Consider the following 57671-nt stretch of genomic DNA (forward strand, 5'->3'; position numbering starts at 1 on the left):
TATGGGCTAGAGTATAATCAATAACTAAATCGACCTTTTAGCGATTTAGTTTATATATAACTTATCTCTACACAAAATGCTTCCCTGTTGATAAAAATTTACGGCACAACTTTTGCTTACTCTTTGAAGTAAATTTCAAGGAGTAAGCTATGAAAGTCTCTTATAACTCCATCTTAACAAAACAGCACTACCAAAAACAGACAAAAAGCGAAGGCTTTGCAAATTTCTTACCTAACACTCCAAATATAAATTCTATTAGCCAAACCACTACTCCTAAGAATGACTTTGTTTCATCTAGCAGTATCGACTCTCTTTATCAGGCTAAATTTACTTCACAAGAGGGTTATGGATATAGTGTAGATGCTAAAGGATTTATGGGAGCTGATTTTAACAAAGCAGCAGGCTTGCCACAGGACTTTAAAATCCACAAAAGCACACTTGATGCTATAGTGCTGCACAATCAAAAACATCCAAATTTTACAAATTTTTCAATGAATACAAAAAAAGATAATGTGCTATTTGGAGAGGATAGCTTTGCAAATATCGATCTAGCAGACACAATAAAGCAATACTATAAAATTTTTGATCAAATTTCAGCTGGAGTTATTAGCAAGGGTAAAGAGTTTTACTCAAATGAAGATCTAGCAAAGATGCCAAAGGGCTACTTTTCAAAAGATAAAAAAATGGATCATTTCGAATATCTAATGGGTAGGATGTCAAGTGATGAGATAGATGGACTAACCGATAGGAGCAATGAGAAGGTAACTCATGTATTTAGAACAACTCAAGACGTAGAGAATGCACGCAAGCTAATAAATGATCTAAAAGATATAAATGTAGAAGTTAATGGAAATTTCCTTGACTTTTCTCCAGAAGTGATGACAACTGAGCATACTATCCCTTATATGTGGGTTAGCAGTGCTGGATATGACTTTAAGCCCGATATGTCTGTATATGACAATGAACAAGGTTATACAAAGGAGCAAATCTTTGTCGCATTTTTAAAAAACGAGCAAGGTCTTGCACTGCAAGGTGGCACAACAAGAATAACTGATGAGGCTCGCAATGTATATAGAGACAAACTCATACTTACAAAGCAAGATAGAAGCGAGATAGGCATACCAAAGGCTTATTATGATGAGATACTATCTGGTAAGAAAGATCTGAAAGATATACTAGCTAGGATTTTAAAGCTTAGAAATTTAGAGCTTAAAAAAGATCAAACACTCGAGGGGCTAGCAAGTAAGATAATGGACGTTTTAAAAGAATTTGATGAGAGGACGAAGGTAAAAGCTTAAAGTCCGTCAAGTAAAATCTTATAAAGGCGGTTTATCTCATCGTCATTTAGCTCGATGGTGCTTTTTGTGTCAAACAAATTTTTGATCTTGCTAGCGTCAAATTCGCTCCTGTCAAGGCAGTGCTTGTGAGAGGGCAAAAAGCCACGAGTTAGGCAAAGCTCGCTCTCTATCTCCTCGTCGCAGATAAAGCACTCAAGCTCGCTGTGAAGCCTGCCTTCATACTCTAAAATTTTAACGTAGCTTTCGATGATGAGGCGTTTTGGGTTTTGCAGCTGCATCTGTTTGGCACAGCGATCAAGCTCGTTAAAGTAAATTTCATCGAGCTGCTCGACCTCTTTTAGATGATCATATAGTAGGCGCATAAACTGCTGCCAAATAATGAGTTTGTCACGCTCTAGCAGCCATTTAAAGCCAAGATGAAGTATGCTCCTAAGCTTTGGTAGAAACTTAGCCTCTTGCTCGAGCTCAAAGTCGATCTTGTAACCAGTCATGATGTTTGAGTGGCGAGCGCCAAAAAATCTATATGACTTTACGAGCAAATTTGGCGTTAGCACAAAGACTAAAAGGTCCTCGTCTCTGACCTTTTGCACGCGCAGGATGTAGCCTTGCATCTAGGCAAAAAACTCCCTTATGCGCTCTCTCATCGCTGTCACGTCTTTGATGAAATTTACCTCATTTCTAAATGTTGTTGCGCCATCTATGCCCTTGCTGTATTGGTGGAGGTGCTTTCTAAATATGCAAAGTCCGTGCTCGCCGTAGTGCTCGATCATCGCGTCAAAGTGAGCTAGGATGATCTTTTGCTTTAGTGCCTTATCAACGCTAGTTTTGGTCTTTATCTCGTGAAATATCCAAGGGTTACCGATGCTTGCTCTACCGATCATTAGGGCGTCGCATTTTGTGAAATTTAAAATTTCATCTGCATTTTGTGCGTTTATATCGCCATTTGCGACTACTGGGATTTTTACGCTCGCCTTTACTCTAGCGATCGCTTCGTAATCAACCTTTGCGCTGTATCCGCCAGCTCTGGTGCGCCCATGCACTGCGATGTAGTCTGCGCCAGCTTCTTCACAGGCCTTTGCGATTTTCTCTTCATTTTTGTCGTTAAAACCAAGTCTAAATTTAACACTTAGGCTCTCTTTGTTTGAGACGCTTTTTATGGCTGAGATGATGCTTTGAAGTTTGTCAAGATCGTTTAATAAAGCAGAACCCGCACCTTGTCTAACGACCTTTGGCACAGGACAGCCGCAGTTTAGATCGAGCCCGTAAATTCCATCAAATTTATTGATTATCTGCACGGCTTTTTTTAAATTTTCTATGTCGCTGCCAGCTATCTGGACGACGTATGGCTCTTCGTTTGGGGATTTTTTAAGCATTTCAAGGGTTTTGTCACTGCTCTCATAGACTAGGGCATTTGCACTGATCATCTCGCTAACAGTGACATCACAGCCAAATTTCTTTACGACGCTTCGTAACGGCAGGTCAGAAAAGCCAGCAAGTGGCGCTAAGAAAAGTGGCTTTTTACTAAAGTCTATCATTTAAAAAATAGCGAGCTAGGCACCATTTTGCCGTTATCTCGTAAAAATAGTAAAACCTTTATCTCTTTAAACTCATCAGGGTCGCTACCCTCGATAGCTTCTCTTACTTTATCAAGCATCTGAAGCTCAAATAACGCATATACGTAGGCCTCGTCAGCGTCAGCATGGATGCTTTTTAGCTTTTCAAAGATGCCGATAAATGCATCTGGTTTTAGCTTGTTTTTAAGCATTATGGCTGCTTTGTCGTATTGTGCTTTTGTCACTTTTGCATTGTTTAGAAGACCAAAAATTTCATCACTACTTAGGTCGATCTCATCATTTACGAAACGCGTGATAATGGTCATTATATCTTCGCTTGCTAGCTCTGGATCAATTTTTTTAATCTCACTAAATGAAGCTGTTTTTATGAGCTTGTTAAAGGCTGCCTTTTTAAGGCTCTCGTTTTGTTCTTGGTTTTTAAGCACGTCAAGATAGTAAGTAGGCAGCTGCTCGATCTTGTTTAGCTCGTTTAGGATGTTTAGCTTGCTATCTTTTGCTAGCCTAAATTTCTTTAGATCGACGATCTCTTTGTCTTTTATGCTTTTTATGGTTTGTAAGATGTTGTTTATCTCGCCGTCATCAACGCCAACGTCCTTAAGCTCGCCCACTGGTGAGATAGAGCGAGTGAGCTGTGAGGCGATCTTGTAAGTGTCGGTTTTAAAGTCTTTGTTGCTCTCAAAGCCAAGAAGCGTCTCTTTTGCAAGGTCTTTGTAAAGTTGGCTATCTTTTTTTATCCATTTTTTATATCTATAAAAGGCGTATCCGTGATATGCGATGTGAAGTAGGGCAAGGAGCGCCAAAAGAGCTACTGGAAGTGCCACCCAGACAGCTACTGGCAAGGTTATGGCTTGACCTAAGAGCTCAAAGGTGAAGTCTGAACTATTAAGAGAATAGGTAAGTCCTGCAACAACTGCTGTGTAGATGATGCAGTAGACGAGAAATTTTCTGGTTTTCATATTTTCTCCTTAGTTTTTTGCTGTTTTTTCTATTATCTCACGACAAGCTATGCAGTATTTTGCATGCGGTTTTACTTTTAGGCGAGGGATGCCGATCTCCTCTTCGCACATGTCACAAATTCCATAAGTCTTGTTTGCTATCTTTTCAAGTGCCTCGTCGATCTCCATTAGCTCGGCTCGTTGTTGGGTTGAGATAGACTGTTCTATAAGCTGGTCGGTATTTACTGAGGCGATGTCAAATTCATCGCTTACGCCACTATCTCTTAAACCGCTTACTTCAACTGATGAGTCATAAATGTTTTTTTTGATTTGTAATTTTCGCTCTTCAAGTAGCTTTTTGAAAAAATTTAGCTCGTTTTGAGTCATTTTATATTCCTTTATTTGTGATATGGGTGGTTTGCATTTATGCAAAGCCCTCTAAAAATTTGCTCAAAAAGTACGAGCTTGGCGACTTTGTGTGCCATAGTCATCTTGCTTAAGCTTACGACTTTTTGTGCCTTGTTTTTTAAATTTTGGCTAAGCCCATAAGCTCCACCTATGAAAAAATTGATCTGTGAATTTGAGTTTAAAATTTGAGCAAATTCTTGGCTGTCAAGCTGTGAGCCATTTTCATCAAGCATCACGCAAAAGCCTTTTAAATTTGGCTCGTAAATTTCATCATAAGCTCTTAGTGCGTCACTTTTGCCACTACTTTGAGCCTTTGCTATCTTTTCATTAAATATTATTTTGTCGTTTATCTTGGCAAATTTTGCACTCATTTTTATATATTCTTGTATCTCGTTTTCAAAGTTGTCACGCGATGATTTTTGAATGCTAAAAACCGAAATTTCCAAACTTACCCTTTGGTTTTTAGCTTTAGCTCAAAGCCAGCTTCGTTTCCAGTTGTCACTTCGCTTTTAGAGATCATAGCTTTGTTGTTTGTAAGAAATTTAACCATATCGCTTAGATATTTTTTGTGCTCGCTTCTTGGCACGATGTCATCTATGAGGCCATGCTCAAGCAAAAATTCAGCCCTTTGAAAGCCCTCTGGAAGATCAGCGCCTATGGTTTGTTTGATGACCCTTTGGCCTGCAAATCCTATTAGTGCGCCAGGTTCAGCGATTATTAGATCTCCAAGCCATGCAAATGATGCGCTAACGCCACCCATCGTAGGATCTGTAAGGATAGAAATGTATGGGAGCCTTGCTTCATCAAGAAGTTTTAGGGCTGCTGAAGTCTTTGACATCTGCATCAAAGAAAATGTGCTCTCTTGCATTCTAGCGCCGCCAGATGCGCTTACGATGATTAAGGCTTGTTGTTTTTCGATCGCGCGTTTTATCGCTCTTACGATCTTTTCGCCCTCAACTGAAGCTAGTGAGCCGCCCATAAAGCCAAAGTCAAAAACAACTAGCTGGATCTCTTGTCCGTTGCATTTGCCTTCGCCACATATCACTGAGCTTGTGCGTCCTGTTTTTTCTTTATTTTCTGTGATTCTTTTTTTGTATGATTTTTTATCGACAAAATTTAAAGGATCTACTGGTTTTAAATTTGCGTCAAATTCTACAAAGCTACCTTCATCGCAGATCAAATTTATGCGATCATCAGCTTTTAATCTCATGTGGTAGCCGCATTTTGGGCATACATTAAAACAAGCTTCAACTTCTTTGTAATACATCAGTGAGTGGCAGTTGTCGCATTTTACCCAGTGTGTAGGTGCTTCTTCTGGACGAGGTTGAGCTTTTCTTATCTTTGAAAAAATGTCTGAGAAATTCATCTTTTTACCCACTTATATTAAAAATTGTGGGATTATATCTAATGTTAGCCTTGCTTTTTCTTATATGACTTAAAGTTTGTTTGTTTGTGGGGGATTTAAGGGGCAAACTAGCCCCTTAAAAGTATCTTATTAGAAGCGTCTTCCGATAGTAAATTCAAAAGTATTTGTATCATCGCCCTCTTTAGGTTTAAGAGCTTTTGCGAAGATTAGTTGAAGTGGTCCGATAGGAGTTATCCACTCGATACCTGTACCAACTGATGATCTTTTTATCTCATTTAGGCTATTTTCGCCGATCATACCATAGTCATAAAATACAACGCCACGCATTTTAACGCGCTCTACTATAGGGAAGCTCATCTCAACTGAGTTGTTAAATGATGTTTCGCCGCCGTATTCATAGTAGTCGCCATTATATTTTACTTTTGGAGATACAGTTCTGCTCTCGTAACCACGTAAGCTTCTTATACCGCCAAGGTAAAGTCTTTCGTTGATCGGAGTATAGCCTCTCTCCCAAATTTTGCCAAAGCTTGCTTTATATCTTAAGATAAGATCGTAGTCGATGTACTCTCTAAGACCTAGATAGTAGTTGAAATTTGTGCGGTTTTTAACAAAATCCATATCACCACCAAGTCCTGCTATCTCAAATGATGTGCTAGCTATGATACCGCGTCTTGGCAAGTAGTAATCATCAGTGCTATTATATGTTAAAGCCGGAGTTATAGCGCTTTTTATAGCCTTGCCTTCTCTATAAATTTCTTTGCCTGTGTATCTATTAATATCTCTTAGCTCATCATCTTTTAGAGTAACTTTACTTTGCTCGATATTATAAGTAAGTGATGCACTTAAATTTCTAGTTAATTTTCTACCTAGTGTTGTACTAAAGCCGTAGCTTCTCTCTTTATATGTTCTCCAGTCATAGTCGTTTGCATAGAGTGTTCCGCCAAGGCTATACTCTGAGTCAAAAATTCTTGGATTTGTAAGACTTATCTGACCTGAAAGCTCTCTATCACTCTTATCTACGCTTACTTGTCCTTGAAGACCAGAGCCAAAGATGTTTGTGTCAGAAAGTGCAGCGTTTAGTAGCAAGCCATCGCTACTTCCGTATCCGATACCGCCACTTATCGAGCCAGTTGAAGCCTCTTTTACTTTTACTTTTAGATCGACTGTATTTTTATCAACTGGATCTTCTTCTATCTCGACATCGTCAAAGTAGCTTGTTCTTTTTAATGCATCTTTTGAGTCTTGAAGGTCAGTTCTACTATATAAATTTCCCTCAGTTAGATATAGCTCACGTCTTACGACACGATCAACTGTTCTATCGTTTCCTGAAATTTGAACATTTCTTATATATACTTTTTCGCCAGGATCAACTTCATAGTCGATATCAACTGTTTTATTTTCATCAAATTTATCAGTTTTTGGATAGACTTTGACAAATGCATAACCCTTGTCAGCGACCATATCGTCAAGCTTTTTCATATCTTGGCGAAGTCTTGCTGAGTTCATCGTATCGCCAGCTTCAAGTCTAAAGTCGTCTATGATCTTTTTAGTATCAAGTCCTAGCTCTTCAGGTGCTGTGATGCTTACATTTGAAACCTTATAAGGCTCGCCCTCGTGGATGTAGTATGTAAGGTCAGCTGTGTAGTTATCAAATGACGCATTTAGATAAGGCGACGAAACAGTCGCGTCTAAATAGCCTTTCTGAAAATACTTATCTTGAATTCTTGCTGGGTCATTTTCAAGCTCAAAAAGTTTAACTTTTCCGTCGTTTCTGCCCCAAAGCCAGCCCATAAATTCTCTACTTTTGTTTGCAACAACTGGCTCGATATCGTCATAGTCAAACTCTTTTGCGCCGACTAAATTTACCTTTTTGATTATCATATTTTCGCCGCGGTTTATATTTAGAGTGATAAAAAGTGAGCTGTCGTTGTCTGCAACTGGCTGTTTTTCTACATCAACAACTGTGTCAAAGTAGCCCTTTGACTCGTAGTACTGGCGAATTCTCTCTTTTGTTTTTTCGATAGTTAGCTCATCATACATATTGCCAGGTTTTATGTTGATTAGCGACTCGATCGCAGTTTTGTCGTTTGTCACAACGCCCTTTAGATCGACTCTAGCTACGCTTGGCTTCTCTTTTACTTTTACTAAAAGATTGCCATTACCTGTATCTTCTATGTAGATATCATCAAAATAATTTTGCTTGTATAAATTTGTGATAGCCTTGTCGCTAAGCTTTGGCGTTAGCTCTTGACCGACTTTTAGCCCCATTATCTGCGTGGCTACATCAGGTGAAAGGTGGATTAGACCTTTGAAATTTATTGACTGGATCGTTTGTGCATTTAGACTGCTTAAAGCTAGTGCTAGTAAAAATAATTTCTTTTTCATTAAATTTAACCTAGAGTTTTAGTATAAGTGCGTATAATATCATATTTTATTTTTAAAAAATTTAAATTTTATAATTTTAAAGGTTTTTTATGAAAATAGGTATCATCGGACTTGGTCTTATGGGTGGCTCGCTCGGTCTTGCGTTAAAAGATGAAAAATTGATCTCATGTGTCAGCGGATATGATAAAGATGAAAATCACAGCAAAAAAGCACTCGAACTTGGCTTGGTGCATGAAATTTTAAGCATCGATGAGATGAAAAAGAAGTGTGACATCATCTTTTTGGCTGTGCCAGTCGAAGCTATCGTAAGCATCGTGCAAAATTTAACTGACATTAGCGAAGATACGACGATCATTGATTTTGGATCGACAAAGCAAAAGATAATAGAAGCCGTGCCAGAAAAAATTCGTAAAAATTTCATCCCAGCTCACCCGATGGCAGGTACTGAGTACTCTGGTCCTGAGGCTGCCTTTAAGTCACTTTACACAGGCGCAACTGTCATAGTTTGCGACTTTGCTGAGAGTGCAGAAAAGCACGTAAAAAGAAGTGTTGAGCTATTTTCTTGTCTTGGCATGAAGATCATTTTCATGAGTGCAAAAGAGCATGATCATCACGTGGGTCTCATCTCGCATCTGCCTCACGCTATTGCATTTTCGCTTGCTAGCGGGATATTAAAAGAAGAGGATAAAAGGCACATCGTTGCACTTGGCGGACCGACATTTAAGGGTATGATACGTGTTGCAAAGAGTTCGCCATTTATGTGGAGCGATATCTTTAAGCAAAATAAGAACAACGTTGTTGCCGCGATAAATATGTTTGAAAAAGAGCTAAATTTATGCAAAGGTCTCATAAAAGATGAGCGCTGGGATGAACTTTTTGACTGGATGAGCGAAGCTAGAGCTGTAAGAGAAATTTTGTAATTAACTAAAAATTTATTGATTATATGTAAAATTTCGCAAATAAAATTTAAGGTAATAATATATGTATAGACGTGGAATAGGTGGTTTTGGCATTGTTGTAGTTTTGCTTGTTTTGATATTAGCTGGTGGCTTTGGTTATGCTTTGATGTCGAAAGACTTTGAGCGAAACGAGCCAATTATCGGCGTTGCTGATAAGGTTTATTGGAACCTTCGCTCGCCTATGAATATCAAATTTAAAGATGATAGCGGCATAAAATTTGTGCGCATTAGCATAAATGACGGCAAAAATGACCTAAATTTACTAAATCAAATCATACAAAATCCAAGCACTGAGCTTGATGTAAATTTAACCTTCCCAAAAACTGGCTTTTTTGCTCAAAAAGATACTTATGAGATGAGCATAGAAGCGGTCGATACTAGCAAATGGGGCTTTTTTACAGGCAATAAAGCAAGCAAAAAAGTTGAAGTCGTGCTTGATACCTCTAAGCCTGATCTTTACGTGCTTTCTCAGTCTTATTCTATCTCAAAAGGCGGTAGCGCAGTTGTTGTCTTTAGAGCGACTGACAATCAGCTAAAAGAGGTCTATGTCCAGACAAATTTTAGTAAGAAATTTAAGGCCGTGCCATTTTACAAAGAGGGCTTTTACGCAGCACTTGTTGCTTGGCCAGTGCAGGTTGAAAACTTTAGCGCTGAGGTCATCGCAAGAGACTTTGCGGGCAATGAGAGCAAATCTCACGTGAGATATTTTTATGAAAATGTAAAATACAAAACTTCAACTATTGCTTTAAATGATAGATTTTTAGATGGAAAGATCGTTGATCTAACAGATCAATATGCCAAAGATCCAAACGCTCTTTCAAGACTTGAGAAGATGAAATTTGTCAATGAAACACTAAGAAACTCAAACGAAGAGAAGATAACAGCACTTACTTCAAACGTTGATACTGACATCACAAACAGCTTTAATATCATCCCATTTTACCCGCTTAGAAATGGCAAAAAAGTAGCTGATTTTGCCGACCACCGCTTCTATACATATAATAACGAGCAAGTAAGTGAGTCATGGCATATGGGTATAGATTTTGCAAGCGTGGCATCAGCTCCGATAATAGCCAGCAATGCAGGTCGCGTTGTGCTAGCATCTGAGAATGGAATTTATGGTTTAAACATTGTGATCGATCATGGATTTGGACTTTATTCGCTTTATGGTCACTGCTCAAGTGCGAAGGTAAAAGAGGGCGACATGGTTGCTGCTGGCGATCAAATAGGCACAACTGGAACGAGCGGTCTTGCGCTTGGAGATCACCTTCACTTTGGAATTTTGGTCCAAGGCGAAGAGGTAAGGCCTCAACAATGGATGGATAAAAAGTGGATAAAAGACAATGTGACAAGTGTCTTAGATGCCGCAAAGGCGATGATAGATAAGAATTAAATTTGCAAATTTGATTTTTTAGTGCTATCATAAGCGAACAAAAAAATATAAGGAAAATTTTTGAAACAAACTACTATCGCAAGACGCGTTGAGACCGTTGGTATAGGGCTTCATAAGGGTGAGCCGATAAGACTTATACTAGAACCTCTTGATGCAAATTCAGGTATTATTTTGCACCGCGAAGATCTTGGTATTAGTTTTAAAGCTGAGCCTAAAAACGTTATAAATACGCAAATGGCAACCGTCGTTGGCAACGAAAAGGGCTTTATCAGCACGATAGAGCACCTAATGGCAGCTGTAAATGGATACGGCATTGATAATATTAGAATTTCAGTTGATGCAAATGAAATTCCTGTCATGGACGGCAGTGCGATAAGCTTTTGTATGTTGCTTGATGAAGCTGGTATAAGACATCTTGACGCTGGTAAAAAAGTCATCCTTGTCCGCCGCGAGGTCGAGGTGGTTGAGGGGTCAAAATTTGTGCGAACTTCGCCTTCAAGAAATCCAAAATTTGACTATACGATCAAATTTGACCACCCAGTTATCGGCGAGCAAAGATATGTTTTTGAATTTAGCAAGAGCTCATTTGTAAAAAGTATCGCTCGTGCTAGAACTTTTGGCTTTTTAAAAGATTTGCAACGCTTGCAAGCTCAAAATCTAGCCCTTGGTGCATCGCTTGATAACGCTGTGGCTATCGATGATACGCATATTTTAAACCCAGAGGGTTTGAGATTTGAAAATGAGTTTGTAAGGCATAAAATTTTAGATGCAGTTGGCGATTTGAGCTTGCTTGGAGCACCTTTATTAGGTGACTATACAGCATTTGCGGGCAGCCACGACCTAAACCACAAACTAACACTTGCTTTAATGGCAGATGAGAAAAATTATGAGATCGCAACGCTTAGTGGCGAGCTTTTAAAAGAGTATCAAAAGGTATTTGCATAAAAAATATTGAAATTTTAGTAGTCTCTTTATCGACTCCGCTTTTAGTTGGAGTCTATAAAGATGGCGTAAAATTTGATGAGATCATAACTGACGAGCATGTCAGCGAAGCTCTGATAAAAATCCTAGAAAATTTATCCTCTAAATTTAACATCACAAAGATCATCTACGCAAACACGCCAGGTAGTTTCATGGGGCTAAAGGTGGCCTACGTCATCTTAAAGACTTTTTCTTTGGCAAAGGGCTGTGAGTTTTACGCAGTTAGTGGCTTTAGTCTAAATGGTGGCCAAGCGATTAGAGCAAATAAAAATTTAAGCTTTGTGCTAAAAGAGGGCGAAATTTCACTTGAAAAAGTTGAGCCAGTGAGATTTGTGTTGCCTTTAAATTTAGATGAATTAAAACTAAATTCAGATACACTTCCAAATTATATCATCCAAGCTGTTTAGGAGAAAATTTGAATATCTTAATCCCTGCCACAAGTGCAAATTTAGGACCTGGTTTTGATGCTTTAGGACTTAGTTTAAAGCTTTTTAATAGCGTAAAGATCGAACCATCTAAATTTAGCTCAGTCTCGATAAATGGCGAGGGAAGTGATAGCACAAATTTAAAAAGAAACAACATTTTTCTAAGCATTTTTAATGAAATTTTTTTAGAGCTAACCGGCAAAAATGAAAACTTCAGAATAGTTTTTGAAAACAATATTCCATTTTCAAGAGGACTTGGTAGCAGCTCCGCAGTGATCGTTGGAGCCATAGCTTCAGCTTACGAGATGGCTGGATTTAAGGCTAGTAAAAGCGTCGTTTTAAATAAAGCTATCATCTATGAAACACATCCAGATAATATCTCGCCAGCAGTTCATGGCGGATTTATTAGCGCGGTCGTAAAAAACGGCAATGTTTATGCGAATAAAATAAATTTAAGCGACGATATAAAAGCGGTCGTCGTCATCCCAAATAAGCCGATGAGCACTGCATCATCAAGGCAAATTTTGCCAAAAAACTACACCATGAAAGAGTGCGTAAATAACCTCTCTCACGCTGCATTTTTGACCTCTTGTTTTTATGAAAAAAGGTATGACCTTTTAAGGGTAGCAAGCGAAGATATGATGCATGAAGAGCGCAGAATGAGTGCTTTAAAAGAGCTTTTTGAGGTGCGAAAAGTAGCTTATGAAAATGGAGCGCTAATGAGCACACTTTCAGGCTCAGGCTCAAGCTTTTTAAACATCGCTTACAAAGATGATGCTAAAAATTTACAAGATGTTTTAAAAAGTAAATTTAGTGATTTTAGAGTGGAAATTTTTTCATTTGATAACGATGGATACGAAATTACGCAAAGCTAGATACAAGTTTAAAAAGGTATAATGAATAAAAATAATCCAGTAAGGACATGCGTCGCTTGCAAAGTTAAATTTTCTCAAAACTTGCTAAAAAGATACCGCTTGGTAGGCAAGAATTTAGAGTGCGGCAAAGGAGATGGCCGCAGTTTCTATCTATGTGATGGCTGTTTGCAAAAAGACGACAAAATTTTAAAAAAAATAATTGATAAACAAACTAAAGGTGCCCTCGGACTTGACGCACCGAAGTTAAAGGAGATACTCTTAAATGAGCAATGTTAGGATTTCAGAGATCGCAAATGAGCTTGGCTACCCAAGTAAAGAGATAGTAGAAAAAGCTCAAGAACTAGGCCTAAAGGTCAAAACTCACTCAAATGCTGTGAGCCTTGAAGAGGCTGAAGCAATATATGAATACGTTCAAACTGGCGTAATACCAGATAAATTTAAAAAGAAAAAGAGCGAGCCAAAGGCAAAAAAAGAGCCTAAAAAAGAGGCAGAAAAAGAGCCAGCAAAAAAAGAAGAAAAACCTAAAACTGAGCCTAAAAAGGCAGCTACTAAGGCTGAACCAAAATCTGAAAAGGTAAAAGCAGAGCCTAAAAAAGAGGTTCAAATTTCAGAAGAAAAACCTAAAACTGAGCCTAAAAAAGAAGAGCCTGTAAAGGTCGAGCAAAAGCCAGCTGAAGCACCAAAGCCAAAAGAGAGCTTGGCTGATGTGACCCAAAAAAGACGCGGCCTTGTGATAGTTAAAAAGAAAAAAGATTACGAGGCGCCAGCTCCTGTAAAAGAGGAGAAAAAGGCTGAGGCGGCTGTTACTAACATTAGTGATTTTAAGAGTATGTTCTCTGCTAGCGATGAAAATTTGGCTAGAAAAAAGAAAAAAGAGAAAAAAGTAGCAGTTGTAAGCAAAAAAGATAGTGCCCAGAAGATGGACTTGCTTGGCGGAAGCGACTTTGGCGATATCGTGCTTGAAGATGAAGATGTGGTGGTGCTACCTGATTTTAGCTTTAAAACCCCAGCTCCAGCTCCGATGCAAAGGACAAAACAGCCAAGTGCGATGAAAACAACCGTCAATAACACGATAAATTCGTTTGGCGATGGTGGCATACAAAGAAGAGCTAGAAAAAAACATAAAAAGCCTGAAAATAAACAAAATAGCGAAGCTGTAACTTCGATAAATATCCCAAAAGAAATTCGTGTTTATGAATTTGCTGAAAAGCTAAACAAACAGCCAAGCGAGGTCATAGGCAAGCTATTTATGCTTGGTATGATGACAACTAAAAACGACTTTTTGGATGAAGATGCGATAGAAATTTTGGCTGATGAGTTTAACGTCGAGGTAAATATCATCGATGATCAAAAAGAATTTGACTACGTAGCAGCCTACGAAGAGGAGATAAAAGATGATGAAAATCTCCAGCCAAGAGCGCCAGTCATAACCATCATGGGTCACGTCGACCACGGCAAAACCTCGCTACTTGACTACATAAGAAAGTCTCGCGTAGCAGCAGGCGAGGCTGGTGGCATCACTCAGCACGTGGGCGCTTATATGGTAAATAAAAATGGCAGAAACATCACATTTATCGACACTCCAGGCCACGAGGCATTTACAGCTATGCGTGCAAGGGGTGCTGGCGTAACTGATATAGTTATCATCGTTGTTGCAGCAGATGACGGCGTAAAACCACAGACAAAAGAGGCAGTTAGCCATGCAAAAGCCGCTGGTGTGCCAATAATCATCGCAATAAACAAAATGGATAAAGAGTCAGCAAATCCTGATCTAGTAAAAACTGGTCTTGCTGAGCTTGACATCATGCCAACAGAGTGGGGTGGCAAGTATGAATTTGTGCCGATCTCTGCAAAAACAGGTATGGGCATAGATGATCTACTTGAGATCGTGCTTTTACAAGCTGATCTCTTGGAGCTAAAAGCAAATCCAAAGGCAAACGCAAAAGCAACTGTCATCGAGAGCTCACTTCAAAAAGGCCGTGGTCCAGTGGCTACCATCATCGTTGAAAACGGCACACTTCATGTTGGAGACACTGTCGTAGCTGGCGTTGCATACGGTAAGATAAGAAGCTTGCTTGATGATCAGGGCAGGCCATTAAAAGAGATAAAACCAGGCGAATGTGGCGTGATAGTGGGTCTTAGCGAGATAGCAGAGGCTGGCGAGACGCTAATAGGCGTAAAAACTGATAAAGAGGCTCGTGAATACGCGCAGAAAAAGGCTGAATATATCCGCCAAAAAGAGCTTAGCAAGAGCACAAAAGTTAGTATCGATGAGCTTAGCGCTAAGATCGCTGAGGGCGAGCTAAAGACACTTCCAGTCATCATCAAAGCTGACGTTGGCGGCTCACTTGAAGCGTTAAAAGCAAGCCTAGAAAAACTAGCAAATGATGAGATCAGAGTAAATGTGATCCACTCAGGCGTTGGTGGTATCACGCAAAGCGACGTTGCACTTGCAAGCGCAAGTAACGACTGCATCATCCTTGGCTTTAACATAAGGCCAACTGGCGAGATAAAAGAGAAGGCAAAAGAGAGCGGCGTCGAGATAAAAACTTACAATGTTATTTATAATCTAATCGACGACGTGAAGGCGATTTTAGGCGGACTAATGTCGCCTATCATCAGAGAAGAGCAACTTGGCCAAGCACAGGTTCGTCAAGTGATCCACGTGCCAAAAGTTGGCACTATCGCTGGATGTATCGTCACTGAGGGTACGATAAACAGAGGTGCAAAAATTCGCCTTATTAGAGAAGGTGTGGTCGTTTACGAGGGCTTAGTAAGCTCACTAAAACGTTTCAAAGATGATGTCAAAGAGGTTGCAAAAGGCTACGAGTGTGGCGTTGGTATCGAAAATTTCAACGACATCAGAGAAAATGACTACATTGAAAGCTTCAAAGAAGTCAAGGAGAAAGCTACTCTATGAACGCTAACGAAATAAAGCGTATGAGAACAGAGAGTGTGCTAAAAGAGCTCATACCAGAGGCTCTAGCCACTCTTGAAGATAGCATTTTAAATGGACTTTGCGTCACTGATGTCGAGTGTAAAAAGGGCAGATACGACGCCTTTGTCTATCTTGACAAGATGATGTTTGATGAGCGCGAGCAAGAGTATATTTTGGGGCATCTAAAGCGCGTTTGTAGGCATTTGCAAAACCACTGCATGGCGGCTGAGGGCTGGTATAGATGTCCAAATTTTCACTTTAAATTTGACGATAGATTAGAGTATCAAAACCATATGGATAAGTTGTTTGATAAAATTTCAAAGGATTTAAACAAAAATGGATAATTTAGACAAACTAGTACGCGAATGCGGCGTTGAGCTTTACGACAGCGAGATCGCAAATGAAAATGGCAGGGCTATTTTTAGAGTTTATATCACAAAAGATGGCGGAGTGAACCTTGATGATTGCGAAAAAGTGAGTCGTCTGCTCTCACCTATCTTTGACGTGACACCGCCAGTTAGCGGGGATTATAACCTTGAGGTTAGCTCACCTGGCCTTGAGAGAAAGCTTAGTAAGCCATCTCATTTTAAAGCGAGCGTTGGTGAGCTAGTTAAAGTTCAAACCGAGGCTGAGAAATTTGCAGGAAGGCTTGTAAAAGCGGACGAAGAGAGCATCGCAGTAGAAAACGAAGAGGGAATTTTTGAGATCAACATCAGTGAGATAAAAAAAGCAAAAACATATTTGGAGTGGTAAAATGCTAAGCGACATCGAGATAACTCACCAAACGAAACTTGAACACATCAGTAAAGTTGCCGCAAGACTAGGCTTAAACGAAGACGAGCTTGAGCTTTACGGCAAATTTAAGGCTAAAATTTCCCCTAGACTTGAGCCATCAAACTCAAGGCTTATCTTAGTCACCGCGACTAATCCAACCCCATACGGCGAGGGCAAAACGACTATGTCGATAGGTCTAGCCGACGCACTAAATTTACTTAATAAAAAGGTCTGTCTAGCACTTCGTGAGCCATCTCTTGGGCCAGTTTTTGGCATAAAGGGCGGAGCAGCAGGTGGCGGCTATTCGCAGCTTGCGCCGATGGAGGATCTAAATTTACACTTTACTGGCGATTTTCACGCGATAACATCGGCAAATAACCTCATTTCTGCCATGATAGATAATAGCCTCTATCAAGAAAACCCACTAAAAATCGAGAAAATTTTATGGAAGCGCTGTATGGATATGAACGACCGCGCGCTTAGATTTATCACTGTGGGTCAAGGTGGCAGAACGGACGGCGTGCCAAGAGAAGATGGCTTTAATATAACCGCTGCAAGCGAGATCATGGCTGTACTTTGTCTAGCAACAAGCCTTTCTGATCTAAAAGAGCGCGTGGCAAACATCATGGTCGCATATGATAGCGATAAAAAGCCTATCTATGTGCGTGATCTAGGCTGCGAGGACGCTGTTTGCATACTCTTAAAAGATGCGATCAAACCAAATTTATTTCAAACACTAGAGCACACACCTACGCTCGTGCATGGTGGCCCATTTGCAAACATCGCACACGGCTGCAACTCAGTCATCGCAACAAAAACAGCTCTAAATTTAGCCGACTACGTCATAACAGAAGCTGGCTTTGGCTCGGAGCTTGGCGCTGAGAAATTTTTAGATATAAAGTGCAGGGTTGCTGAGATTAAACCAAGCGCTGTGGTGCTTGTAAGCACGATCAGATCGCTAAAATATAACGGCGAAGCAAATAAAGACGAGATCACAAAACCAGATATGAACGCCCTTAAAAAAGGCATCGAAAACCTTGGCGGACACATCGAAAATTTAAAAGGTAAATTTGGTCAAAACGTGGTTGTGGCGCTTAATAAATTTGGCTTTGACACCGATGAAGAGATAAATTTCGTAAAAGAGTACTGCCGTGAGCTTGGCGTAGAAGTGGCAGTTTGTGAGAATTTCTTAAAAGGTGGCAAAGGTGCGCTTGAGCTTGCCGAGCTAGTTTTAAAAGCGTGCGATAAGCCAAGCAAGATAAATTTCACCTACGAGATGAGTGACGATACGAAAACTAAAATAGAAAAGGTCGCTAAGGAAATTTATGGAGCTGGCGAGGTGGTCTTTGAAGAGGCTGCTCTTAAAAAGCTTGAGATGATAAAAGAGCTAAATTTGAGCCATTTGCCAGTTTGTATCGCAAAAACTCAGTACTCATTTAGCGACGATGCGAAGCTTTTGGGCAGGGCAAAGGGCTTTACTTTTAGCGTAAAAGACCTTGACATTAGAACGGGAGCTGGCTTTATCGTCGCTGTTTGCGGTAAGATCATGCTGATGCCAGGACTTCCAAAGGTGCCAGCTGCGGTCAATATGAAGATAGACGCAGAGGGCAAGATCGACGGCTTGTCGTAAATTTATGAAAACACACGGCAAAGGCTAGTGTGTTTTTTAAAGAGGCATGGATGAACGATGAATTTTACATGGGCCTTGCTTTAAGGGAGGCTTGGAAATTTCAGATCCTGACCTATCCAAATCCAGCCGTTGGATGCCTTATCCTTGATGAAAATGGGCAAATTTTATCTTGCAAGGCTCATGAAAAGGCTGGATATTTACACGCTGAACCAACAGCGATACTCTTTGCGCTTTGCAAAAAAAGTGAAAAATTTAAAGATGATTTTATAAAAGCGTATAACGCTAAATTTAGCTCCGATATAAAAATAAAAGAGAATGAATTCGGCCTTTTAGAGCCAAAATTCAGCTACGAATTTATACTAAACAACCACTCAAATTTATTAAAAAATGCAAAAGCTTACGTCACTCTTGAGCCTTGCTCGCATCACGGCAAAACACCACCTTGTGCAAATTTGCTAAAAGAGCTTGGTTTTGGTGAGGTCATAATTGGCAGCCACGATGAAAATAAAATAGCAAGTGGCGGTGGAAATTTACTTCAGAGCGCTGGAGTGAAAGTTAAATTTGGCATTTTAAAAGAGCGCTGTGATAAGCTACTTGAGCCATTTTTGGCATATCAAAATGGTGGATTTAGCTTTTTAAAAATAGCTCTTAGTAAAAACGGCGTGGCAAGTGGTGGCATCATCACAAATGAGCTTAGCCGCATGCATGTGCATAAACTTAGAAGCGTTATAGATACGTTGGTGATCGGTGGCAACACGGTGCGGATAGACCGACCAAGGCTCGATACTAGACTTATAAAAAATGGCAAAAACCCAGACGTCATAATCTACTCAAGAAGTGATAAATTTGATGAAACATTGCCACTTTTTAGCGTACCAAATCGCAAAGTTAGCGTTCAAAAAGAGCTAAATCTAAAAGGACTTTGCATGTTTGAAGGAGCAGGCGAGTTTTTAAAACTTGCAAAAGAGGGCAAGCTAGCAAATGTAAAGTGGCTACTTATCTATCAAAGCTCAAATTTTAAAATTGGTGAAAATTTAAGACTTGATTTAAATTTAAAACCACTTTTTAGTGGGAATTTTGGGGATGATAGTTACACTTGGTATGAAATTTTGGATTAAACATCTAGTCCAAAATAGTGTTTGACTAAAAAGCCGATGCCAAAAGATATTATCGCGACACCAAAAGTTATCACGCACATCTCAACCACTCTTGGTAAAAATTTAAGCTCCTTTGCCACGCTTATGTAAAAATTGTAAGTAATAATGGCAACTAGTGCAAAGAAAAACATCGATAAAACGGCGTAAAGACCGCTTGTAAAGATAAAAAATGGAAGTATCAAAAATGCAGTTGTTATGATGTATGAACCGCCTGTGTAGAGCGAGTAGGTAAGTGGTTTTATCTCGTCGCTTGGATTTTCTTTTGACTCAAGATATGCTGAGCCGGCCATAGAGAGTGCAGCTGCCACGCCCATGATAAGGCCTGTTGCGCCAACTGATTTTGTGTTTGAAAATGCAAGTGCGATACCGCTAAGTGTGCCTGTTAGTTCAACTAACGCATCATTCATGCCAAGCACGATGCCACCAGCATTTACGAGCTTTGTGTCTTTTAGCATGGAGATTAGACTATTTTCATGACTCATCTCCTCTTCGTAAATATCACGAGCTTCAGGATACTCATCTACGATGTCAAGATAAAATTTCTCAGCATTTTCTTCGCGTGACTCCATAAATTTCAGAGTAAAAGAGGTGCCAAAAATTTTAACAAGTATTGTGTATAAGATGACTTTAAATAAATTTGCACTTCTGCTTTCACCAGTTATCTTTTGACAAAAAGCATAGTGGCGCCTCTCTTCTGCGATTAATTTTCGAAGTATTTTTTTATTATCATCGTCTTTTTCGCTAGCTTCTAGAAGTGAGTATATAGCAACATCGTCTGCTTCGTTTTGTAATTGTTTTAAGGCACGTTTTTTATCTAACATAAAATTTTCCTTTTTTATAGCTTAGAAATTTAAGATTTTGATTTAGAAAGAGAGATAAGATGGTGCGATCAGCGAGACTCGAACTCGCACACCTAACGGCACTACCCCCTCAAGATAGCGTGTCTACCAATTCCACCATGATCGCAAAAAAGAACAAAAGCCCCAAAAGAGGGGCTAAATTTAAGCTTTACGCTTAGCCAAGCATTGGGTTTGCGTAAAGAACGATAAGTGTAATAACAAGTGCGTAGATAACTTGTGCTTCGATCATCGCAAGAGCGATAAACATTGTAGTCATAAGTTTGCTACCTACACCTGGGTTTCTAGCTGTTCCGCTGATAGTTGCAGCAGCTGTGTTACCCATACCTATAGCACCGCCAAGAGCTGCAAGGCCAAGGCCGATACCGCCAGCGATAACTGAATATGATCTGATCATCTCGCCATCAGCGCCAAATGCGAATGCAGCAAGACCAAGAATTAAAAACACGATCTTTTTCATCGTTGCTCCTTTAAAATTTTAAAGCTCTTTCGGATCTGTCCCCTACTTAAACTTTATGAGCCGTAATATTACAAAAACAAAACTTTGTTTCAAATAAAAACACTAAAAATTTAAATTGCCTATAAAAAATTCTTGGCTTAGAAAAATGAAAGTTTTTTTATGCTATCTTTGAAAGAATTTAATTTATTCTTAATCTTAGGTTTTCAATGATAAACGAGAAATTTTCAAAGATAGGTTTTGTCCTTGCGATGGCTGGTTCTGCTGTGGGTCTTGGCAATGCCTGGAAATTTCCTACGATGGTGGGAAATAACGGCGGTTCGGCATTTATAATTTTATATTTGCTTCTTACATTTGCTATCGCATTTGTGGCGTTTTTAGCGGAGCTTAGCATCGGCAAACTTGGCGAAAGCGACATCGTAAGCTCACTTTACAAACTCGCTCCAAAAAATAAAAAAGCTTGGTCGCTCTCTGGCTTTTTCATGATCGGCGCGATACTTATAGCTTCATTTTATATGGTTGTTATTGGCTGGATTTTAAAGTATATCTATCTTAGTTTTTCGCCACTTTTATCTGATACAAAAGCTGCAGGCGAGCAGTTTAACACGCTTTTATCAAATGATCTAAGCAGTGCCGTGCTATGTTTTAGTTTAGTCTTTTTGATGGTCTTTTTTGCCGTTTCAAAAGGCGTAAAAAGTGGCATAGAAAAGCTAAATATATGGATGATGCCAAGCCTTTTTGTCTTGCTGGTTTGCATGCTTTTTTACGCGCTTAGTATGGGTGATGGCTTTATTAAGGCGGCTAAATTTTTATTTGTACCAAATTTTAGTGCGATCACGCCAGATGTTGTCTTACAAGCTCTAGGCCTTGCGTTTTTCTCGCTATCTATGGGCGTTGGCGTCATACCGACATACGCTGCAAATTTACCAGAGCGCACAAATTTAATAAAATCAACGCTTTCTATCATCTTTATAAACATCTTAATAGGCATTATGATGGGGCTTGTCGTATTTACCTTTATATTTGCTTATGGAGCTGATAGCACGGCAAGTGGCCCAGGCCTTATCTTTATCTCGCTTGTCACACTTTTTGCAAAGCTTGGCATCGTTGGCAATGTCATGGCGGTCGCATTTTTTGTATCGCTATTGTTTGCTGGTATTACGAGCGCGGTTTCGATGATCGAGCCTTTTGCCTATTATTTGGTTAGGAAATTTGAAATTTCAAGAAAGATGGCGCTTCTTTACATCGGCGCTTTTGTCTATATCTTGGGCATCTTTTGCATACTTTCATATTATTCAGATACATCAAGTGCTTTTAGTGTTTGTGGTAAGCCATTTTTTGACGCGCTTGACTTTCTCACATCAAATATCATGATGCCAATAGGCGCTATCGTATTTAGCTTTTTTGTTGGCTATAAACTTAAAAAAGAGAGTTTATATCTGCTCTTTGGCGATTTTATGGGAAGAGCATTTTTTGAAATTTGGTACTTTTTCTTAAGATATGTCGTGCCAGTTGCCATTTGTGCGATAATGATCTACCAGATGGCAGGTAAATAATGGCAGAAAGATTTAGTAAAATTGGCTTTGTCTTATCGATAATTGGAGCGGCTATCGGCCTTGGTAATGCGTGGAAATTTCCATATATGGTCGGCAGTAACGGCGGTTCGGCATTTATCCTTATATATCTATTTTTTGCCTTTGCTGTTGGTCTTAGCATATTTTTTGCTGAGATGGCGATGGGTAAAATTTCACGCCTTGATACGGTTGGAGCGTTTAAATCTCTAGCTACAAAAGGGGCAAGCTCTTGGAAATTTGCCGGTGTTATCATGGTGACTGGGCTATTTATCGCCTCTTTTTACACGCTCATCATTGGCTGGGTTTTAAAATACGTCATTTTAAGCTTTGGCGAGCTACCTAAAGATATGGCAAGCTCAGAGACGCTTTTTGTAAATTTCACTTCAAATGGCATAAATGAACAAATTTTATACTTTAGTATCGCATTTTTTGCCTACTTTTTCATCCTTACAAAAGGCGTAAAAAGCGGCATCGAGCGCATAAATGTCTATCTCATACCAGCTCTTTTTATCTTGCTTTTGCTTATGCTTGGCTATTCTTTTGGCATGGAGGGCTTTGATAAGGCGGCTAAATTTCTACTGGTGCCTGACTTTTCAAAGATAGATCAAGCAGCTGTTTTAAACGCTCTTGGACTTGCTTTTTTTACGATGTGCGTTGGTATCGGCTGCATCCTTACCTACTCATCAAGTCTAAGTGATGATACAAATTTATTTACCTCTTCGCTCTATGTCGTCTTTGCAAATATCATAATAAGCGTCATCATCGGCCTTATCGTCTTTACATTTACATTTGAGTTTGGCTCAGAGCCATCAAAAGGCGCAGGGCTTGCTTTCATCTCGCTACCAACGCTATTTGCTAAGCTTGGATTGCTTGGAAATTTCTTGGCATTTACATTTTTTATATCACTATTTTTTGCTGGCATCACCTCAGTTATCTCGATGGTTGAGCCATTTATATTTTTCTTAAGCAAAAGCCTAAAATTTAGTAGAAACAAATCGATCCTAATCGTTGCTTGCGTGGTTTATATCTTAGGAATTTTATGCGCATTAAGTGGCACAAGCGAATTTAAAGATGCGCTTACATTTTTTGGTAAGAGCTTTTTTGACCTGCTTGATTATCTCAGCTCAAACATCATGCTTCCACTTGGTGGCATCTTGTTTGCTATCTTTGTTGGCTACTTTATGAAATTTGAGCTTTTAAAAGAGCTATTTGTGCCTTATATGGGCAAGGTTGTATTTAAAATTTGGTATTTTTTAATTAGATTTGTGGCTCCACTTTTAGTTCTGGTGGTGTTAATAAGGGAGATCTCATAATATGGCAAAAGAACAATTTTCTAAAATAGGCTATGTCCTAGCAGTCGCTGGATCGGCTGTCGGACTTGGAAATGCGTGGAAATTTCCATACATGGTTGGTGAAAACGGCGGTTCGGCGTTTATTATCCTATATCTTTTGATAACTTTTCTAGTCGGCGTGCCTATCTTTATGGCGGAGCTTAGTATTGGTAAGCTTAGCGAGAGCGACAGTGTAAATGCTTTTAGAAAGCTAGCAGCTAAAAATAAAAATTTATGGCAGCTGGTTGGAATTTTAGCCATGGTCACAGCAGCTATCATCTCATCATATTACATCGTGATAATAGGCTGGGTCTTTAAGTATTTTGTCCTATCTTTTTCTGGCTTGCCAAGCGATATAGATAGCTCAAAAGTGATATTTAACGATCTTTTGACGCATGGTCTTGGCGAGCAGACGCTATATTTTGTTATAGCATTTGCAGCTTGCTTTTACATCCTTTCAAAAGGCGTAAAAAGTGGCATAGAAAAGCTAAATGTTTGGATGATGCCAAGCCTATTTATCATGGTTTTGATCATGCTTATATTTTCTATGACGATGGATGGCTTTTCTAAATCAGCCGAGTTTTTGCTCATCCCTGACTTTAGTAAAATTTCATTTAACTCGCTCTTGCTGGCACTTGGTCTTGCATTTTGGACGCTATCTCTTGGCATGGCAGCGATCATTACCTATTCAGCCAGCTTAAGCGATGATACAAATTTAGCCACTTCAACGCTAAGCATTGTCTTTATAAACATCGCGCTTGCTATTATGATAGGTCTTGTTATTTTTACCTTTATATTTGAATTTGGAGCTACTCCGTCTCAAGGACCAGGTCTTGTTTTTATCTCGCTGCCAACGCTATTTGCTAAGCTTGGTGTGATAGGTCAAATTTTGGCTGTGGCATTTTTTGCTGCACTTATCTTTGCTGGTATCACATCAGCGATCTCTATCGTTGAGCCATTTGCATTTTTCTTGATCAGAGAGTATGGCATGAGCAGAAGAAAGGCTCTTAGTATAGTTGGAGCTGGGATTTTCATAGTGGGATTTTTATGCCTTTTATCAAATATAGAAAATGTTGGCGATAAATTTATGCTCTTTGGTAAAAATTTCTTTGATTTTCTTGATTTTACCGCTTCAAATATCTTGCTACCAATTAGCGGCATCGGTGGGGCGATATTTGTAGGATATTTTATGAAAAGAGATGCTTTATATGTGCTATTTAGCCCATATATGAGCGATTTTGTATTTAATGCATGGTATTTTTTACTAAGATATGTAGCACCAGTTTGTGTGCTCATTATCATGATAAATGAACTATTAAAGGTTTTTAATGGATAAGGTTGAGAGATTTTTTAACAAAGCTGGCGATATAGTCGGCTATATTTGTATGTTTATTATGGCTTTGATGATAATAGACGTATTTTTTAACGTTGTGGCAAGATACTTTTTCTCTTACGGCAACGTTGCATTTCAGGAGCTTGAGTGGCACTTTTTTGCCGTGATATTTCTACTTGGCATGAGCTATGCTCTAAAAGAGGACGCACATGTTAGAGTTGATATCTTTTATGCTAAATTTTCAGAAAGAAATAAAGCTCTTGTAAATATGCTTGGTACTGTATTTTTTATCATACCATTTGCGCTTTTGGTTTCAAATTTATCATTTGGATTTGTAGGAGATGCTTACAGCTCGGCAGAGGCCAGCGCAGATCCAGGCGGTCTTACCCATAGATGGATCATAAAAGCGATGATCCCTTTTTCATTTTATGTGCTTGTATTTTTTGCGATCGGCTTTTTTATAAAAAATTTAAATCGCTATAAGAAAGCTAGTAAGGAGAAAATATGGCGGGATTAATAATGTTTATAGCCGCGCTATTGATGCTTGGCATTGGCTTTCCAGTGGCATTTACCTTTGGTGCGGTTGCGATGATATTTGGCATGGTTGGCAGCGTCGTAGAGAGCCTTAGCGATGGCGATGGACTACTTGGCAGTATAGAAGTATTTAAAGATATGTTTAACTTCATGCCTTATAGGATTTTCTCTATCATGGAGAGTAGAATTTTCATAGCAGTTCCACTCTTTGTCTTTATGGGCGTCGTGCTTCAAAAGTCAAAGCTAGCTGAGAGATTACTTGAGAGCATGGGTATGCTATTTGGCGAAATTCGCGGCGGTATCGCGATAAGTACCATTTTAGTTGGAGCGCTTCTTGCTGCATCAACTGGCGTTGTAGGTGCTAGCGTTGTTGCTATGGGCGTTATAAGCTTACCTGTAATGCTAAAGTATAAATACGACCAATCCCTTGGTTGTGGCACTATATGCGCTGCTGGTACGCTTGGTCAGATCATCCCGCCTTCTATCGTGCTTATCATCTTGGGCGACATCTTCTCAGTGCCAGTTGGCGAGCTTTTTCACCAAGCCATTGTGCCAGGATTCACGCTAGTTGGAGTTTATATAGTTTATATTTTGATAGCTGCTTATCTTAAGCCAGAGGTCGCTCCTATCGTAAAAGATGAGAGCGGCGTTAGTAAATTTAAGCAGATCGTTAGAGCGCTAATTGCGATCTTTCCGCCACTTTTGCTAGTTATTTGTGTGCTAGGATCCATTTTTGCAGGTATCGCTACACCGACTGAAAGCTCAGCATTTGGCTGCGTTGGCGCTATCATCTTGGCAATATTTTATAGGACATTTTCATTTTCTATGATGAAAGAGGCTTTGGCTGAGAGCGTAAAAACTACAGCTCTAGTCTTTGCTATACTTGTTGGTGCGACTGCCTTTTCTATGGTCTTTAGCTACACTGGAGGCGATGAGATAGTTGAAAATTTCATGACAAATTTACCAGGCGAGAAGTGGGGCTTTATCATCTTTAGTATGGCTGTTATCTTTGTGCTTGGCTTTTTTATAGATTTTGTTGAAATTTCATATATCGTGCTTCCTATCTTGGTGCCAATCGCCGCAAAGCTAGGCATAAACCCAGTCTATCTAGCGATCTTAGTTGCTATGAATTTACAAACTTCATTCTTGACGCCGCCATTTGGATTTAGTCTATTTTTCTTAAGATCAGTCGCACCTGCTGAGATAAAAACAGCTGCTATTTATAAAGGCGTGGTGCCTTACATCATCATCCAAGTGGCAGTTTTAGTCTTTTTCTGCGTCTTTTTGATGGAGATAAAGCCGATGCTTGATGCGAGCCACGGCGGATTATTTAACTTCTTACTCTCACTTTTTAAATGATATAAAAGTTTTTGGTTGTAAAATACCAAAAACAAGCAAAATGGCTAATTTGAGTTTCTGTCAAATTTAGCCATTTTTTATGACCGCTTTTTAGTAAATTTATAAATTTAATGAGGTGAAATATGGCAAAGAAATTTATCGATGTTATGGATACGACCTTTAGAGATGGCTTTCAGTCGGTTTATGGCGCTAGAGTGCTTATGAACGACTTTTTGCCCGCGCTTGAAGCAGCCAAAGAGGCTGGCATAGAGCATTTTGAATTTGGCGGAGGAGCGAGATTTCAAAGCCTTTATTTTTACCTAAATGAAGACGCTTTTGCGATGATGGATAAATTTAGAAGTATCGTAGGACCAAAAGCAAACCTTCAAACCCTAAGCAGAGGCGTAAATACCGTCACACTTGACACCGGTAGCCGCGAGCTAATCGACCTTCACGCAAAACTTTTCAAAAAACACGGAACTACTACCATTAGAAATTTTGACGCACTAAATGATGTTGAAAATTTAAAATATTCAGGCGAGAGGATCGCTCATCACGGGCTAAAACACGAAGTCGTCGTTACTATGATGGATCTGCCTAGTGGCTGTGTGGGCGCTCATGATGTTAAATTTTATGAGAAAATTTTAAGAGAAATTTTAGATGCAAATATCCCTTATCATAGTGTTTGTTTTAAAGATGCAAGTGGCACAAGCAGCCCACAAAAGGTCTATGAAACCATAAAAATGGCTAGAAAATTGTTGCCAGAAAAAACTCACATAAGACTTCACACACATGAAACAGCAGGCGTAAGTGTGGCTTGCTACCTTGCAGCGCTTGAAGCTGGCGTTGATGGTATAGATCTAGCCGCAAGCCCAGTAAGTGGCGGCACAAGTCAGCCAGATATCCTAACCATGCTTCACGCAGTAAAAGGCAAAAACTACGATCTTGGCGGACTTGATGTGGAGAAAATTTTAAAATACGAAAGTGTTTTGAATGACTGCTTAAAAGAGTATTTCTTACCGCCTGAAGCTGTGCAAGTAAGCCCTCTAATACCATTTTCACCTATGCCTGGTGGCGCGCTCACTGCAAATACCCAGATGATGAGAGATAATAACATCTTAGATAAATTCCCAGAGGTCATCCTTGCTATGCGCGAAGTGGTGCAAAAGGGCGGATACGGCACTTCAGTGACTCCTGTTAGCCAGTTTTACTTCCAACAAGCCTTTAACAACGTGATGTTTGGCAAGTGGAAAAAGATCGCTGAGGGATACGGCAAAATGGTGCTTGGCTACTTTGGCAAGACACCAGTTACGCCTGATAAAGAGATCATTAAGCTTGCAAGCGAGCAACTAGGGCTAAAACCAACTACAAAACACGCTGTTGATATAGCTGACAAAGATGAGAGCAAGTCGCTTGCGCATGTAAAAGAAATTTTAAAACAAAATAAGATCAAAGTTACCGAAGAAAACGTCTTTATAGCAGCAGCTTGTAAAGAAAAGGGCATCGCGTTCTTAAAAGGCGAAGCCAAAGTAAATGTAAGAAAAGTAGATCCAAATGCTAAAGCAAACGAGGGCAGACAAACTCAAAGTGGCAGATATAGCGTCGTCGTAAATGGTAGCCGCTACAATGTCGAAGTAAGCGAAGGCTTTAACGATAGCATCCAAGTAAAATCAATCACCGAAGTTGAAGGCAAGAGCGTAAAAAATGCCAAAAGCGCAGCAGCAGGCGCAACAGAAAATGATATCGTTGCAAGCTTGCCAGGTGCTGTGCATAAAATTTTAGTTAGCGCAGGAGACCATGTCAAAAAAGGCCAGGCCATAGTCGTGCTTGAAGCGATGAAGATGGAGATAGAGGTCAAAGCCCCAAAAGATGGCGTCATAGGCTCTATTGAGGTTAGCAAAGGTCAAAGTGTCGCGAACAATCAAGTGGTGGCTAGATTTAAATAAATTTGCCACTTTTAAAAAGATAGTGTTAAGCGAAATTTGATTAACATTTTGATGACTTTTAGGTCAGAATTTATAAAGAAACGAAAATTTAAAAGGAAACAACATGATAAATAAGCTAGACGAGCTAGGTCTAAAAGAGATCAAAAAGATAAATCATAATCTAAGCTACGACGAGCTTTTTGAGCTTGAAAAGGCGAACAACGAGGGCAGAGTCTCTAGTAACGGCACATTTATGGTTGATACTGGAATTTTTACTGGCAGAAGCCCAAAAGATAAGTATTTCGTCAAGCAAGATCCAAGCCAAAAATACATCGCTTGGGGCAAGATAAATCAGCCTATCACAAAAGAGCTATTTGATAAGCTTCTTAAAAAAGCAAAAGATCAGCTAAGTGGTAAAGAAATTTTTATCCAAGACGCATTTTGTGGAGCTAGTAAAAAGAGCCAAAAATCAGTCCGTTTTGTCACTGAAGTAGCGTGGCAAGCGCACTTTGTAAAAAATATGTTCATCCGTCCAAGTGAAGCAGAGCTGGCTAAATTTGAGCCTGATTTTGTAGTATATAACGCTTGCAAGACAAAAAATGAGGACTACAAGGCTGACGGGCTACATTCAGATGTCTTTGTCATCTTTAACGTCGAGGAAAATGTCGCAGTGATCGGTGGCACATGGTATGGCGGTGAGATGAAAAAGGGCATTTTTTCTATGATGAACTACTGGTTGCCACTTGAGGGCAAGCTAAGTATGCACTGCTCTGCAAACGTAGGCGAGAAGGGTGATACGGCGCTATTTTTTGGCCTATCTGGCACTGGTAAAACGACACTTTCAACCGATCCAAAACGCAAACTAATAGGCGATGACGAGCACGGTTGGGACGATGATGGGGTATTTAACTTTGAGGGTGGCTGCTATGCAAAATGTATCAACCTTGATCCAAACAGCGAGCCAGAAATTTACGCAGCGATCAGGCGTGACGCACTACTTGAAAACGTCGTGGCTGACGAAAACGGCGTGGTTGATTATAAAGATGGCTCAAAGACTGAAAACACACGCGTGAGCTATCCGATCTATCACATCGACAACTACGAGCCAAGCTCAAGTGCTGGCCATCCAAAAAATATCATCTTTTTAAGCGCTGACGCTTTTGGCGTGCTTCCTCCAGTTGCAAAGCTGACAAAAGAGCAGGCGATGTATTATTTCTTAAGTGGCTACACAGCAAAAGTTGCTGGCACAGAGCGCGGTATCACCGAGCCAGTCGCTACTTTTAGTGCTTGCTTTGGCGAGCCATTTATGCCACTTCACCCAACTGTCTATGCAAAACTACTTGGTGAGAAGATCGATAAGCACGGCGTTAATGTCTATCTTGTAAATACAGGCTGGAGTGGCGGTGCTTACGGCGTTGGCAAGCGTATGAGCATAAAAGCAACACGTGCTTGCATAAATGCAATCCTTGATGGTAGCATCACAAAATGCGAATTTGAAAATTTTGATAAATTTAACTTCGCTATCCCAAAAGAGCTTGATGGTGTCGAGACAAAACTACTAAATCCAATAAATACATGGACACACCCAGCTGAGTACAATATTTCACGCGACAAGCTTGCAAAAATGTTTGTTGAAAATTTCAAACGCTACGAAGATGTAAAAGAGGGCGTTGAGTACGCCAAAGCTGGTCCAAAAGCTTAAATTTATAGCCTTGTGGGTATTTTGCCTACAAGGCTTTTTAAATTTAAATTATCGTAAAAATTTTAGAGCTATAAATATAGCTCTTTTTCAAATTTCTAATATAAAATTTAAAACATTTTGCGAAATAGCTCGGTCAAATTTAACGAGACTTTCTAAAATTTCTAACCAAAAGCCACTCTTTATAAGCCTGAAAAATTTAATTGCCTAATACCAGAAATTTTAATACAAGCGATCCTTTTAGTTAAAAATCAAATTTCAGCCCGAATGCCCCAGTTAAATTTAAAATATTTTGTAGTCTCTTTAAATCTCAAAATTTCTAATATAAAAAATTATTGTTAAATTTATTGTAAGTAGCGTGGTCTTTAAAGTTAAATATTAAAATTTGTCAGGACACCCCATGTTAAATTTAAAACAAAATGCTCTATTTCAGAAAAAGTTTATAAAAATTTCTCACTAAAGAGCTATTTTTACTAAGCTCAAAAAATAATACAAGTGGTCTTTGTAGTTAAAAATTTAAAATTTAGCCAGAATACTCCAGCTAAATTTGATCTCAAATTTCAACTATAAAAAGTCGTTGTTGTGTTCAGTATAAGTTGTAGGGTTTTTGTAGTTAAAACAAAAATTTAGCCAGATATCTGGCTAAATTTAATCAAAATACTCTCTTTTCTAGTCCAAATTCTACACCAGCTTTTGCCAGCTCAAATGTCGCATCTATAAACTTATACTCGCTGCTGATAAATGGTAAAAACATCGGTATCTCGGTGCAGCCTGCGATATAAACGTCAGCTTCAATGTTTGAAAGCACTTCGTAAAACACTGGCACATACTCTTCTAGCTTGCCAGCTTTGACGCCTTTGTAGATGCACTCCATGATGACATCTTGCGTCTCTTTGCTAAAATCCACGCTCTTTAGCCCGCGCTCTTTTAAAATTTGATCATAAACGCCAGCCTTTTTTGTGCCACTTGTTGCGATGACAGCGATATTTTTAGCGTGTGGATATTTCTTTTGCAAGGCATCTACTGTAACTTTTGCAATGTGCAAAATTTTTACTCCAGCCTCTTTTTCTATGCTTGGAGCAAAGTAGTGAGCTGTGTTACAAGCCATTAGCATCGCCTCGCAGCCAGCATTTTTTAAAAGTTTAGCACTTTGAATTAGCTTTGGAAGCGGACTTTCTCCCTCGCCCATGATAAATTTTGTCCTATCTTCTATCTGCGCGTATGAGTCGATAACAATGTGTAGGTGCTCTTGATCGCAAGTTGCTGGGGTTATATCGATGATCTTCTTGTATAAATCAGCCGTGGCAAGTGGTCCCATGCCGCCTATGATGCCTAATGTCTTCATAACTCCTCCAAATTAAAATTTTCAATAATTATAATATTAGTTTCTATATTTAAAAATAAAATTTCTAAATTTTCATTGGGTATTGTAAAAATAGGGGATAAGCACTTTAAGTTTTGAAGTAAATTTTAAGATAAAAAGGGGCGATTTGCCCCTTAAAAAATTCTATTATGAGTGGAAGTGAAATTCGTCTGGATGATCTAGTGCGTATCTAAATTTTTCCATATCGACCTTTTTATCCCAGATAGATACGATCATGCAGCCAACGGCATTACCGCAAAGGTTGCCAACAGCACGCATCTCTGACATAAATTTATCAACGCCAAGTAGCACAGCCACGGTGACTACTGGTATGCCAGTGCTTGGAAGTGCGCTTAGTGTGCCAGCAAGGACGACAAAGCCAGATCCTGTAACGCCAACCGCGCCTTTACTTGTGATCATTAGCACGATTAGTATGCTTATTAGATGCTCAAAACTTAGCGGGATATTAAATGCTTGAGCTAAGAAGATAACGCTTAGGCTTAGATAGATGTTGGTGCAGTCAAGGTTAAACGAGTAGCCAGTCGGGATGATAAGGCCAACTGCGCCTCTATTTATGCCAGCTGCTTCTAGCTTTTGCATAAGTGGTGCAAGAGCTGTCTCGCTCGAGCTTGTCGCAAAAACGACCAAGACCTCTTTTGAGATAAAGCGCATAAATTTAAAGACATTGACCTTGGCAAAGTAGCAAATGACGCCAAGCACGACAAAGATGAAAAAGCAGCTTGCAAGTGCCATAACAACAAGAAGCTCCATCATACCAAGAAGCGTTCCGATGCCAAATTTACCGATCAAGTAAGCCATCGCCGAAAAGGCCGCCACTGGGCTAAATAGCATAAGCCAAGTAAGTAGCTTTAAGACGTAGTGCTGGATAAATTCAAGCGGTTTTAGACAAGCTTGCTTTTTATCATGCGCAAGTAGTGAAAGCACGATAGCAACGACTATCGCCATGAAAAGCACTTGAAGTGTGTTTGACTTTATGAATGGATCAAGTATATGCACGTAAGGGAAGATGTCATCTACTGGCACAGCGCCTCTTAAAAGATGAAGCGTATGTGCTAAAAAGCCGCTATTTGCGTCCATGTTGCCAGCTTGAGATGTAAATTTAGCCACGCTTGAGGCGTCAAGCTGGGTGTAGTCAAGGTTCATGCCATGTCCTGGACGAAGCGTCTCGCCAAAGATGATACCAACAGCAAGAGCAAGCGTGCTAACTATCTCAAAGTAGATAAACGCCTTAAGCCCGATGGTGCCAAGATCTTTTAGGCTCTCAAGTCCGACGATGCCTGAAACGATCGTTAAAAAGATGATAGGGCCGATTAAAATTTTAAGGGCTTTTATAAAATAATCAATGCCTGGCTTGCTTGCTATACCAAGCTCAGGTGCGACCATACCGACGATAACACCGCCAACTATACCTATCACAACCCAAATGGCGAGATTGGTAAATAGCCTCACAAAGAGACTTTTTTGCGTTTTTGCACTCTCCATAAATTCCCCTTTTATAGGCTCTCTTTGATCTCTGCTGAGAGGATCTTGTCGCCTTGTCTGATAGCATCAAGCACCTTTAGGCTCTCGTCATCAACGCACTTTCCAAAGACTGTATGCACGCCGTCAAGATGAGGTTGCTTGCTGTGGCAGATGAAAAACTGCGATCCGCCAGTGTCACGACCTGCGTGAGCCATGCTAAGGCTGCCACGCTCGTGTTTTACCTTTTGGTTGTCGCATTCGCATTTTATCCTCCAGCCAGGACCGCCTGTGCCTGTGCCATTTGGGCAGCCGCCTTGGATGACGAAATTTGGTATAACTCTGTGAAAATTTAGGCCATTATAAAAGCCTGTTTTTATCAAATGGACAAAATTTGCAACAGCTTGCGGTGCATCCTCCGCAAAAAGCTCAAGTTTGATATCGCCTTTTTCTGTCTTTAAAACTGCAAATTTATCTTTTTTTAGCTCGTCTAAATTTATATCATAAACTTTTAACTCATCAAAACGCATGTTGCTCCTTTTTACTCGATATTTGTATAAACTGCTTGGACGTCATCATCGTCTTCTAGCTTGTCAAGAAGCCTCTCAACCTCAAGCATTTGCTCTTCATCTAGGCTCACGGTTTGATTTGGTAAGTACTGAAGTGAAGCTTTTTTAACTACTAAATTTAGCTTCTCTATGCCTTCATGAAGTGTGCCAAAATTTGCGTAATCGCCATAAACAAATAGTGCGTTTTCATCTTCTTCGATGTCGCTTAGTCCATAATCAATGAGCTCAAGCTCGATCTCTTCGATATCAGCACTTGGTTTTTCAAGCTCAAAAACGCTCTTTCTTGTAAACATAAAGCTAAGGCTGCCACTTGGCAAAATTTCTCCGCCATTTTTGCTAAATATCGCTTTTACATTTGCAACTGTTCTTGTTGGGTTGTCAGTAGCACACTCAACGATGATTTGCACGCCGTGAGCTGCTTTGCCGTCATAAAAGATAGTCTTGATATCAGCGCTATCTTTGCCATTTGCTCTTTTTATAGCCGCATCGATGTTATCTTTTGGCATATTTTCAGCTTTTGCTGCTGCGATGGCTGCACGAAGTTTTGGGTTCATATCTGGATCACATCCGCCATCTTTTGCCGCTACTGTTATAGCCTTTGCAAGTTTTGGAAATACCTTGCTCATCTTATCCCATCTAGCTTCTTTTGCCGCTCTTCGGTACTCAAATGCTCGTCCCATAAATATCCTTAAATAAATTTTTTACGGATTATAACTAAAAAAATTTTATACTTTTTTAAAACATTTTTAGTTTGCTAGCTAAAGCGCCTAATTTGTAAATTTGGAAATAATATTTGGTAAAAATTTAAGCTAAAGGCATATAATCATACCCATGATAAAAAATGCTCAAAAACAAGATGCAAAAATCTGCATAAAACTACTAAATTTAGCGATGGAGGATATCGCCTACAAGCTAAGTGGCTACGACGATCCTGTAAAAAGCGATGAAATTTTAGAGAAATTTTTTAAAAGCGAGATAAATAGACTTAGCTATAAAAATGTCTATGTCTATAAACGTGACGACGTGATCATCGCTGCGATGTGCGCTTACTTTGGCGGCGACGCAGCGCAGCTTGATAGTGAAATTTCACAGCATCTAAAGGCTCTTGGCAAAGATGCCCAGATAGAAAAAGAGTGCTTTGATGATGAGTTTTATATAGATAGCATCGCTGTGGATGAGAAATTTAGAGGCCAAGGGCTAGCAAAAGAGCTTATCTTGCACTCATTTGCCAAAGCAAAAGAGCTAGGACATAAAAAGGTCTCGCTGATAGTTGATGTAAATAAGCCAAAAGTTCGTAAATTTTACGAGAGTCTTGGCTTTAAATTTAACACCAAAAAGATCATAAATTTACACGAATACGACCACATGATAAAGGAGATAATATGAAAACATTTGAGGTAAATAACGTGCATTGCCAAAACTGCGCAAATACTATAAAAAACGCACTTGAAGATGACTTTGGCGAGATAAAAGTCGATCTTAGCAAAGAGCCAAGGCAAGTAAGCGTCGATATAAAAGATGGCGATGTAGAGAAATTTAAATCAGAAATGGCTGATCTGGGATTTGACGTTATAAAGGAGCTTTGATATGCCTTTAAAAGTCAAGCTAAATATAGCGGGAATGAGCTGCGTAAATTGCTCAAACGCTATCGAGAAAGTTTCTAAAAAGATAGATGGGGTGCTTGAAGCAAATGTAAATTTTGCAAACGCAAGCGGTGAGTTTGTCCTAAAAGACGCCAGCGTGCGTGAAGTTTTAGAGCAAAAGATAAAGAAGCTTGGCTACTTTGTGGCGACAAATATTGATGAATTTGAAGCCAAAAGAGACGAGCATATAACTGCGATCAGAAATAAATTTATATTTGCATTTATAGCAAGCATCGTGATAATGGCGCTTGAGATGTTCGCACCTCAGAGCTTGCTAGTAAATTTACTCATGCTAGTTTTAGCATTTTTGGTGCTAGCTTTTAGTGGCAAAGACTTCTTTGCTCACGCCATAGAGGCTGTTAAAAACAAAAACTACGATATGAACGTGCTTGTAGCTCTTGGAAGCGGCAGTGCGTTTTTATACTCGCTTTTTGTTGTGATCTTTTCAAATTTCATCCCAGATGATCTAAAAAACGTCTATGTCTCAGGCGCAGCGATGATAATAGCCTTTGTTTTGCTAGGTAAGTATCTTGAAGAGCGCTCAAAAGCAAAGGCAGGCGACTACCTAAAGACCCTACTTAAAATTTCACCAAAGACCGCCTTTTTGGTCATGCCAGATGGACAGAGCAAAGAGGTAAATGTAAATGAGCTAAAAGTAGGCGACATCGTCATCGTAAAAAATGGCTACAACATCCCAAGTGATGGCGTGATAGTTCAAGGTGGCGCTGAGATAGATGCTTCTATGCTTACAGGAGAGAGCTTGCCAGTTTATAAAGAGGTGGGAGATAGCGTATTTGCCGGCACTCTAAACACAAATGGCTACATAAGCGTCAAGGTGACAAAGAGTTCTTTTGAAAGCTTGCTATCTCAAATTTTAAGCTTATTAAGCGACGCTAGCTCTAAAAAGATGCCTATCGGACGGCTGGCTGACAAGATAGCAAACATCTTTGTGCCAAGCGTCGTGGCGATCTCAGTTCTTACATTTTTAATATGGATAATTTTTAGTGGAAATTTCGCCTATGCGATCTCTAGCGCGATCTGCGTGCTTATCATCTCATGCCCATGCGCACTAGGACTTGCCACACCAATAGCAATCGTAAGCTCCCTCTCGCGTGGTGCAAAAGCTGGGATTTTAGTGAAAAATCCAGAGGTTTTGGAGCTTATAAAAGATGCTAAATTTGTAGCATTTGACAAAACTGGCACGCTAAGTAAGGGGCTAATCAGCGTCAAGAGTTCAAATTTAAGCGAAAAAGAGCTAGAGCTAGTAGCATCTGCTGAAAATTTAAGCGAGCATCCGATCTCAAAAGCGATCGTAAGATATGCAAAACAAAATTACATAAATTTACAAAAGCTAAATGGTAAATTTCAAAACGTAGTTGGTCAAGGCATCGTCTATGAAGATGAAAGTAACAAGATAATAATAGGTAACGAAAAGCTGCTTGCGGCAAACGATATCTTGCTAAATGAAGCAGATAGTGAAGCGATAAAAGAGGCTGCAAATGATGGAAGCGGCGTCATACTTTGTGCGCTAAATCAAAAATTTAGTGGCTTTTTAACGCTAAGCGATGAGCTAAAAAATGAAGCAAATGGCGTTATAAACGAGCTTTCAAGGCTAAATTTACAAAGCGTGATCCTCTCAGGTGATGATAAAAAAGTAGTGGCAAATATCGCTAGCAAGCTAAATGTGAGCGAATATTATGCAAATATGCTGCCTGAGGATAAATTTAACAAGGTAAAAGAGCTAATGAGCCGAGGTGGCGTGATCTTTGTAGGGGACGGCATAAACGACTCGCCATCGCTTAAAGAAGCAAGCGTTGGCATCGCTATGAACTCAGGCTCAGACATCGCTAAAGGCGCTGGCGATATCGTGCTTGTAAAAAACGATCTGCGCGGCGTGAGCGGGCTTGTAAAGCTTGCAAATGCGACTATTGCTAACATAAAAGAGAATTTGTTTTGGGCATTTATGTATAACGCCATTTGCATACCAGTGGCTGCTGGCGTGCTCTATCCAGTATTTGGGCTGCTTCTAAGTCCAGTTTATGGCTCGATGGCGATGTGCTTAAGCTCGGTTACTGTCGTGCTAAATGCGCTTAGACTTAGATATTTGAAGCTTAAGGACTGAATTTGAGACTTGGAGAGCTTTATAGCGTCGTAGCGGCTGCACTTGCTACAAATTTTAATGATATCTTGGGTGTCTCATCTTTTATGCGTATCAAAAAGACAAATGCGTGGATAACGCAGACAAAGAGCGATGCGAATATAAAAGGAAATGAGCTTTACGCTAAATTTATCAAAGATGAGAGTAGTGCGGCCTTGTGTGATGATTTTGTCATTTTGAAGGCAAAATTTGAAGCAAGCTACTATTTCTCAAGCGCAAAAGATGATTTGGCACAATTTTACAAGGCAATAAATTTTGAGCCAAAAATGGGCGAGGTTGATAGCATCTCAAATCAGCTCATTTTGATAGCAAATATCTTAAAAAAAGAGGCGACAAAAGAGTCTATGCAGCTTCTTGCTGCTTTTAGCCTCTCATTTTTCTTACCTTATGCCGAGCAACTTGCAAAAGAGCTTGAGCAAAATGCTAGCAGTAACTTCTATAAGTCAATGGGATACTTTTTAGAGGATTTTTGTTTGGTTTTAAAAACTATTATCGGTAAGGCTTAGTCTTAAGCCTGTACCATTTCTGTCATCTGAGTTTTAATGCTTAAAATGTTATTCTGAATGCTTGATTGTTCTAAATTTAGATGATGAAGCATCTGCATAGAATCACGATCTTTCAGGTGCTGGATGCTTGAAATTTGATCAGCTATATCGCTTCTTTGATCTTGTAATTTTTCTAAATTTTTTTGTAACTCTGTGACATCTTCTTTTCTAATAATTGTAGGTTTTTGTCTAACTTCTTCTCTTTGTTCGACATGCACATCATTACTTCTAACGATATCTTTTTTGCCATAGCCAGAAGATACTAATATGCTTGTTTTTGCGCTACTTGATGATATTGATGTAAAACCATCGTGATAAAAAATATTAGAGTTCATATTGGCATCTATTTGCATATCGTCCTTCCTTTTTAGTTTATTTCTTCATTTATAACTATATCGGCAAAAAATCAAAAAACTTGAAATAGTTTTTAAAAAGTTGCTAAGCGAATTATATTTTAATAACCTTAAATGTAAATTATATATATAACTTTTTTACTACTCTAACATAATTTTTATATTACATTTCACTTTTTTGACCAAAAAATTATTTTTAAAATGCTCGTAAAAGCCTAGTTAAGCACCATTTTGTTAAAATCACGCAAAACTAATCAAAGGCAAAGCTATGAAAAAAGATGAAAACGCACATAAAAAGATGTGGGAGGGCAGATTTAGCGAGGCTAGCTCGAAGTTGCTCGAGGAATTTAACGCTTCTATAAATTTTGATAAAAATCTTTTTGAAGAGGATATCGATGGCAGTAAGGCGCACGCTAAAATGCTAGGAATTTGCGGAATTTTGAAAAAAGACGAGTCAGAGGCGATTATAAAGGGACTTGATGAGGTTTTAGCTGAGATAAGGGCTGGTAAATTTGCTTTTAAGATAGAGGACGAGGATATCCACATGGCGGTTGAAAAGCGCCTTAGCGAGATCATCGGAGCTGAGCTTGGCGGCAGGCTTCACACAGCTAGAAGTAGAAATGATCAGGTCGCGCTTGATTTTAAATTTTATGTTTTGAAGAAAAATTTAGAAATTTCATCTCTTATCAAAGAGCTCATCGCCACGCTTACAAATTTAGCCAAAAACCACAAAGATACGCTAATGCCAGGCTACACGCACCTTCAACACGCCCAGCCAGTAAGCCTTAGCTACCATTTGCTAGCATACGCGTTTATGTTTAAGAGGGATTTTGAGCGTTTTGTTAGCTCGTATGAGCGAAACAACCTAAGTCCGCTTGGCTCAGCAGCCCTTGCAGGCACGCCGCACAAGATAGATAGGAGCATCGTTGCAAGCGAGCTTGGCTTTGCAGGTTGCACGCAAAATGCAATGGATAGCGTGAGCGACCGCGACTTTGCGCTGGAGATTTTATTTAACATTAGCGTTTTCATGACGCACGCTTCTAGGCTTTGTGAGGAGCTTATACTCTGGAGCTCGCAGGAATTTGGCTTTGTAAGCATTAGTGACGCTTATAGCACAGGCAGCTCCATCATGCCTCAAAAGAAAAATCCAGACGTCGCTGAACTCATACGCGGCAAAACTGGGCGTGTAAATGGAAATTTAGTAGCGCTGCTAACTACGATGAAGGGCTTGCCACTTGCTTATAATAAAGATATGCAAGAAGATAAAGAGGGCGTTTTTGATAGTGTTTCGACCATTTTAAGCTCGGCTACTATCCTAAATGAGATGATAAAAACGGCTAAATTTAATGAAAAAAATATGTTAAAAGCGACAAAAACAGGGCATCTAAGTGCTACTGATCTAGCGGACTACCTAGTGCGTGAGAAAAATATCCCATTTAGAACGGCGCACTTTATCACTGGCAAGGCTGTCGCAAAGGCTGAAAGCTTGGGGCTTGATCTAAGTGAGCTAAACAAAGAGCAGCTAAAAAGTGTCGATGAAAATTTAGATGAAAATGCCATTAAATTTCTAGATCTGCACGCTTCAAAAGAGGCCCGCACTTCAAAAGGTGGCACTGCAAATAAAAGTGTTGAAGAGCAAATTCAAATTTTAGACGACTGGCTTAAGTAAAAAGAGTTATAATTACGCAGAATTTACAAATTTTAAAGGATGAAAAATGTTTTTTGACAGCAAAAGCAAAGAGCTTGGTAGTAAAAATGAAGCTTTAGAGAGAGAAAATGAAGCTTTAAAGGCTGAGATTTTAGCACTTAAAAATGAGCTAAAAAATGCCAAAACTTGCGAGCCAAAAGAGCAAGCTAAGGATAAGCAAGAGGCTGTAAATTTGTTGCTTACTAGCTATCAAGATGGTATGAATTTCTTACAATCAACCATCGAAGAAAACCTAAAAATGCTTGAAAATATAAACCATTTAAATGAAAAAACCTTCAAAGAAACAGGCGAGCTAAAGTCTCAAACGGCTGAAATTTTAAGCTCGATCGAGCAAGTAAGTCAGATGAGCGGCGATCTCTCAAACGACGCCTCTTCGCTTGATGGAAGCGTAAATTCTATCGTTGAGATCATAAATCTCATAAAAGACATCTCAGATCAGACAAATTTGCTAGCACTAAATGCTGCTATCGAGGCAGCTCGTGCGGGTGAGCATGGACGCGGCTTTGCAGTCGTTGCAGATGAGGTTAGAAAGCTTGCTGAGCGCACGCAAAAGGCTACACTTGAGGTTGAAGTAAATATAAATGGCCTTAAGCAAAGTGCAAATACGATGATCGAAATGAGCGAGAGTTTTTCTAAAATTTCAGCAAATGCGATGCAAATTTTAGGCGGTTTTGAGGGCAACATCTCAAGCGTAAATGCCAACACGCAAAACATCCTAAATCAAGCCCTAAACGTAACAAACGAGGTCAATGTAAGCAACGGCAAGATAGATCACATCAACATGAAGCTAAATGGCTACCGAGGCGTCTTGCTTGGCGAGATAAATAAAATTCAAAGTGTGCATGAGTGTAGATTTGGCAAGTGGTATGAAAAGGATGTGAAAAATACCATCATCAAAGATCCAAGAACCCTCTCAAGCATAGCTGCACACCACGAAAATGTCCATCACGGACTAGATAAGGCTATGGCTATTTTTGCTGACAAAGATAAAGGGCATTTAGCAGGTGTCGAGATACTAAAAGACGTCGAGCACTCAAGTAAAGCAGGCTTTGAAGAGCTACTTGAAGCGGTAAAAGCTGCTAGAAAGTAAGCAAATATAAATGGCTGGATTTCTAGCCATTTAGACGCAACTACCTTATCTCATACTTTTTTGAAACTACGTGGTAGTAAAAGGCTCCAATGAAAAAGAGACTTCCCATAAAGGCTGCGATCATCTCCACGCTTAGTCCAAGCTCGTATAAAAAGCCGATCGCAAATGAGATAAGTGCGCTAAATCCAAGAAAAACCATATCGTTATACGCGATCACTCTGCCGTAAAACTCTTTTTGGCAGTTTTGCTGAAGTAGTGTGTAGGTGTAGCTCCAAAGGCTTGAGGTGCAAAAACCAGCAAAGATGATGCCAACGAGCGAGAGATAAAAATTTCGCAAAGAGAGTGCCCAGATGATGATGCCAAGCCCTTGACCGATGTAGATGTAGATGAGCGTTTTTTTATTCATAAATTTACTAAGCATGGCCGGTGCAAACATAAGCGAGATCGACCTTGAGGCGTTTAATAGACCAATAACTAGCGAGGTTGAGAGTAAATTTGCGTATCTATAGTCAGCCAAAAGCGCGATCAACGCGTCATAAGCTGTGATGCCAACAAAGGCATGCAAAAATATAAGATGCACGATGAGCCTATTTTCTTTTAGGTATTTAAGCCCATTTTTTAGCATTTTCAGAGGTTTTTCTATAAATTCTGGCTTTAGCTCGTCTAGTTTTAAAAGATATAAAAAGCCAAAACTGCAAAGATAAAGAGCTCCGTCGAGCAAAAAGGCGCTTTTTATGCCAAAAAAGTGTATATAAACGCCTGCAAGCCCCATGCCAGCGGTGTATGAGACCGCCCAGATGATTGAGTGGATCTCGTTTGCAAGCTTTAAGCTCTCTTTGCTTAAAATTTTTGGTAGCACGCTCATCTCTACTTGAAAATACATCCCTCCAACGCCGTTTCTAACAAAAATGATAAGCAAAAGTAGCCATAAATAATCAAGCGAATTTATAAAAAGCAGCATAAAAACGCTTATGGTCTCAACCGCCATCATGATAACAAGCATCGGTTTTGGGCTAAATTTATCAACCAAAATGCCACTAAACGGAGCGATGACAACGCCTGGGATAAATGCCATCGCCGCACTTAATGTAAGCGCCCACACAGGAGCGTCAAGCGAGATAAGTAGCGTAAAAATTCCAGTGTGCGAGAACCACACACCAAAGTAGCACATGAGCTGGACGGTGCTTAAAAGGCGGAAATTTCTCTCGTCCTTTAAAAGCTTAAGATACTCTTTCAAGCTACTGGTTCCACATCAGAGTTATCTGTTCTATCTGCGCCTCGTCTGGGATCTGGCTTAAGTTTGTTATCTCTTGTGCGAGCGGATTTTTAAGCTTTATAAGCATGTCGTGGCTGTCTATTTTTAGATAGATATTGTTTGCGTCGCTTTGAAATTTAGAGATAACAAGGGCGTTTTTTATATCTTTGAAATTTGATTTTAGGCTGATATTTTCTGGAGTTTTAAACTCATTTGAGTAAATTTCAATGCTTGTGATGATGCCATTTAGCAAGGTGTATTCAAAAATTCTCTCGTTTTTGCTTGTGACGATGTAGCTATTTTCTTTTTTAGTATTGTCTCTTTTTATGTTTTTTGCGCCATAAAATTTCATCACATCAGCATTTGCTGACTCGTTTGTAAGTTTTGCGAAAAAGCCCTTACCAAAGAGGCTAGATCTGCCTTTTTCTCTTTTGTAGTGTCCGCTTATGTGAGCATTTTTGCAAATTTTATCATTTGCGATTACGAAGATGTCGTTAGCAGTTTTATGCACGCTTAAAGCCACGCCTTTTTCGTCTAAAAGGTAAAAAATGCCCTTGTCATAAAGCAGCTCTGAGTTAAATTTGCAAAGTGGTGAGCCATCTTTTAGCGATGAGTAAAAGCTTATCTTTGCGCCATTTTTGCTAGGCACAAGCACAAGCTCTAAAAAGCCATTTTTGTCTTTAAATTTAGAAAATCTAGCAAAAAAACTATCTTTATATGCCTTATTTACCGGCTCGTAGTTATAAATTTGAGCTAGCACGCCAACTCGCTTATTTTTCTTATCATCAAGCTGAAGAAGTGAGTTTTTATTTGGCACAAAGTAGCTAAGTGAGCCGCTTTCATCTTTTAGCACGATAGCGCTCTCATCAACATCAAATGTGCCACCTTTTTCTACTAAGGTGGCAGCCTTATCCATCGTAAGCATAGTTTTTGTGTAGGTTTTGTCTTTATTTAGAGTTAAGATAGTCTTCACGCCCTCGCAGTTTGAGCATGGCAAAGTCGTGTAGTAGCTCGTGTAGATAGAGTTTGAAAGTATTAGTTTTTCTGGTTTTTTGGGTTTTTCATCTCTAAGAAGAGGTTTTTCTTCTTTTGATTTTTGTGTTTGTTCTTGATTTTGTGGCTTTAAATTTTCATTTTTTGCGCAGCCGATGATGAAAAATGAGATAAGTATGGCAAAAAGATATTTCATTTGCAACTCCTTAAAAATTGCAAAATTATATCATTTTGCCTTTAAAATTTATTTTACGCGTTTAAAGATGTATTTATCTTTTAGCTCGCCAGTGACCTCTTTTTGATCCATGTCAAGCATCTTTAGGTTCTCGCCATCGACCTTATAAAAGCTCTTCTCTTTATACTCATCAACGGTTGTGATGACGCCATTTTTAACTGAGTATTTGCCCTTGCTAACGGCTTTGTAGTTGTCTTTTGACTTATAGTTCATCACACTTTCAAATGTGCCGTCTTTTTTAAGCGTAAGAGTTGAGTCTATGCCCATGCAGCTAGCGCAAGGTAAAAACGCCTTGTAAGTACCTTCGATGCTGCTTACTGGAGCCATGCAGCTACCTTTTACTTCACATTTGCCTTGTGGGACGCTCGCGCTTTGGTTTGACGTAGCGCAACCTGCCAAAAGTAGAGCCGCACTTAGTGCAAAGATAAAATTTTTCATGCTGATCCTTTTTGAAAATAAAATTTAAAATGTATTATAATACTTAAGAAAATAACAAATTATAAATTAAAGGAGAGAAGATGCAAGTTGAGACATTTGGCGTTTTAGTCGTTGTTTTGGTTATTTTTGCATTTTTGTTTTTAAAAGCTGGCATCAAGATCGTATCGCAAGCAGATAACTTGCTGATCGAGCGACTTGGTAAATTTCACAAGGTGCTTGACGGGGGATTTCACATTATCATCCCATTTGTAGATCAGATAAGGGCGATCATAACTATAAAAGAGCAGCTTGTTGATATCACAAAACAGCAAGTCATCACAAAAGATAACGTTAATATTAGCGTCGATGGTATCGTCTTTTTAAAGGTATTTGATGCAAAAATGGCGGTTTATAACGTAGATAACTACAAGCGCGCCATTGCAAATTTAGCCATGACAACGCTTCGTGGCGAGATAGGTGCTATGAACCTTGATGATACACTAAGCTCACGTGATCGCCTAAATGCCGCACTTCAAGTAGCTCTTGGCGACGCAGCTGGCAACTGGGGCGTAAAGATCATGAGGGTTGAAATTTCTGAAATTTCTGTCCCGCTTGGTATAGAAGAGGCGATGAATATGCAGATGAAAGCTGAGCGTGAAAAGCGTGCGATCGAGCTAAAAGCCTTGGCTGAAAAAGAGGCACTAATCCGCAACGCAGAGGCGCTAAAACAAGAAAAAGTGCTTCAAGCAGAGGCGATAGAGCGTATGGCTGATGCGAAAAAATATGAGCAAATCGCCATCGCAACGGCTCAAAAAGAGGCTATGGATATGATAAATGACAGCATGAGCAAAAACGCAAATGCGGCTGAATTTCTGCTCGCTCGTGATAGGGTCGGGGCATTTAGCGAGCTAGCTAAAAATAGCTCAAAAGATAAAATTTTAGTCCCTTACGAGGCGACTGAGCTAATTGGCTCGCTTAGCGTTTTAAAGAATTTTTTAGCTAAGGATAAGGCGTGATAAGTCCTTTTATAATGATAGCCATCGGCGCGCTCTTATGCGTGGCTGAGCTTATGCTATTTTCATTTTATCTGCTCTTTTTTGGCGTCGCTTTTATCATCGTTGGGGCGATAAATTTTGGCTTTGGTTTTGAGTGGAGCTTTCAAATTTTAGCCGTCTTAGTGCTTGCCTTTATCTTGCTTGCGCTCTTAAAGGCGCCGTTAAAGAGTAAATTTATGGCTAAAAAAGAGAGCTATAACGAGGAGTTTTTAGACGAAGCTGGCGTTGGCGAGATCAGAGAAAATATGGTCTATTTTAAAGGCACTCTTTGGAAGTATGACGGAGCGCTAAAAAACGGCGAGAAAGTGCAGGTTTTAGGCACTAAAGGCGATAAGGTTATATTAAAATAAAGTGCCATTTGGCACTTTATCTATTTTGCGTGGGCTGGGCAGCCTGCTGGCATTTGCTCATGCATCGCACCTTGCATGCCATGATGTGGGCAGCTTGGCATATTTTCTTGCATCATTTTTTGATGATGAGCACATCCACAACTTGCACCTTGAGGCTTGGCTGGCTTTGGCTCATTTTTGGCACAACCAACTAAAAATAGCCCGCAGATAACGGCAAATATCACCTTTTTCATAACTTGCTCCTTTAAAGAATTTCTCACATTTTAGCCTTTAAAAATTAATTTTTCATAACGCCTGATTTATCATATTTAAAAGCATTTTTGGCTAAACTCTCGCCCAAAAATAAGCAAAATAAAAGGTTAAATTTGAAAAGACTTAGTGTAAATGAAGCCATCGATCTTATAGAAAATGCACCGCTTCACGAGCTTGGCAAGATGGCGTTAGCTAGAAAAAAAGAGCTTCATCCAGATGGCATAACGACCTTCATCGTAGATCGCAACATCAACTATACAAATGTCTGCTGGGTGGATTGTAAATTTTGCGCATTTTACCGCCACGCAAAAGAAGAAGACGCTTATGTGCTAAGTTTTGAGGAGATCGGCAAGAAGATCGAGGAGCTAATCGCCATTGGCGGCACGCAAATTTTATTTCAAGGTGGCGTTCATCCAAAGCTAAAGATCGAGTGGTACGAGGAGCTTGTTAGCTATATCAGCAAGCACTATCCAAGCATCACGATACATGGCTTTTCGGCCGTTGAGATCGACTACATCGCAAGAGTTTCAAAAATTTCTACAAAAGAGGTCTTAAGACGCCTAAACGAAAAGGGCTTATACTCGATGCCAGGGGCTGGAGCGGAGATATTAAGTGATAGAGTGCGTGACATCATCGCTCCTAAAAAATGCGACACCGCAGACTGGCTTCGCATACACAAAGAGGCGCACGAGCTTGGCATGAAAACGACTGCTACGATGATGTTTGGCACGGTTGAGAGCACTCGTGAGATCGTGGAGCACTGGGAGCATATCAGAAATTTACAAGATGAAACGGCTGGATTTAGGGCATTTATACTTTGGAGCTTTCAAGGGCTAAATACAAAGCTCATGCAAGAATTCCCAGAGATAAAAAAACAAAGTTCAAACGTCTATCTAAGGCTTCTTGCGGTCTCAAGGCTCTTTTTGGATAACTTTAAAAATATCCAAAGCAGCTGGGTCACGCAGGGCAGCTATGTAGGCCAGCTAGCACTTCTTTTTGGTGCAAACGACCTTGGTAGCACAATGATGGAAGAAAACGTTGTAAAGGCGGCAGGTGCGAGCTTTAGGATGAACCAAGACCAGATGATCGAGCTTATAAAAGATGTCGGCGAAATTCCAGCTAAGCGCAACACAAACTACGATATTTTGGAGAAATTTTAGATGAAAATTTTAGATATCAATGTAAAAAATGTAAAAATCCCAGTCGTTTTTGAAAGCTCAAAAGCGATGCCAGTAGTGAGCCTAAAGCTAGTTTTCAAAGCAGCTGGTAGCTCGCAAAATGGCAAGCTAGCTGGCCTTGCAAGACTAAGTGCAAATTTGCTAAACGAGGGCGATATGAAGCTAGGCTCGGCTAAATTCGCTAAAGAGCTTGAAGTAAGGGCGATCAGCCTAAATGCAAGCTGCGGCTTTGAGACATTTTGCATCGATCTAAACTGCTTAAAAGAGCACTTTGCCTTTGCGTGCGGCAAGCTAAAAGAGCTTATAAGCGCTCCAAATTTAACAGAAGAAATTCTAAATAGGTGCAAAACCGTCACACTTGGTGAGATCGCAGCAAATGAAAACGACTTTGACTACGTGGCAAGGCAGGGGCTCTTTGAGCTTTTGTATCCAAAAAGCGTGCTTTCAGAGCCAAGCATCGGCACTAAAAAGAGCATAAAAGCGATCACGCTTGAAGATGTAAGCAAATTTTTAAGCGAGCATTTAGACCTTTTAAACCTGCTTTGCGTGCTAGGTGGCGACATCGACGAGAAGCACGCAAAAGAGCTTGCTGGCGTTTTAGAAATACTAAAACCTGGCAAGGTGCGAAAACTAGAGCACTTTAGCCCAAGTGACAAGTGCGAAAGCAGTGAGATCATCAGGCAAAGCGAGCAGGCCTACATCTACTTTGGCGCGCCATTTGATGTAAAACCTGAAGAAAAATACAAGGCCGCAGTGGCGACATTTATCCTAGGCGAGGGCGGCTTTGGCTCGAGGCTCATGGAGGAGATCCGCGTGAAAAGAGGCCTTGCATACAGTGCCTACGCTAGAAATTTGCTAAATCTCTCTTATAGCCAGCTTTACGGCTACATGCAGACAAAAAATGAGAAAAAAGATGAGGCTATCGCCGTTATAAAAGAGGAAATTTTAAAATTTAGTAAAAAAGGCGTTAGCAAGGCCGAGCTTGAGCAGGCGAAGAAATTTTTACTTGGCTCGTTGCCACTTAGACTAGAGACGCTATTTAAGCGCCTTGACATCGCGCAAGGCGAGTTTTATGAGCATGGCGAGCTTGGGGCATTTTTAAAGGACCTTGATAAAATTTCAGCCCTTTCGCTAAGTGAGCTAAATAGCTTCATAAAAGCCCACGCAGAGATCAATCAGCTAAGTTTTTGCGTCTTAAAAAATGAAATTTGAAGCAAGCGATAGAGCAAAACTTCTAAAAATAGGCGTGCTTAGCCTGCTTGACCTTGCTCTTGTGCTACCAAAGGGCTTTGAGGATACGACGATCGCCAAAAGCCCAAGAGAAGGGCAGGTCTGCATAAATGTAAAGATCACCTCACTCGCCTCGCGCCCTGGCATGCTAACCGCACTTGCCTTTTGCGAGCAGTGGCAAAGTAGCGTAAAGATCGTCATTTTTAACGCAAAGTCTTGGCACTACGGCGCTTTTAAGGTGGGCAAAGAGATGGCGATATATGGGCTTTGCTCCTACGCCTTTGGCTCGTGGCAGATCGTAAATCCAAAAATCACCACAAAAATAGGACAGATCGTGCCTAAATTTAAGACCGAGCTAAAAGATGAGGAGTTAAAAAAACTTATCTTAAAATATCTAAATTTACAAAATTTAATGTCCGAGGGCTTGAATGAAAAAGAGGCTAAATTTCTAGCTGATCTGCAAAGGCTAGATGAGCAAAGCGTGCAAATTTTATATCGCCTAAAAAATGATGGCGAGGGCATTGAAATTTTAAAATTTGTAGAAATTTTTAACTACATAAAAAAGCTAAGTGCTAAAAAAACCTACTTTAAAAGCCCTAAAATCAAGCTTTTTGACATAAGCTCTTGGCTTAATGGCTTGCCATTTACGCCGACAAACGACCAGATAAACGCCATAAATGACATCAGAGACGACCTTAGCGCCGTGCAGGCAAAAAGGCGCGTCATAATGGGCGATGTGGGAAGTGGCAAGACGCTTGTGATCCTAGCAGCAGCGCTTAGCGTCTATCCGCAAAGTGCCATTTTGATGGCGCCAACAAGCATCTTAAGCGAGCAAATTTATAACGAAGCAAAGAGGCTGCTGCCCGCTTTTATGAATGTGATGCTGGTGCGAAGTGGGGAGAAAAAGATAGACTTTAGCGGGGCAAATTTGATCGTTGGCACGCATGCGCTACTCTTTCACGAGCTACCAAATTCGCCGCTTGTCATGGTCGATGAGCAGCACCGCTTTGGCTCAAATCAGCGCAAAAAGATAGAGGAGCTTGCCTCAAACGAGGACGAGCGAGCAAATTTCGTGCAGTTTTCAGCTACGCCAATACCAAGGACGCTAAGTTTAATCCAGTCTGAGATCGTAAATTTTAGCTTTTTAAAGCAGATGCCATTTAAGAAAAATATAACGAGCCAAATTTTAGGCGCTAGCGAGTTTGGCTTTTTGCTAACTCACATCAAAAAGCAGCTTGCAGGCGGCTTTCAAGTAGCCATCATCTATCCGCTAGTCGAGAGCAGCGATAGCTCAAACTACCAAAGTCTAAGCGAGGCGCAGGGCTTTTGGCTAAAGAATTTCAAAAATGTCTTCGTCACGCACGGCAAGGACAAAGAAAAAGAAGAAATTTTAAGGCGGTTTAGAGAAGAGGGCGAAATTTTGCTCTCAACCACCGTTGTTGAGGTGGGGATCTCGCTGCCAAGGCTAAATACGATAGTGATCGTGGGCGCTGAACGGCTGGGGCTTGCCACGCTTCATCAGCTGCGAGGCAGAGTGGGGCGAAATGGCGGCGATGGATACTGCTTTTTATTTACCAAACTAAAAGAGGCGCCAGCTAGACTAAAAGAATTTTGCGCGACAAATGACGGCTTTAAGGTGGCCGAGCTTGATCTGAAAAACCGCCAAAGCGGCGATATACTAAATGGCTTTTTTCAGCACGGAGCGACCTTTAACTTCTACGACTACGAGGACGATATCACGCAGGCTGCAAAGGCAAGAGTGGCGGAATTTAAAAATAAAGCTCAAATTTGATCTTGTGGGTTGTGTTAAATTTAGGGTGGGTGATTGTTTTTGGCTGAAGGGATATAAATTTGCGTCAAATTTAAGATGAGGGCGCAAACTTTTACGGCTAGTTTTAAATTTGATAGAAAATGGCAGCTATTACGCGGGTTGATTTAGCTTTATCGCGACTGGTCTTGTCTTTTTCAATATTGCTGTTAAAAAAGGTTGCTAACAAACTTGTCTAGGCTCTGTGGCAAAATGGCTCAGGGTTTTAAAACGTCTTTGCTTTTGCGCTATATCTAAATTTGTTTTACCTAGCAAAATTTAACCTTTCGCAGGCTCTTTTTTAAATTTATATGAAAATTTGATATGGCGAGATTTTTTGTCGCTCATTCCCAAACTCCCATTTTCTCTTTTTTAAATCTTGCTATCATATCCTCATTTCCGCATCGCTCGCTAATCCAAATCCACTCTTTGATATTCTTTGTCAGCCATTCGTTCTCTACCGCGTATCTACACATAAACAGACCCAAATTTGCCAAGTCATTTTCATCACCTTTTGCATGAAAAGTATTTTTGTCAATCCTAATTAGATTACATTGTTCGGCGAGTCTGTCCAAATACTCGTAAATTATGTCTAGCTTATACTTTTTCTCCCTTAAAACCTTTTCTTCATCGATCACGATCTTTGTGCCTAGTAGTGGGTAAGCCATAGTTTTTCCTTTAAATTTATTTTGCATTTTAGCATTTATGATTAGTAAATTTAAGTAGAAATTTTTAGATAAAACGAGTGATCTGCCCTTAAAAATTAAGAGCAGATAAATTTATAGTGGATAAGTGAGGCAGCAGTTTCTTTTTACTTCGTCGATGTAGCTCACGTTTAAATTTAGTCCGTAAAGCTTGCTTAAATTTTCGCTTCTAATGATCTCATCAACCGTGCCAAATCCAACCTCGCCATCACCCTTCACGAGTGCCACATATCCGCCAAGAAGCACGGCAAAGTCAGGGTTGTGAGTAGTTAGCACGACCGAGTAACCAAGCTCTTTTAGCCACTTGACGGTGCGTAGGAATTTATACTGGTTGCCAAAATCAAGCGCGCTCGTTGGCTCGTCAAATATGATCATCTTTGGCTGCGCTGCCATCGCACGAGCGATCATACACATCTGCTTTTGACCGCCACTCATCTGCGTGATAAAGCGATCTTCAAGATACTCGATCTCAAGCTTTTTGGTGTAAATTCTAGCGATCTCTTCGTCCTCTTTGCTAGGTCTTGCAAATATGCCAAGGTGCGCCGCGCGACCCATCGTGATAAACTCAAGTCCGGTGTAGTCATACTCTGTAACCTCGCTTTGAGCGACATACGCCATGATCTTAGCGCGCTCTTTGTTGCTTAGGCTATCTACGTTTTTGCCATCAAGAAAGATCTCTCCCGAAACTGGCTTTAGTGAGCCGCTTATTAAGCCTAAAGTTGTTGATTTGCCAGCTCCATTTCGACCAAGAATGGTCAAAATTTCTCCAGCGCCTATCTTTAAATTTACATTTTCTAGTTTGCCAGCCCCATTTGGGTAGCTAAAGTTTAAATTTCTAACTTCAAGCATCATGCAACCTTTTTATTTCGCCATAAAACCCAGACGAAAAATACCGTGCCGATAAAGCCAGTAAGTACGCCAAGAGGCACTTCGCTCACACTTATGCTGCGCGCTAAGGTATCTACAAATAGCAAAAATATCGCACCCATAAATATGCTTGCAGGCATGCTTTTTATGTTATTTGCTCCAACTAGCATGCGAGCTAGGTGAGGCATGAGAAGTCCCACCCAAGCGACTATGCCGCTTATGCAGACGCTGCACGCTGTAAGAAGCGTAGCGCAGATGATAATGACAGCGCGCTCAAAAGCCACATTTACGCCTAGTCTTGCCGCACTCTCGTCGCCAAGAGAGAGCAAATTTATACGCCAGCTCATGGCTATTAGCAAAACGGCGCAGATGATCATCACTGGGGCGATGTATATTAAGTTATCGCTATCAAGCTTAGCAAGGCTACCAAGCTGCCAATAAACGATGTCAGGTAGCTTTGTCTCAGGGTCTGCGACATATTTTAAAAAGCCGATTATTGAGCCCATGAGGCCACTTACAATGATACCAGAAAGAACCAGCATAAGCGTGCTCGTGCGACCCATCATCTTTGGTATGGCTAGCGTGATAGCAACGGCTGCTAGGCCAAAGCCAAAGGCAAAAGCCTGCACCCAAAATAGTGATAGATCAAAGATGATAGCAGTTGCAGCTCCCACGCAAGCGCCCGCTGAAACGCCTAGAAGATCAGGGCTAACTAGCTGGTTTTTAAAGACACCTTGATAGGCTGCACCACTCACGCTAAGAGCGGCTCCAACAAGGATAGCTGCGATGATGCGCGGGATACGTAAATTTTCTATAACGTTTGTGATGTTGCTAGCTGCACCATCTCCAAAACCAAAGCTGTGAGCCAGCACGCTAAAGACGTCGTTAAAAGGTATGTAAAATCTACCAACGCCCAGTGCGACAAAGGCGCAAAGAAGCGTTAGTAGAGCTAAAAAGATAACAACTATTGAAAAATTTGCGTTTTTCATATCTTACTTGCTGCTACCGTCTGGATTTAGGCCTTTTAGGATATAGCCGTACTCTGTATCGCTAAGATCGTGATTTAAGAACTCTTTATAAAATTCTTTTGTTTTTGCTTTTATATCGACATCTTTAAATAGATCTGGTTGGATAGTCTTTGCTGCCCATAAAATTTGAAGCACGTTTTCAGCGCCGTATCTATCCCAGCTAAATACACCTTTTGGGTTGCCATAAACTTTACCGTTTTTAACAGCATTTGAGCCAGAGAATGCAGGGTGCTCTTTTATCTTTTTGATCTGTGCGTCTGTGTCATTGCCGCCAACGATGATGATATCAGGATTTGCATTGATGATCTCTTCAGCGCTAACTTCGATCATTGAGCCCTCAGTATTGATAGCATTTACACCGCCACCTAGCTTGATCCAAGTGTTTTGGATAGTGTTTGTACCATCAATTTTTAGCAAATTCGCTCCGCCAAGAAGGTGAAGTACTTTTGGACGTTTAGCGTCAGGGATGTTTTTTGTTCTTGCTGTTACAAACTCGGAGTTATCGTGGATTTTATTAGCAAGTTTTTCAGCTTTTTTTCTAGCGTCATCAGTGCCTATGACTTCAGCTGTTGCGTAGATGCTTTTCTCCATATCTGGATAGTCTCTAAAGATCAAATTTACCGCGCTAAAGCCGTTTTTGATAAGTTCATCTTGGTAGTTTTTGCTTGATACCACGATAACATCAGGAGCAAGCTTAACAAGCTCTTCGATCTGAAGGTCTTTGCCGTTTAGTGCAGCTGGCAAATTTTTAAGTTTTGGATAGACGTGCTCAAACCACTTGTTTGTTTTGATCAGATCAGTTGTGGCTACAACCTTATCCATACCGCCAAGTGCTAGGATGATCTCGTTGTTTGCATTCCATAATGCAGCGATCTTCTCAACCTTCTCAGGCACGCTTACTTTGACGCCTTTCATATCTGTGATGCTTCTAGCAGACTCAGCTGCGCTTAGGCTAAGAGCTGCAAAAAGTGAAGCAACAAGGCCTATTTTAGCCACTTTGTGCATGAAATTCATTTGCATATTTTTTCCTTTTTTCGTGTGAAATAGTTTGGTTGATATATTACTGTTATTTACATTAATGTTATGTAAAATTTGCATATACATTGTGAAAAAAATGCATATTATTGTAAATTTCTATAAAACTAATAGGATAAATATTCTCCTTTTATTGATATATGTCATTAGTCACTATTTTGAAATGAGATAAACTTTCTCCTAAATTTTAAAAAAGGAGAATCAATGCGTGAATACAAAAGATACTGGCTCGCACTTGTTGCTGTGCTGGTAGTTTGCTTTAGTATTTTAGGCTACTACGGCGTTGAGGTTTATAGAAATTCACCTCCAGTTGTAAATTTCACTGACGAAAATGGCAAGGTCGTGATCGACAAAGAGAGTATCTATAAAGGTCAAGAGGCTTGGCAAAGCATAGGCGGTATGCAGGTTGGCTCTGTTTGGGGACACGGAGCATATCAAGCGCCTGATTGGAGTGCGGACTGGCTTCACAAAGAGCTAGTTGCCTTTTTAGAGATCAAAGCTGATGAAATTTATCATCTAAAATACGCTGAACTAAATGACGAGCAAAAGGCAAATTTAAAGGTTTTGCTCAAAAAAGAGTATAGAGAAAATAGCGTAAAGGACGATAAATTTGTGCTAAGCGCTGATAGGCTAAAGGCAATAAGTCAAGTAGCTAGCGAGTATGCTGCGCTTTTTGGTAATGACCCTAAATTTAAGCCTTTAAGAGAAGCTTATGCGATGAAAGAAAATACGCTTCCAAATGCTAGCGACAGAGCTGATCTAAACAACTTCTTCTTCTGGTCAGCCTGGGCGACAGCGACAAACAGACCTAGTAGCGAGGCAACTTATACAAACAACTGGCCGCACGAACCACTAATCGATAACGTGCCAACAAGTGAGAATGTCTTTTGGTCGATTGCAAGCCTCGTGATACTTCTAGCTGGCATTGGCTTGCTTGTTTGGTTTAGCTCATTTTATGGCAAAAAAGACGATGAAAAGCTTGAGCCTATCAGCGAAGATCCGCTTAAAAAGCTAAATTTAACACCATCGCAAAAGGCGCTTAAAAAGTATCTCTTTGTCACGCTGGCACTATTTGCGTTTCAAATTTTAATAGGTGGTTTTACGGCTCACTACACAGTCGAAGGACAAGAATTTTATGGCATAAATTTATCAGCCTACATTCCTTATTCGCTTGCTAGAACGTGGCATATACAAGCTAGTATCTTCTGGATAGCGACCGGATTTTTAGCAGCTGGACTATTTTTAGCCCCTATCATAAATGGCGGCAAGGATCCAAAGTTTCAAAAGCTTGGCGTTGATCTGCTCTTTTACGCGCTACTTTTCCTTGTAGTTGGCAGTTTTGTGGGCGAATATTTAGCTATCGCAAACATCATGCCTATAAATTTAAGCTTCTGGCTTGGACATCAAGGATATGAATATATCGATCTTGGACGAGTTTGGCAGATCATTTTGTTTGTTGGTCTTGTCATCTGGATGCTTCTGCTTCTTCGTGGATTTGCAGGTGGGTTTAAAAACAAAGGCGATAAAAATTTACTTGCTATCTTTGCTATGTCAGCGGTTGCGGTTGGCTTGTTTTACGGAGCAGGGCTATTTTATGGTCAAAGAAGTCCGCTTCCAGTGATGGAGTACTGGCGCTGGTGGGTTGTACACCTTTGGGTTGAGGGCTTTTTTGAGGTATTTGCGACAGCATCACTTGCCTTTGTCTTTGTTTCTTTGGGCCTTGTCTCAAAAAGATTTGCGACATTTTCAACGCTTGCAAGTGCGTCACTCTTTATGATAGGCGGGATCCCAGGCACCTTCCATCACCTCTACTTTGCAGGCACTACAACGCCTATAATGGCTATTGGTGCAAGCTTTTCAGCGCTTGAGGTCGTGCCTTTGGTCTTGCTTGGAGCTGAGGCGTATGAGCACTACAAACTCCAGTTTGCTCAAAGCTGGGCAAAAACGCTTAAGTGGCCACTTTACTGCTTCATCGCAGTTGCCTTTTGGAATATGCTAGGTGCTGGTGTCTTTGGATTTTTGATAAATCCTCCAATTTCACTATTTTACATCCAAGGACTAAATACAACGCCAGTTCACGGACACGCGGCACTATTTGGTGTTTATGGATTTTTGGCACTTGGCTTTGTTTGGCTTGTGGCTACTTATCTATTTAAAGGGCAAGAATTTGATGAAAATCTGATGAAAGTTGGCTTTTGGGGACTAAATGCAGGACTTATGCTAATGATCGTGCTTTCACTACTTCCAATAGGAATTTATCAAGCATTTGCAAGCTTGGAGCAGGGCATGTGGTATGCAAGAAGTGCTGAGTTTTTACAACAGTCACACTTGCAAAATTTAAGATGGCTAAGGATGCTTGGCGATACGATTTTGATAATCGGCGGCATCTGCTTCTTTGCTCAGCTTTTAAAATTTATGCTTAACAAAAAGGCTTAAATTTATGGGGGCGCTTTGCCCCCTTTATTTAAGCTATCTTTTCATAAAATAGTGCAAATTTAAAGGATAGAAATGATGACATTTTTAAAGAGAATTTGCGTTACATTTGTTGTGCTTTTGCACCTGTTTTTGGCGTTTTTGGTTGATTTTTCATTTCCGCACTACGCAAGCGTGCAGATAACTGGCGGCGACGTAAAACGTATGGATAAAGATGGCATAATAGACGCTAAAAACCCAGCCGATGGGCCTGTAAGAGATGTCTATTTTATCTACACAAAAGATGCGAAAAACGCTGAAAAAGTTATGGCTTATAGAAACGAAGATACGGCGTGGGGCTTTCCATTTTATTTTAAATTTAACTCAGCCGACATCCAAGCCAAGGCTCAAGGCTTTACAAATAGCGATAAAAACGTCACTATCAAATACTATGGATATAGAATTTCTATGCTAAACGAGTTTAGAAACGTGATCTCGATAAAAGATAGCGGCACAAGTACCAGCTGGCCTATCGCTAGCTACGTGCTTTACTTCATCTTATTTATCTCGCTTGTTATCTGGATAAGAAAGATAAATAAGGCTTTTACGCCAAAAGTTGAAAATTTAGAGACAAAAAAAGAGAGTGTTTAAAACAGGGGCTTTATTAGCCCTTTTTGTTTATAAGATCAATTAGCCTAACATCTTCACTTCTTACGATTAGGCTTTTTGGCAGGTTAAATTTAGCTATCACCTCGCACTCTTTCTCTCTCATCTGCCCGTAATCTTTTTCGTGATCATATCCCAAGATATGCAGCAAGCCATGTGTAAAAAGTAGTGCAGTTTCAGCCTCTTCGCTGTGATTTAGCTCGGCTGCTTTTTCTTTTACCATATCTTTGTTTATGACGATTGAGCCAAGTGGGGCGTGGATGACAAGCTCAAGGGGGAAGCTTAAGACGTCAGTGGTTTTGTCTATGCCACGCTCAGATCTGTTTAGCTCTCTCATCTCATCTTTATTGATAAATAAAAGCTCAACTTCTCCAGGCGTTAGATATGAGCAAATTTGATCTAAAATTTCTGGATAACTCTCTTCGCAAAGTATCATTTTTGGCTTGTCCTTAGTAAATTTTTGTATAATTTTAGCAAATTTAAAGGGCAAAATATGAAAAAAGCAGTTTGTATAATGAGCGGCGGCATGGATAGCACGCTTTGCGCTGTGATGGCAAAGAGGGCTGGGTATGATGTGGTCGCACTTCATTTTGACTATAACCAAAGGACTATGAAGCGAGAAAAGCGTGCGTTTGACGAGATATGTGAGCGACTGGGCGTGGTTAAAAAAATAAATTTAGACGTTAGCTTCATCGCTCAAATAGGTGGAAATTCGCTAACGGATAAGAGCCTGCAGATAAGAAAAGATGGCGTTAGCAAGGACGTGCCAAACACCTACGTGCCGTTTAGAAATGGTGTATTTATCTCAATCGCCGCAGCACTTGCTGAAAAAGAGGGGGCACAGGCGATCTACATAGGCGTGGTCGAGGAGGATAGCTCTGGATATCCTGACTGCAAAGAGAGCTTTATAAAAAGCATAAATGAGGCGATAAATTTAGGCACGTCGGCTGATTTTTCTTGCGAGATCATCACGCCACTTGTAAATTTAAGCAAGGCTGATATAGTAGCAAAGTCACTTGAACTTAATTCACCAATAGAGCTTACATGGAGCTGCTACGAGAGTGAGGATGAGGCGTGCGGGCTTTGTGATAGCTGCAGGCTAAGGCTAAATGGCTTTAAAAAAGCAAACGCCG

General features: G+C 40.1%; 56 protein-coding genes, 1 tRNA gene and 1 pseudogene (1 of these 58 running past the window's edge). 34 read left to right on the forward strand and 24 right to left on the reverse strand.

What is annotated here, in order from left to right:
• Positions 1–149: 149 nt before the first annotated feature.
• Positions 150–1298, forward strand: coding sequence for a Cj0814 family flagellar-dependent secreted protein (locus CVT14_RS03025; RefSeq protein ID WP_107849657.1), 1149 nt, complete (start codon positions 150–152; stop codon positions 1296–1298).
• Here the strand turns inward: CVT14_RS03025 and recO are convergent.
• The 7 genes from recO to bamA form a co-directional block, all read right to left on the reverse strand.
• Entirely contained in the window at positions 1295–1909 is a 615-nt protein-coding gene (gene recO, locus CVT14_RS03030; RefSeq protein ID WP_021087592.1) for a recombination protein RecO, read from the reverse strand. The genes CVT14_RS03025 and recO overlap by 4 nt on opposite strands.
• Positions 1910–2833 (reverse strand): tRNA dihydrouridine synthase, encoded by a 924-nt coding sequence (locus CVT14_RS03035; RefSeq protein ID WP_107849658.1) that lies wholly within the window; start codon positions 2831–2833, stop codon positions 1910–1912.
• Positions 2830–3828 (reverse strand): uroporphyrinogen III synthase HEM4, encoded by a 999-nt coding sequence (locus CVT14_RS03040; RefSeq protein ID WP_107849659.1) that lies wholly within the window; start codon positions 3826–3828, stop codon positions 2830–2832. Before CVT14_RS03040 ends, CVT14_RS03035 begins: the two co-directional genes overlap by 4 nt.
• 9 nt (positions 3829–3837) lie before the next feature.
• Positions 3838–4194 carry an RNA polymerase-binding protein DksA gene (gene dksA, locus CVT14_RS03045; protein ID WP_004317233.1) on the reverse strand — a complete coding sequence of 119 codons (357 nt, stop codon included), beginning with the start codon at positions 4192–4194 and terminating at the stop codon, positions 3838–3840.
• Between the two features lie 11 nt (positions 4195–4205).
• On the reverse strand, positions 4206–4661 hold the full coding sequence (locus CVT14_RS03050; RefSeq protein ID WP_103608339.1) for a 23S rRNA (pseudouridine(1915)-N(3))-methyltransferase RlmH: 456 nt from the start codon (positions 4659–4661) through the stop codon (positions 4206–4208).
• Positions 4662–4663: 2 nt separating this feature from the next.
• Positions 4664–5581: an acetyl-CoA carboxylase, carboxyltransferase subunit beta gene (gene accD / locus CVT14_RS03055; protein WP_107849660.1), complete on the reverse strand. Its 918-nt coding sequence runs from the start codon at positions 5579–5581 to the stop codon at positions 4664–4666.
• A 129-nt stretch (positions 5582–5710) separates the two neighbouring features.
• Positions 5711–7966: an outer membrane protein assembly factor BamA gene (bamA, locus tag CVT14_RS03060; protein WP_107849661.1), complete on the reverse strand. Its 2256-nt coding sequence runs from the start codon at positions 7964–7966 to the stop codon at positions 5711–5713.
• Positions 7967–8055: 89 nt separating this feature from the next.
• Between bamA and CVT14_RS03065 the strand changes: the two genes are divergently transcribed.
• From CVT14_RS03065 to ribD, 11 genes are all read left to right on the forward strand, one after another.
• The gene (locus CVT14_RS03065) at positions 8056–8886 is read left to right on the forward strand and encodes a prephenate dehydrogenase (RefSeq protein WP_021089629.1); all 831 of its coding nucleotides are present in this window, start codon (positions 8056–8058) and stop codon (positions 8884–8886) included.
• Positions 8887–8947: 61 nt separating this feature from the next.
• Entirely contained in the window at positions 8948–10318 is a 1371-nt protein-coding gene (locus CVT14_RS03070; protein WP_107849662.1) for a M23 family metallopeptidase, read from the forward strand.
• Between the two features lie 60 nt (positions 10319–10378).
• Entirely contained in the window at positions 10379–11263 is an 885-nt protein-coding gene (gene lpxC, locus CVT14_RS03075) for a UDP-3-O-acyl-N-acetylglucosamine deacetylase (RefSeq protein WP_107849663.1), read from the forward strand.
• Between the two features lie 80 nt (positions 11264–11343).
• On the forward strand, positions 11344–11706 hold the full coding sequence (locus CVT14_RS03080; RefSeq protein ID WP_107849664.1) for a glycoprotease: 363 nt from the start codon (positions 11344–11346) through the stop codon (positions 11704–11706).
• An 8-nt stretch (positions 11707–11714) separates the two neighbouring features.
• The gene (gene thrB, locus CVT14_RS03085; RefSeq protein ID WP_103576128.1) at positions 11715–12599 is read left to right on the forward strand and encodes a homoserine kinase; all 885 of its coding nucleotides are present in this window, start codon (positions 11715–11717) and stop codon (positions 12597–12599) included.
• Between the two features lie 21 nt (positions 12600–12620).
• Complete coding sequence (locus CVT14_RS03090; protein WP_004317260.1) at positions 12621–12875, forward strand: hypothetical protein; 255 nt, start codon at positions 12621–12623, stop codon at positions 12873–12875.
• Positions 12862–15519, forward strand: coding sequence for a translation initiation factor IF-2 (gene infB, locus CVT14_RS03095; RefSeq protein WP_107849665.1), 2658 nt, complete (start codon positions 12862–12864; stop codon positions 15517–15519). The genes CVT14_RS03090 and infB overlap by 14 nt, the downstream gene beginning before the upstream one ends.
• Complete coding sequence (gene rbfA / locus CVT14_RS03100) at positions 15516–15881, forward strand: 30S ribosome-binding factor RbfA (protein ID WP_021089662.1); 366 nt, start codon at positions 15516–15518, stop codon at positions 15879–15881. Before infB ends, rbfA begins: the two co-directional genes overlap by 4 nt.
• Entirely contained in the window at positions 15874–16290 is a 417-nt protein-coding gene (gene rimP, locus CVT14_RS03105) for a ribosome maturation factor RimP (protein ID WP_107849666.1), read from the forward strand. Before rbfA ends, rimP begins: the two co-directional genes overlap by 8 nt.
• Position 16291: 1 nt before the next feature.
• Complete coding sequence (locus tag CVT14_RS03110; protein ID WP_107849667.1) at positions 16292–17941, forward strand: formate--tetrahydrofolate ligase; 1650 nt, start codon at positions 16292–16294, stop codon at positions 17939–17941.
• Positions 17942–17991: 50 nt separating this feature from the next.
• The gene (gene ribD, locus CVT14_RS03115) at positions 17992–19059 is read left to right on the forward strand and encodes a bifunctional diaminohydroxyphosphoribosylaminopyrimidine deaminase/5-amino-6-(5-phosphoribosylamino)uracil reductase RibD (RefSeq protein WP_107849668.1); all 1068 of its coding nucleotides are present in this window, start codon (positions 17992–17994) and stop codon (positions 19057–19059) included.
• On the opposite strand, the gene CVT14_RS03120 is transcribed toward ribD, so the two are convergent.
• The 3 genes from CVT14_RS03120 to CVT14_RS03130 form a co-directional block, all read right to left on the reverse strand.
• Entirely contained in the window at positions 19056–19919 is an 864-nt protein-coding gene (locus CVT14_RS03120; RefSeq protein ID WP_107849669.1) for a VIT1/CCC1 transporter family protein, read from the reverse strand. The genes ribD and CVT14_RS03120 overlap by 4 nt on opposite strands.
• Before the next feature lie 60 nt (positions 19920–19979).
• A tRNA-Leu gene (locus tag CVT14_RS03125) sits at positions 19980–20064 on the reverse strand.
• A gap of 48 nt (positions 20065–20112) precedes the next feature.
• On the reverse strand, positions 20113–20415 hold the full coding sequence (locus CVT14_RS03130) for a F0F1 ATP synthase subunit C (protein WP_004317263.1): 303 nt from the start codon (positions 20413–20415) through the stop codon (positions 20113–20115).
• Positions 20416–20621: 206 nt separating this feature from the next.
• On the opposite strand from CVT14_RS03130, the gene CVT14_RS03135 reads away from it, so the two are divergent.
• The 7 genes from CVT14_RS03135 to pckA all read left to right on the forward strand — a co-directional run bounded on the left by CVT14_RS03135 (position 20622) and on the right by pckA (position 30149).
• Positions 20622–21968: a sodium-dependent transporter gene (locus CVT14_RS03135; RefSeq protein ID WP_107849670.1), complete on the forward strand. Its 1347-nt coding sequence runs from the start codon at positions 20622–20624 to the stop codon at positions 21966–21968.
• Entirely contained in the window at positions 21968–23299 is a 1332-nt protein-coding gene (locus CVT14_RS03140; RefSeq protein ID WP_107849671.1) for a sodium-dependent transporter, read from the forward strand. The genes CVT14_RS03135 and CVT14_RS03140 overlap by 1 nt, the downstream gene beginning before the upstream one ends.
• A gap of 1 nt (position 23300) precedes the next feature.
• The gene (locus CVT14_RS03145) at positions 23301–24653 is read left to right on the forward strand and encodes a sodium-dependent transporter (RefSeq protein ID WP_021089637.1); all 1353 of its coding nucleotides are present in this window, start codon (positions 23301–23303) and stop codon (positions 24651–24653) included.
• Positions 24646–25167 carry a TRAP transporter small permease subunit gene (locus CVT14_RS03150; RefSeq protein WP_107849672.1) on the forward strand — a complete coding sequence of 174 codons (522 nt, stop codon included), beginning with the start codon at positions 24646–24648 and terminating at the stop codon, positions 25165–25167. Before CVT14_RS03145 ends, CVT14_RS03150 begins: the two co-directional genes overlap by 8 nt.
• Positions 25155–26543 carry a TRAP transporter large permease gene (locus tag CVT14_RS03155; RefSeq protein ID WP_103598946.1) on the forward strand — a complete coding sequence of 463 codons (1389 nt, stop codon included), beginning with the start codon at positions 25155–25157 and terminating at the stop codon, positions 26541–26543. The genes CVT14_RS03150 and CVT14_RS03155 overlap by 13 nt, the downstream gene beginning before the upstream one ends.
• 122 nt (positions 26544–26665) lie before the next feature.
• Positions 26666–28468 (forward strand): biotin/lipoyl-containing protein, encoded by a 1803-nt coding sequence (locus tag CVT14_RS03160; RefSeq protein ID WP_021089694.1) that lies wholly within the window; start codon positions 26666–26668, stop codon positions 28466–28468.
• Positions 28469–28574: 106 nt separating this feature from the next.
• Positions 28575–30149, forward strand: a complete 1575-nt coding sequence (gene pckA, locus CVT14_RS03165; RefSeq protein WP_199907320.1) for a phosphoenolpyruvate carboxykinase (ATP) — start codon at positions 28575–28577, stop codon at positions 30147–30149.
• 649 nt (positions 30150–30798) lie between these two features.
• Here the strand turns inward: pckA and CVT14_RS03175 are convergent.
• From CVT14_RS03175 to CVT14_RS03190, 4 genes are all read right to left on the reverse strand, one after another.
• Positions 30799–31491, reverse strand: a complete 693-nt coding sequence (locus CVT14_RS03175; protein WP_009294309.1) for an aspartate/glutamate racemase family protein — start codon at positions 31489–31491, stop codon at positions 30799–30801.
• A 165-nt stretch (positions 31492–31656) separates the two neighbouring features.
• On the reverse strand, positions 31657–33012 hold the full coding sequence (locus CVT14_RS03180) for a cation:dicarboxylate symporter family transporter (RefSeq protein ID WP_021084182.1): 1356 nt from the start codon (positions 33010–33012) through the stop codon (positions 31657–31659).
• 11 nt (positions 33013–33023) lie between these two features.
• Positions 33024–33518: a peptidylprolyl isomerase gene (locus CVT14_RS03185; RefSeq protein ID WP_021085768.1), complete on the reverse strand. Its 495-nt coding sequence runs from the start codon at positions 33516–33518 to the stop codon at positions 33024–33026.
• A gap of 11 nt (positions 33519–33529) precedes the next feature.
• Entirely contained in the window at positions 33530–34237 is a 708-nt protein-coding gene (locus tag CVT14_RS03190) for a YebC/PmpR family DNA-binding transcriptional regulator (protein WP_021093135.1), read from the reverse strand.
• Between the two features lie 151 nt (positions 34238–34388).
• Here CVT14_RS03190 and CVT14_RS03195 point away from each other — a divergent pair, with 151 nt between their 5' ends.
• Genes CVT14_RS03195 through CVT14_RS03210 form a run of 4 tightly spaced genes read left to right on the forward strand, consistent with a single transcriptional unit; the run spans position 34389 to position 37864 of the window.
• Entirely contained in the window at positions 34389–34943 is a 555-nt protein-coding gene (locus CVT14_RS03195; protein WP_107849673.1) for a GNAT family N-acetyltransferase, read from the forward strand.
• A complete protein-coding gene (locus CVT14_RS03200; RefSeq protein WP_009294304.1) occupies positions 34940–35143 on the forward strand; it encodes a heavy-metal-associated domain-containing protein in 204 nt (67 codons plus the stop codon). The genes CVT14_RS03195 and CVT14_RS03200 overlap by 4 nt, the downstream gene beginning before the upstream one ends.
• A 1-nt stretch (position 35144) precedes the next feature.
• Positions 35145–37322 carry a heavy metal translocating P-type ATPase gene (locus CVT14_RS03205; protein WP_107849674.1) on the forward strand — a complete coding sequence of 726 codons (2178 nt, stop codon included), beginning with the start codon at positions 35145–35147 and terminating at the stop codon, positions 37320–37322.
• Positions 37323–37324: 2 nt separating this feature from the next.
• On the forward strand, positions 37325–37864 hold the full coding sequence (locus tag CVT14_RS03210; RefSeq protein WP_021089688.1) for a hypothetical protein: 540 nt from the start codon (positions 37325–37327) through the stop codon (positions 37862–37864).
• 2 nt (positions 37865–37866) lie between these two features.
• Here CVT14_RS03210 and CVT14_RS03215 read toward each other — a convergent pair whose 3' ends face one another.
• Positions 37867–38256 (reverse strand): hypothetical protein, encoded by a 390-nt coding sequence (locus CVT14_RS03215; protein WP_107849675.1) that lies wholly within the window; start codon positions 38254–38256, stop codon positions 37867–37869.
• A 268-nt stretch (positions 38257–38524) separates the two neighbouring features.
• Between CVT14_RS03215 and argH the strand changes: the two genes are divergently transcribed.
• From argH to CVT14_RS11020, 3 genes and pseudogenes are all read left to right on the forward strand, one after another.
• Positions 38525–39925, forward strand: a complete 1401-nt coding sequence (gene argH, locus CVT14_RS03220; RefSeq protein WP_107849676.1) for an argininosuccinate lyase — start codon at positions 38525–38527, stop codon at positions 39923–39925.
• A 442-nt stretch (positions 39926–40367) separates the two neighbouring features.
• Positions 40368–40688, forward strand: a pseudogene (locus tag CVT14_RS11015) (methyl-accepting chemotaxis protein); the annotation flags it as partial.
• Between the two features lie 57 nt (positions 40689–40745).
• Positions 40746–41054 (forward strand): CZB domain-containing protein, encoded by a 309-nt coding sequence (locus CVT14_RS11020; protein WP_374220069.1) that lies wholly within the window; start codon positions 40746–40748, stop codon positions 41052–41054.
• 40 nt (positions 41055–41094) lie between these two features.
• Here the strand turns inward: CVT14_RS11020 and CVT14_RS03230 are convergent, their stop codons facing one another.
• From CVT14_RS03230 to CVT14_RS03240, 3 genes are read right to left on the reverse strand one after another with little or no spacing between them, the layout of a single operon-like run.
• Complete coding sequence (locus CVT14_RS03230) at positions 41095–42291, reverse strand: MFS transporter (RefSeq protein ID WP_107849677.1); 1197 nt, start codon at positions 42289–42291, stop codon at positions 41095–41097.
• Between the two features lies 1 nt (position 42292).
• Positions 42293–43498 (reverse strand): copper resistance protein NlpE, encoded by a 1206-nt coding sequence (locus tag CVT14_RS03235; protein WP_107849678.1) that lies wholly within the window; start codon positions 43496–43498, stop codon positions 42293–42295.
• A 48-nt stretch (positions 43499–43546) separates the two neighbouring features.
• Positions 43547–43975 (reverse strand): copper resistance protein NlpE, encoded by a 429-nt coding sequence (locus tag CVT14_RS03240; RefSeq protein ID WP_002940096.1) that lies wholly within the window; start codon positions 43973–43975, stop codon positions 43547–43549.
• 80 nt (positions 43976–44055) lie between these two features.
• Between CVT14_RS03240 and CVT14_RS03245 the strand changes: the two genes are divergently transcribed.
• Complete coding sequence (locus tag CVT14_RS03245) at positions 44056–44970, forward strand: SPFH domain-containing protein (protein WP_009294606.1); 915 nt, start codon at positions 44056–44058, stop codon at positions 44968–44970.
• Positions 44967–45359: an NfeD family protein gene (locus CVT14_RS03250; protein WP_107849679.1), complete on the forward strand. Its 393-nt coding sequence runs from the start codon at positions 44967–44969 to the stop codon at positions 45357–45359. The genes CVT14_RS03245 and CVT14_RS03250 overlap by 4 nt, the downstream gene beginning before the upstream one ends.
• Positions 45360–45379: 20 nt before the next feature.
• Here the strand turns inward: CVT14_RS03250 and CVT14_RS03255 are convergent, their stop codons facing one another.
• Positions 45380–45592 (reverse strand): hypothetical protein, encoded by a 213-nt coding sequence (locus CVT14_RS03255; protein WP_021084729.1) that lies wholly within the window; start codon positions 45590–45592, stop codon positions 45380–45382.
• Between the two features lie 132 nt (positions 45593–45724).
• Between CVT14_RS03255 and CVT14_RS03260 the strand changes: the two genes are divergently transcribed.
• From CVT14_RS03260 to recG, 3 genes are read left to right on the forward strand one after another with little or no spacing between them, the layout of a single operon-like run.
• Positions 45725–46771 carry a dehypoxanthine futalosine cyclase gene (locus tag CVT14_RS03260; protein WP_048809766.1) on the forward strand — a complete coding sequence of 349 codons (1047 nt, stop codon included), beginning with the start codon at positions 45725–45727 and terminating at the stop codon, positions 46769–46771.
• A complete protein-coding gene (locus CVT14_RS03265) occupies positions 46772–48001 on the forward strand; it encodes a M16 family metallopeptidase (RefSeq protein ID WP_107849680.1) in 1230 nt (409 codons plus the stop codon). It abuts the gene before it with no gap.
• The gene (recG, locus tag CVT14_RS03270; RefSeq protein ID WP_107849681.1) at positions 47991–49811 is read left to right on the forward strand and encodes an ATP-dependent DNA helicase RecG; all 1821 of its coding nucleotides are present in this window, start codon (positions 47991–47993) and stop codon (positions 49809–49811) included. Before CVT14_RS03265 ends, recG begins: the two co-directional genes overlap by 11 nt.
• A gap of 359 nt (positions 49812–50170) precedes the next feature.
• On the opposite strand, the gene CVT14_RS03275 is transcribed toward recG, so the two are convergent.
• The 4 genes from CVT14_RS03275 to CVT14_RS03290 form a co-directional block, all read right to left on the reverse strand.
• Positions 50171–50494 (reverse strand): hypothetical protein, encoded by a 324-nt coding sequence (locus CVT14_RS03275; RefSeq protein ID WP_107849682.1) that lies wholly within the window; start codon positions 50492–50494, stop codon positions 50171–50173.
• A gap of 111 nt (positions 50495–50605) precedes the next feature.
• The gene (locus CVT14_RS03280; protein ID WP_012001386.1) at positions 50606–51379 is read right to left on the reverse strand and encodes an ABC transporter ATP-binding protein; all 774 of its coding nucleotides are present in this window, start codon (positions 51377–51379) and stop codon (positions 50606–50608) included.
• Entirely contained in the window at positions 51379–52386 is a 1008-nt protein-coding gene (locus CVT14_RS03285; RefSeq protein WP_107849683.1) for a FecCD family ABC transporter permease, read from the reverse strand. The genes CVT14_RS03280 and CVT14_RS03285 overlap by 1 nt, the downstream gene beginning before the upstream one ends.
• A 3-nt stretch (positions 52387–52389) precedes the next feature.
• A complete protein-coding gene (locus tag CVT14_RS03290; protein ID WP_107849684.1) occupies positions 52390–53445 on the reverse strand; it encodes an ABC transporter substrate-binding protein in 1056 nt (351 codons plus the stop codon).
• 219 nt (positions 53446–53664) lie between these two features.
• On the opposite strand from CVT14_RS03290, the gene CVT14_RS03295 reads away from it, so the two are divergent.
• Both CVT14_RS03295 and CVT14_RS03300 read left to right on the forward strand, forming a co-directional pair.
• Positions 53665–55896 carry a nitric-oxide reductase large subunit gene (locus CVT14_RS03295; protein ID WP_107849685.1) on the forward strand — a complete coding sequence of 744 codons (2232 nt, stop codon included), beginning with the start codon at positions 53665–53667 and terminating at the stop codon, positions 55894–55896.
• 72 nt (positions 55897–55968) lie between these two features.
• Positions 55969–56523 (forward strand): DUF1523 family protein, encoded by a 555-nt coding sequence (locus tag CVT14_RS03300; protein ID WP_107849686.1) that lies wholly within the window; start codon positions 55969–55971, stop codon positions 56521–56523.
• A 13-nt stretch (positions 56524–56536) separates the two neighbouring features.
• Here the strand turns inward: CVT14_RS03300 and ybeY are convergent, their stop codons facing one another.
• Positions 56537–56974: an rRNA maturation RNase YbeY gene (gene ybeY / locus CVT14_RS03305; RefSeq protein WP_107849687.1), complete on the reverse strand. Its 438-nt coding sequence runs from the start codon at positions 56972–56974 to the stop codon at positions 56537–56539.
• A gap of 24 nt (positions 56975–56998) precedes the next feature.
• Here ybeY and queC point away from each other — a divergent pair, with 24 nt between their 5' ends.
• Positions 56999–57671, forward strand: the 5' portion of a protein-coding gene (gene queC, locus CVT14_RS03310) for a 7-cyano-7-deazaguanine synthase QueC (protein WP_107849688.1). It continues 26 nt past the right edge of the window; only the first 673 of its 699 coding nucleotides appear in the window; its start codon is at positions 56999–57001; the stop codon falls past the right edge of the window.

The organism is Campylobacter concisus, from assembly GCF_003048445.1.
GTDB lineage: Bacteria > Campylobacterota > Campylobacteria > Campylobacterales > Campylobacteraceae > Campylobacter_A > Campylobacter_A concisus_BF.

Excerpts from the sequence above, each read along its gene's own strand:
- CVT14_RS03205 (WP_107849674.1), top strand. The coding sequence starts at position 35,145 with ATGCCTTTAAAAGTCAAGCTAAATATAGCGGGAATGAGCTGCGTAAAT.
- CVT14_RS03290 (WP_107849684.1), bottom strand. The coding sequence starts at position 53,445 with ATGCAAATGAATTTCATGCACAAAGTGGCTAAAATAGGCCTTGTTGCT.
- CVT14_RS03235 (WP_107849678.1), bottom strand. The coding sequence starts at position 43,498 with ATGAAATATCTTTTTGCCATACTTATCTCATTTTTCATCATCGGCTGC.
- CVT14_RS03300 (WP_107849686.1), top strand. The coding sequence starts at position 55,969 with ATGATGACATTTTTAAAGAGAATTTGCGTTACATTTGTTGTGCTTTTG.
- CVT14_RS03175 (WP_009294309.1), bottom strand. The coding sequence starts at position 31,491 with ATGAAGACATTAGGCATCATAGGCGGCATGGGACCACTTGCCACGGCT.
- CVT14_RS03140 (WP_107849671.1), top strand. The coding sequence starts at position 21,968 with ATGGCAGAAAGATTTAGTAAAATTGGCTTTGTCTTATCGATAATTGGA.
- CVT14_RS03240 (WP_002940096.1), bottom strand. The coding sequence starts at position 43,975 with ATGAAAAATTTTATCTTTGCACTAAGTGCGGCTCTACTTTTGGCAGGT.
- infB (WP_107849665.1), top strand. The coding sequence starts at position 12,862 with ATGAGCAATGTTAGGATTTCAGAGATCGCAAATGAGCTTGGCTACCCA.
- CVT14_RS03070 (WP_107849662.1), top strand. The coding sequence starts at position 8,948 with ATGTATAGACGTGGAATAGGTGGTTTTGGCATTGTTGTAGTTTTGCTT.
- CVT14_RS03180 (WP_021084182.1), bottom strand. The coding sequence starts at position 33,012 with ATGGAGAGTGCAAAAACGCAAAAAAGTCTCTTTGTGAGGCTATTTACC.
- CVT14_RS03150 (WP_107849672.1), top strand. The coding sequence starts at position 24,646 with ATGGATAAGGTTGAGAGATTTTTTAACAAAGCTGGCGATATAGTCGGC.
- CVT14_RS03110 (WP_107849667.1), top strand. The coding sequence starts at position 16,292 with ATGCTAAGCGACATCGAGATAACTCACCAAACGAAACTTGAACACATC.
- CVT14_RS03190 (WP_021093135.1), bottom strand. The coding sequence starts at position 34,237 with ATGGGACGAGCATTTGAGTACCGAAGAGCGGCAAAAGAAGCTAGATGG.
- CVT14_RS11020 (WP_374220069.1), top strand. The coding sequence starts at position 40,746 with ATGAAGCTAAATGGCTACCGAGGCGTCTTGCTTGGCGAGATAAATAAA.
- CVT14_RS03090 (WP_004317260.1), top strand. The coding sequence starts at position 12,621 with ATGAATAAAAATAATCCAGTAAGGACATGCGTCGCTTGCAAAGTTAAA.
- accD (WP_107849660.1), bottom strand. The coding sequence starts at position 5,581 with ATGAATTTCTCAGACATTTTTTCAAAGATAAGAAAAGCTCAACCTCGT.
- rimP (WP_107849666.1), top strand. The coding sequence starts at position 15,874 with ATGGATAATTTAGACAAACTAGTACGCGAATGCGGCGTTGAGCTTTAC.
- CVT14_RS03145 (WP_021089637.1), top strand. The coding sequence starts at position 23,301 with ATGGCAAAAGAACAATTTTCTAAAATAGGCTATGTCCTAGCAGTCGCT.
- CVT14_RS03040 (WP_107849659.1), bottom strand. The coding sequence starts at position 3,828 with ATGAAAACCAGAAAATTTCTCGTCTACTGCATCATCTACACAGCAGTT.
- CVT14_RS03160 (WP_021089694.1), top strand. The coding sequence starts at position 26,666 with ATGGCAAAGAAATTTATCGATGTTATGGATACGACCTTTAGAGATGGC.
- ybeY (WP_107849687.1), bottom strand. The coding sequence starts at position 56,974 with ATGATACTTTGCGAAGAGAGTTATCCAGAAATTTTAGATCAAATTTGC.
- CVT14_RS03025 (WP_107849657.1), top strand. The coding sequence starts at position 150 with ATGAAAGTCTCTTATAACTCCATCTTAACAAAACAGCACTACCAAAAA.
- CVT14_RS03245 (WP_009294606.1), top strand. The coding sequence starts at position 44,056 with ATGCAAGTTGAGACATTTGGCGTTTTAGTCGTTGTTTTGGTTATTTTT.
- CVT14_RS03120 (WP_107849669.1), bottom strand. The coding sequence starts at position 19,919 with ATGTTAGATAAAAAACGTGCCTTAAAACAATTACAAAACGAAGCAGAC.
- CVT14_RS03130 (WP_004317263.1), bottom strand. The coding sequence starts at position 20,415 with ATGAAAAAGATCGTGTTTTTAATTCTTGGTCTTGCTGCATTCGCATTT.
- CVT14_RS03265 (WP_107849680.1), top strand. The coding sequence starts at position 46,772 with ATGAAAATTTTAGATATCAATGTAAAAAATGTAAAAATCCCAGTCGTT.
- ribD (WP_107849668.1), top strand. The coding sequence starts at position 17,992 with ATGAACGATGAATTTTACATGGGCCTTGCTTTAAGGGAGGCTTGGAAA.
- CVT14_RS03275 (WP_107849682.1), bottom strand. The coding sequence starts at position 50,494 with ATGGCTTACCCACTACTAGGCACAAAGATCGTGATCGATGAAGAAAAG.
- CVT14_RS03185 (WP_021085768.1), bottom strand. The coding sequence starts at position 33,518 with ATGCGTTTTGATGAGTTAAAAGTTTATGATATAAATTTAGACGAGCTA.
- bamA (WP_107849661.1), bottom strand. The coding sequence starts at position 7,966 with ATGAAAAAGAAATTATTTTTACTAGCACTAGCTTTAAGCAGTCTAAAT.
- CVT14_RS03195 (WP_107849673.1), top strand. The coding sequence starts at position 34,389 with ATGATAAAAAATGCTCAAAAACAAGATGCAAAAATCTGCATAAAACTA.
- CVT14_RS03065 (WP_021089629.1), top strand. The coding sequence starts at position 8,056 with ATGAAAATAGGTATCATCGGACTTGGTCTTATGGGTGGCTCGCTCGGT.
- CVT14_RS03155 (WP_103598946.1), top strand. The coding sequence starts at position 25,155 with ATGGCGGGATTAATAATGTTTATAGCCGCGCTATTGATGCTTGGCATT.
- dksA (WP_004317233.1), bottom strand. The coding sequence starts at position 4,194 with ATGACTCAAAACGAGCTAAATTTTTTCAAAAAGCTACTTGAAGAGCGA.
- CVT14_RS03035 (WP_107849658.1), bottom strand. The coding sequence starts at position 2,833 with ATGATAGACTTTAGTAAAAAGCCACTTTTCTTAGCGCCACTTGCTGGC.
- CVT14_RS03215 (WP_107849675.1), bottom strand. The coding sequence starts at position 38,256 with ATGCAAATAGATGCCAATATGAACTCTAATATTTTTTATCACGATGGT.
- CVT14_RS03200 (WP_009294304.1), top strand. The coding sequence starts at position 34,940 with ATGAAAACATTTGAGGTAAATAACGTGCATTGCCAAAACTGCGCAAAT.
- recO (WP_021087592.1), bottom strand. The coding sequence starts at position 1,909 with ATGCAAGGCTACATCCTGCGCGTGCAAAAGGTCAGAGACGAGGACCTT.
- CVT14_RS03295 (WP_107849685.1), top strand. The coding sequence starts at position 53,665 with ATGCGTGAATACAAAAGATACTGGCTCGCACTTGTTGCTGTGCTGGTA.
- CVT14_RS03285 (WP_107849683.1), bottom strand. The coding sequence starts at position 52,386 with ATGAAAAACGCAAATTTTTCAATAGTTGTTATCTTTTTAGCTCTACTA.
- rbfA (WP_021089662.1), top strand. The coding sequence starts at position 15,516 with ATGAACGCTAACGAAATAAAGCGTATGAGAACAGAGAGTGTGCTAAAA.
- CVT14_RS03135 (WP_107849670.1), top strand. The coding sequence starts at position 20,622 with ATGATAAACGAGAAATTTTCAAAGATAGGTTTTGTCCTTGCGATGGCT.
- argH (WP_107849676.1), top strand. The coding sequence starts at position 38,525 with ATGAAAAAAGATGAAAACGCACATAAAAAGATGTGGGAGGGCAGATTT.
- CVT14_RS03255 (WP_021084729.1), bottom strand. The coding sequence starts at position 45,592 with ATGAAAAAGGTGATATTTGCCGTTATCTGCGGGCTATTTTTAGTTGGT.
- CVT14_RS03280 (WP_012001386.1), bottom strand. The coding sequence starts at position 51,379 with ATGCTTGAAGTTAGAAATTTAAACTTTAGCTACCCAAATGGGGCTGGC.
- recG (WP_107849681.1), top strand. The coding sequence starts at position 47,991 with ATGAAATTTGAAGCAAGCGATAGAGCAAAACTTCTAAAAATAGGCGTG.